Here is a 57,309-nt window from a genome sequence, read left to right as displayed (position 1 = left end):
GTTTCCAAATAGTTCTCCAGTTAACCCGAGATCAAGAAAATTATTTCAAACACAATGGGAGGGGATTACAGGTCATGCGGAAGACGTGCAATATTATGGAGAAAGAATTAATGAGGAAGCTAAAAGAATCGTGGGTTCAAATTATCCGAAAGTTAAATTATCAAAAGAATTAGGAGGAGGTTGTGCAAACGTTATTTCTTGGATTTGGACGAGGACAGTTAAATGTCCGAATCCAGCTTGTGGATGTGAAGTTCCTTTGGCAAAATCTTTTGATATATCAACGAAAAAAGGAAATCTTCATCATGTTGAGGTAAAGTATATTGATAAAAAACTCTCTTTCATTGTAAAACCGGGAAAATCAGATCAGAAAGGAACCATGTCTAGAAAAGGTGCAATATGCCTGTGTTGCGGTAATCCTATAGATATGACATATATTAGAAATGAGGCATCTAGTGGGCGCATGTATGAAAGAATGATGGCTACAGTTGCTGAGGGTAAGGGGAAAAGAGTCTATTTAACGCCGGATAGGGAACAAATAGATGCTGCAAAAGTCAATAAGCCAATTGAATATCCGGTCGGTGAAATTGCGTATAATCCTCGAGATATAAGGACCCAACTATATGGATTGTATGATTATTCCGATCTTTTTACAAACAGACAGTTAAATACACTTTCTATTATGGCAAAACTTATAGATACTATCCGAAAAGAAGTCGAGAGAGATGCTATTACCGCTGGAATGAATGATGATCACATATCTATCGAAAATGGCGGAGTTGGAGCTTTTGCTTATAGCCAGGTAATAGCTGTACATTTGGCATTTTTGCTTGATAAGATGGCATGCTTGCATTCAAATCTAACAATGTGGAAACCTCTAGCCCAATGTCCGTTATCATTTTTTGGAAGGCAAGCTATACCAATGGCGTGGGATTTTGCTGAAGCAAATCCTTTTAGTGGTAGTTCTGGGTCATATAATGTTATACTTTCTGGGTATGTCAAAGCTCTTGTTGCATCACTTGACGTCTCAATAGAAAAGAAGTCATATGTAAAACAGTTTGATGCACAAATGGATTGTGGTTTGAGAAATATTATGATATCAACGGATCCACCATATTATGACAATATCAGTTATGCGGATTTGTCTGATTTTTTCTATGTTTGGATGAGATATAGCTTAAGAACAGTTTTTCCTGATATATTTAGGACTATTTTAGTACCCAAGAAAGAGGAGTTGGTTGCAACACCGTATCATTTTGATGGAGATAACGATGTAGCAAAAGAATTTTTTGAATCTGGGATGTTTGAAACATGTAGACAACTCAATTTGTATGCAAGGGAAGACATACCTGTAACAATTTACTATGCGTATAAACAGAGTAGTATTGACGAAAATAGCGAAGTTGCTTCAACAGGATGGGAAACTATGCTATCAGCTATTATCAGGGCTGGATTTTCAATTACAGGTACATGGCCTATAAGAACGGAGAGGGCCGCTAGAAATGTAAGTTTAGGAGCAAATGCCTTAGCTTCATCAATTGTTTTAGTTTGTAGAAAAAGAGATAAAAGTGCTCCACAGATTACCAGAAGGAATCTTGTGAATATTTTGAGAAAAGAACTAAGGCCCGCTTTAAAGCAATTGCGAGATAGTAATATTGCCCCTGTGGATTTGGCCCAATCATCGATTGGACCAGGCATGGCAGTGTTCTCTCGATATAGACAGGTACTTGAAGCGGATGGCTCGCCAATGACTGTTAGAAGTGCGTTACAGGTGATTAATGAAGAAATAGATCTTTATTTCAATGAGCAGGTGGGTGAAATGGATTCCTCCAGTCGTTTCTGTGTGGATCTTTATACACAGAATGCTTTTAATGATATTAAATATGGCGATGCTGAAATCTTGGCTACAGCCAAGAGTACATCCATTCCGATGATGTCTTCACGGGGTATGCTTTATGCAAAGGCAGGCATAGTGCATCTGCTTGAGCGTTCAGAATTGCCGGAGAGAGTAGATTGCGATGAAAAATGTGTATGGATGCTTACGCAGCAGCTTACACAAGCAATGACCAAGGGTGGGGTAGAAGCCTGCGCACAGATTGTAGCAAATATGTTCGGCTCCAATGCTGAACAGGCAAAAGACCTGGCATACCGCCTATATACAATTGCGGAACAGAAGAATTGGGCAGACGAAGCCTATGCATACAATTCCTTAGTTGTAGCTTGGCCAGATATTCAATCCAGAGCAGCGGCGTTGAAGGCAGTAGAGCCAAAACAGATGACATTGTTTGACTATGATACCAAAGAATAAATATGGAAGGAGATTGCGGTTTGCCGAAGAAAAAGTTAATAGAGAATTGGATCCCCTTGAAGGAATTGTCAGCTTCAGCCATACGTGACAAGGCACGAAAAGGACATCCGGGTAATCTGCATCTGTGGTGGAACCGTAGTCCCATTGACTCATCAACAGCCGTACTTTTCTCTGCTTTGGTTGATGAGGATGACGCGGAGGCAAGCGAGCTGATTACAGAAATTGCAAATAATCATTCTGGAGCAGTACGGTCAGCGAGGGAATATGTAAAAAGCAAATATTTGGATGAAGGATCTTTGGTGACAGCTGATCCATTTTCAGGATTTGGCGGCTTGGTTATTGCCGGGAAAAACATAGGTGTACCGGTGGATGCCAGTGATTTAAATTCCTTGGCTACGCTTTTGACGAAAGCAGTAGCGGAGATCCCGATTCGTTTTGCAAATATATCTGCGGTTCATCCCGGAAGTCAAAAGGAGTTTTCTTCAGGGAGTAGGGGGCTTGCTGGAGATGTGTCTCATTATGGAAAAAAGATTGGCGAAGAAGCCAGAGAGATATTAAAGTTCCTTTATCCAGAAGAAAATGGAAAAGAAGTTTTCTCCTGGATTTGGGTTAGAACTACAGAATGTGCAAATCCGGCCTGTAAGGCCAGAATGCCTCTTGGAAGCGGGTTTGTTTTATCCCAGAAAAAGGGGAAGGAATACTGGGCAGAACCAATTCTGGCGGAAGGCAAGACCACATTCCGGATTCATCGGGGGATTTGCCCAAAGGAAAAGATGACAAATAAAATCGGAGTCATAGGCGCGAAATTTGTATGCCCTTTCTGTGGGGAAAAGGTAACAGAGGCCTATGTAAAGGAGCAGGGAGTAAAAGGAAATGTTCGAAATCTGCTTATGGCAGTAGCTGTATCTGGGGAAGATGGAAGAGATTTTTATGCTCCGTCAGATCGGCAAATCCGTGCGGCAGACGTGGATGCGCCGGATGAACTTCCTGTGGGAAAGCTGCCGGACAATACCAGATGGTTCAGTACTCCTGCCTTTGGAATGTTGGAATATAAGGATCTCTATACTTCACGGCAGTTAAAGATGCTTTGTGAACTGAGTAATCTGATACAAAAATACCGAGATGTAGTTGTTTCCGATGCCAGAAAAGCAGGTATGGATGATGATCAGATCGGCTTAGAAGACGGAGGAAAGGGTGCATTGGCATATGGACAGGCCGTCAGTGTTTATTTGGCTCTTGTGTTGGGGAGGATGACGAATTACCATTCTACGATCTGCACCTGGGATAATCGTAAAGGCAATATACGGGCTTCATTTACAAGGCAGGCAATTCCTATGACGTGGACCTTTGCAGAAGGAAATCCGTTTTCAGATGCAACAGGAAATTACGAAAGCTGTCTTAAAAATGTTGTGGAATCAATTCGTAATCTGTCTTGCGGTGGGAATGTATTAGTTACGCAGGCTGATGGAATAAGACGGGATTATTCCCCCAACAGTATTCTTTTTACCGAGCTTCCATATCTGGATAATGTGGGATATGCAGATTTGTCTGACTATTTTTATATCTGGCTCCGTAAGTGTCTGCTTGATGTATATCCAAAACTATTTGAGAAGATTGTGACATCGAAGGAAGAACTGTCTTCGATTCCAGAACATTATGGCGGAGATGCCAGGAGGGGGCGTACCGCATATTTTGATGGAGTTCGCAAATTCTTTCTGAATTTTGCCGCATATGCATCAGATGATTATCCGTCCATGGCATTTTATGAATACAGTAAAAGTGATGAGGCGATGATTAAGAATAATGGAAATACGGAAAAATCTGCATGGGAAATATTGCTGCAGAGCATCATAGATGCAGGATTTCAGATTACAAGAGTATGGCCAATTCGAACAGAAAAGGCGAATGACAGATTTGAGTCTGTAAGAGTGCTAGTGGTATTTCGAAAAAGGAAGGCCGAGGCGCAGAAAACCACGCGGCGGATGTGGACTAATAATTTGCGCAGGGAGTTGCCGGAACTATTAGATAGAGATTATGCTCATGGTGTGGCAGATGAGGATAAATGGATTTTGGCCATGGGGCTGGGTCTGTCTGTTTTCACAAGATATGAATATGTCCTGAATGCTGATGGAGGAAAGATGCATGTTCATGATGCATTGCAGTTAATTGAGCAGGAAACAGCAGACTACAAAAGAGCGCATTTACCAGAGTTAACAAATGAGGAAATCAGGGAGGGTTAGACATGCAGGAGAATTACGAACTTGTTCAAAAGGGATTTCGTATCTTACATCCGATTCTTGCCGGATATATCGGGCAGGAACTAAACCGAGAATACCATAATGAATGGTGGCAGGAAGTATTGACTACACTGGGGGAAAAAGGCCGTGACCTTCCTGACAGCGGGGATTATGCGGATTTGGTGGATTCGATGGACATTGCGACCTGTCTAAGGTTAATTGACTGGAAGTGGAATGTTTTCCGGGCAAAGCTGTCAATCGATTATCGTACATGGTCCAAGGAGTTGATGGGTATTCGGAATAACACGGCTCACATCGGACAGCAGGATCTGGACAGCAGGTATGCGGAAAGAGCCCTGGATACGATGGCACTTCTGAGTGAGGGCTTTGGCGATACGGAGTGTACTGAAAAAATCAGGGCTCTTTACCGCACAGTGCGCTATGGATCGGCGGATGGATCTACAACTGTGAAGGATATGGAAGCTGCCGTTCCCGATAAGAAAATAAAAACTAGCATCGGTGTATTAAAACGAAATGTCGGCCATAATCTTCCAAGTTGGCGGGAGGTCATGCAGCCTCATCCGGATGTGGCAGAAGGAAGATACAGGGCTGCGGAATTTGCTGCAGACCTTGCCCAGGTATCCCGGGGAGAAGGAGCGTATGAGTACAGGGATCCGGTCGAGTTTTTTGCCCGTACATATGTTACAGAAGGGATGGCAGGACTTTTGACGGAATCTTTACAGAGAATCTCTGGAAAAGGCGGCGAACCTGTCATTCAGCTGAAAACTGCGTTTGGTGGTGGAAAGACGCATAGTATGCTGGCTCTTTATCATATTGCTAGAGGCGGAATCAGCATTGCAAGAGTACCAAATCTGAAGCATGTACTGGAAAGGGTTGGTCTGGATGAATTTCCGAGAGCAAATGTAGCGGTTCTGGTAGGAACTGCTCTTGATCCGACGAAAAAGAGGAATCCGGCTAATCTTCCCAAGTATACAGTAAGCACTATATGGGGCGAAATGGCTTACCAGCTTGTTACATCCGCAGGAAGACCGGATCTTTATGCGATTGTAGCAGATGCAGACAGAAAGGGTGTCTCTCCGGGATCAGAAAATCTGAAGATTCTGTTGAATGAATGCGGTCCCTGTCTGATTCTTATGGATGAGTTGGTTGCTTATGCTAAGAAAATTTATGGCGTGGAAGGTCTTCCGGCCGGTTCCTATGATAATTTTATCACATTTATTCAGGAAATCACAGAGGCGGCACGTGCGAGTGAAAACAGTATTGTAGTAGCATCTATTCCGGAATCAGAGATTGAGATCGGCGGTGAAGCAGGGAAGACTGCGTTGGAAACGATTGAGCATACGTTTGGTCGAATGGAATCCATCTGGAAGCCGGTGGCGGCCAATGAGGGATTTGAGGTTGTGCGAAGAAGATTGTTCCTGGACTGCAAGAATGAAGAGGCCAGAGATGAAGTCTGCAATGCATTCAGCAGCATGTATCAGGAGAATAGTACGGATTTTCCGATTGAGGTGAAGGAAGTGAGTTACCGGGACAGAATGGTTGCTTGCTATCCAATCCATCCGGAAGTCTTTGACCGGCTCTATGAAGACTGGGCAACTTTGGAGCGTTTCCAGAGAACAAGAGGTGTTCTGCGTCTGATGGCAGCAGTGATTCATGAATTGTGGATGGCAAATGATGCGGGTGCAATGATCATGCCGGGGTCCATTCCACTGGATATGCCAAATGTGAGAGACGAATTGGTGAGACATTTGCCGGATACATGGAACAGTATCATCGATCGTGAAGTGGATGGTAAGGATTCGATTCCTTATCAGAAGGATAGGGCGAATGTCCGCTATGGTCAGAAATTGGCCGCAAGGCGTGTTGCCCGGACAATCATGTTGGGAAGTGCTCCTACAGTTCGAGATCAGGCAGTAAGAGGTTTGGAAGCTGCGAGAATCCGCCTGGGTGTGGTACAGCCCGGAGAAAATATATCCGATTTTAATGATGCATTGAATACTCTTCACGGTTCTCTTTCATACCTTTATAATAATGTAAATGGAAGTCGGTACTGGTATGATACAAGACCTACTTTGAGAAAGACGGCAGAAGATCGTGCTTCTCAGGTGAGTCAAGAGTCCGTAAGTATGGAAATTGAATCCCGGCTGAAAAAGCTTCGTAAGGAACAACCTTTTGCGGGAATTCATCCGTGCCCGGCCTCTTCACTGGATGTGCCGGATGATCAGGCAGTGAGACTTATCCTCTTAAGAACAGTCGATACTTATAAAAGAACTGCGAAGTCCTGCAAAGCGATGGAGACGGTGAATGAGATTTTGAATCATCGCGGTTCATCTCCGCGGATTTATCGAAATATGATTGCGTTTGTAGCACCGGACTATGATAATCTAAATTCTTTGGAGACAGAAGTAAGACGTTTTATTGCATGGAAGTCTATCATGTCCGAAAAAGACGAGCTAAATCTGGACGGAAATCAGATCAGAGAGACAGACAATAATCTGAACCGCAGTAATCAGACCGTAGCGCTTCGTATAAAAGAAACCTACTGTTGGCTGTTGGTTCCGTTTATTGATCCAAACGAAGATTTGAAGACTATTCAGTGGGAGATCAGTAATATTGGCGGTGGAGATGAAAATATTGTAGCCAAAGCTGCTAAGAAGATGATACAGAACGAGCAGGTGATCACAAACTGGGCGCCGGCTCTTTTGCAGATGTCCCTGGATGATCTGCTGTGGAAAGACAGTGATGATATCCAGATAAAAAAACTGTGGGAATATTTGAGTACATATTGTTATCTGCCTCGATTGGCCAATTATTCTGTTCTGGAAGATACAATTCTTCGCGGGGTTGCATCAGATGAATATTTTGCTTTAGCCGGTGCTTATAATAAAAACCGGTATGTGGATTTGAAATATAATAAGACTGTATTTTCAGTAAATCCGTCGGATCTGTTGGTGAAAATTAATGTTGCATTGAAACAGATTGCAGCGGAAAAACAAGAAGAGTCGCATACTGGCGGAACTGCACAAACAAGTGATCAAGAAGGAATTGGTCATGGGGAAAATGGCAGTGTGTCTGGCGGAGGTGGACAGACAGGATCAGGAAACTATACTGGCGGAGGGAATACCTCAGATTTTCCAAAGAATACCAGATTTTATATGAGTGCAAAACTGGATACAACGCGGGTGAACCGGGATATGAATAATTATGTCCAGGAAATAATCCAGCATCTTATGGCGGTAGATGGTAGCAATGTTGAACTGACTTTAGAGGTAAATGTCCATGCTCCAAAAGGGATTCCTGCTTCCACTGTCAGGACAGTATCAGAGAATTGCCGGACATTAAAAATCACAGATTTTGGGTTTGATGATTGATACACTTTTGCTATTTGTAAACAAGAATGGATCCATCTGCGGATGATTTCGCAGATGGGTCCCATAAACTTAGTTGTGACTCACAGTGTCCATATATTCGTCAAAGATCGGGCGAAGAGTAAGGATCCAGCCGTAAAGTGTCCGGTACGGTTTGCCGAGAATGACGGAAGCTTCCTTGAGGGTGTGCTCATGCCCAAGAAGTTCCACCAATTCCGTGTATTTACTGTATTTCGGATGTTGTGCCTTGATAAAGCGGATCAGGCCATACAAAAGTTCCATGTACTTGTCCGCCTGATTGAGTGGATACGGTGATGCGGGATCAAAGGGGGCCTCATTTCCATGGTCATCGGTGACGATGAGGGTAGAGAAGAAAACCTTGCCCTTTGCTGATTTGAAGGATCTGTAATACGGACACTTAGCGCAGTCGTTCATAATGGTTTTGGGAGCGGTGCCGCCTGCCTTGTATTCAGGATTTGGGATCCTGCCGGGGCAGAATCTGGACTTACCGCCTGTTCCTCCGATGATGCAGCGGTTTTCCTGTTTGTAGCGGTATTCTTCCATCCACTGATCCCTCTTGAAGGTGTCATAGGTGGCTTTATCGACTTCCAGTTTGATAGCCGGAACCATTTCGCCTTCGACACGCATCTTGGAGAGAGAAGTGCCGATGCGCTCCTGTTCGGAGGCGGCTTTGTACTGGCGAATGCCTTCCTCATCGGTTTCAAAGAGTACATAATATTTTTTGTCGCTGGTTTTCTCAGAAGTGTACTTATTCATAATAAAATCTCCTTTTTCACGGCGATTGCCTGAAATCGGAGGATGCACACTGCTGAGACTGTCCTTGCCGTTGGCCTGAAAAAAGGCACACAAACAAAGAGGCAAGGCACAACGTTTCAGACGGATCCTGCGGATCTGGCCGAAACGGTATGTGCATCCTCCTGCTTATGCGCGCTTAGATCAAAGCAATCAGATTCAATTTTTAAAGTGCTGTATTGTTATGGTTGGATCATTGATCCAGTGTGTTGGGTGGGCGGATTTTGTACATAGTCAATGCCTCCTGTGATTAAGAGAAGATATTGTCCTTCAGGTCAAGGGATACTTTGAGACCCAAATTGAAACGGATTTCGTCCTCTGGTCGTAAGGTGTCTACAACTTCAATGATGTCATCGCGGTCGATTGTCATGATCTGTCCGCACTTGATCATTGCAGGCTTGTAGTCAAGACCGGCATACCACTGGATTGGCACATTGGTTCTGATGTCCAGGCGTTTCACCTTGGATGTGATGTAGCAGATGATCACGCTGTCGGAATAACGGTTTCCCATATTGTTCTGACAAACGACAGCATAATGGTCGCCCTGCATGATGTGACTTCCGGCTGAGCCGGGAAAAGGGTTCTTTACGAACACGATAGAATTACGTTTAATATCTTTTTTCATATTTGAAATCTCCTTGTCGCTGATGGACTCTCATTTACTCTGTGACTGTCCCCCCGTCGAGGACCTTCCTTCGAAGGTGGCGCAGGATAAAAAGGTTCTTTATCCTTTGCTGATAGGAGTTTCGGGTTTATAAAGTTTGGGGTCAATATACCTAAACAGGGCAAAATGGCTTTATAAGGTTTATTAGGTTTATTCTTTTTGAAAGGGGATAAAGAATGGGTGAAATGAACATTCCCTTCCTCTGTGGAGGCACCTTTTACATCCTGCTTTTGCAGGCATTAAAGAAAGACAGGCGTATCCGTCTCAATGAACTGGATGGGTACAAAGCAAAAGAAAAAGCGATTAACGATGTTACCTGCCTGAAGGGATTAGTAAGAACATTTTATGGTTTTAATGAGCATTTTTCGGACAGTACCTTCACTGCTCATAAGAATCAATATAAGTTGTGTGAAAAAAACAGCACGGACTGGCTGCGGTTTGAGACTCAGTATTTAGTCGATGCGTATGATAAAAAGGTCAGAGGCAATTACGCTCTTGCGCTGGAGGAAATGGATAGCTTTATCGATGCTTTTATTGATGATGGTGATCTTGGAAAGAAGCTGGTCAGAGCACTGCTTGAGGTTATTGATCTGGACAGAACGATAGAAGATGATGCCGAATTTGTGGTACAGGCCGGTGGCAGAGTAATAGATAAAAAGGGGCTTTTAAAGCTTTCTAACATTGGTGCAAGGCCGTTTCTGCTGTCTGTATGGCACTTTATCATAACGAAACGTGGATCGGAAAACACTTTGGGTGCCGAAACTGTTGGCCAATGGCTGCACCATAAAACAAGCCAAGCTCCTTACAAATATGTAGGTACTGTTGGAGAGCGCTACGCTTTGGATAAGGAAATATCGTTTAAGAAGGTTGTGACCAACTCTGTAGATGAATCTGGAACACCGGAAAGCACAGAATATACGGATTCAGATAATAAGGCGGAAGAGGATCGGGACGATGAATATTGTAAACAAAGAGAAGCTGGAGGACAGGGAACAAATCAGATTTTGAATGCCCAAACAGTATTCAATCAAAGAGCAGAGAAGATCGTGAATATTGAGCATGTAGAACACTTACAGATATAGGAGTAATCAATCATGGCAAATGAGATACAGAAGACCGGCCCTGCAGGTCTTTCAAATAATGTAGCAGGAGTAAATCAGCAGGCAGAGAAGATTGTTAATGTGAATCGCGCGGATTCTATCACAACCGGAAATATCACCAACAATATGTATTTTGCAGCCACGGATCAGAGGCAGGCAGTAATCTCCGGAAATTATGGAACCAGTCATGAATACTATAATCTCTTTGTGCAATTTGAAGAGACATTTTATGATCAGGGACATTTTTATGTGACTAAAGATCGTGCATTGAATTCCAAACTCACATCGGACTATATACGGGATAAGGTCAACGGGTTGGAACCGGAGGCAATCGAACAGATAAAGACATTCCCTGCCATTTTCTGCTCCGAGAATCATGAAATGGGGAAAACCGATGATGATCAGATGGCATACTACGGGCTGGTTACGGACGTTAAAGTCCAGGATAACGGGATCAAGATATATTACAGAGTATTGAATGCGCTTCAGCAGAAGATTCTTAACGAGAACTTATTTGATCTTGGGATAGATGGTAATGATAGATTCAATGAGTTGAATCATACTCACTGGGCAATCAAGAGAATCGATCTGGTTACGACATTAAAAGAGATAGGCGTTTCTGTATTCACTCTGTCTTAAAGGAGGCATTGCTAATGGCGGAGAAACTGGTTACAGGTATACAAGAACTGACAATATCGTCAGCGACATACCACGGGGTAAAAATCAATCCTACATACGTAAATTATTTTTTTGGAAACAATGGTGTAGGAAAAACAACTATTGCAAGAGAGATAGCGAAGCTGAAGAGGCCCGCAAATGAATTGTCCGGTGGCGAAGAGCCAAAGGGTGTTCTTTTCGAACCGGGAAAAACGCACAGAGACTTTAACTTTCTTGTATATAATGATGATTTTATCCGGGAGAATTTCCGTCAGTTAGAACATCTGCCAGGTGTCTTCATGATTGATAAAGAAGGTATTAAGCAGGAGGATGACCTAAATGCCACAAAGAAAGAAAAAGACGATGTGGATCGGGAGTATGGAGAGCTTCTTAAACAGAAAAAGCTGAAAGAATCCGTGCTGACAACCATGGGAACTACGTTAGAAAATGATTGTTGGAATCTGACAAAAGCGATCAGAGAAAAGTTCCCTGAGACTCAGATGTCTGGCACTAAGACAAAGAAAGGGTTTCTGTCAAAGATCCGGACAGTGCAGGCGCCTACCGGTCACGATGAAGATGAATTGAAAAAACTGTATGATACGGTATTCGATCGGAATGCAAGAACATATAACCTCTTTAAGCGGATTTCTGATACAGAAGTGATGGACACAGTTCCTGGATTGGAATTGCTTTCAAAACGTATTGTTAGCAGTAGCGATACGGATTTTGCAAGATTTATAAAAGCACTCAATGCAACGGACTGGGTTCGTCAAGGGCATGAGAAATATCATAATACGCCCGACGGTAAATGTCCTTATTGTCAGCAGAAGATGCCGGCGACTTTTGAGAAGGATCTGGCGGATTGTTTTGATGAATCATATCAGCAGGAAGTCAGTGCTTTGGGGCAATTACTTCAAGCGTACAAAACAGCCGGTAATAATCTTTGGAGGGTTCTTCAAGATAACCTTCAGGATGTATATCCCAAAATAGATCCGACGGAATATCGCGATAAGATGACAATTCTGAAGAATGCCATTGGTGCAAATATCCAGATTATCGAACAGAAAATCAAGGAACCAAGTAGCGAAATGCTTCTTGATCCCATTGCACCTTACTTAGAGGAACTGAATGAGCTTATTGATGAATTCAATACACAGATAAAAGAGAACAACAACATTGTTAATGCAGCAAGAACCAAAAAGAAAGAATGTACTGAACAAGTATGGGAATTAATGGCATTCCGGGTAGGGGATACCATTGCCAAGTACAATTCTGATCTTGAAAAAGTCTTGGATGATCAGAAAAAAATAGACGATGCGTCAAAGAAAAAACAAGCTTATGCTATGTCGCTTGCTGAAAAAATCAACGAGCTGAATAAGCATACCGTGAATACAGAAGAAGCAATCGCAAACATGAATAAGATGCTTAGAGATTCAGGATTCCAAGGCTTTAATATTCAGGAACATCCTGCCAGCAAGAACCAATATCAGATTGTTCGAGAAGATGGTACGGTAGCGGACAGGCTGAGTGAAGGTGAAAGAAACTTTATCGCATTCCTGTACTTCTGTAATTTGGTTCATGGCAGCGGTTGTACTCGAGATGCCCAAGTTATAATTACGAATCATGGAGAAGAGATGATCACGGATGGCCGTGATATGCGTGATAAGATAGTAGTAATCGATGATCCGGTTTCCAGTATGGACAGCAGCACCTTATTTATCGTTAGTTCTCTGGTGCGGCAGATGATTTCAATCTGCCTTAACAATGTCACATTAGGAGAAAAGCCAGAGAAGGGCGATTATATAAAGCAGATATTTATTCTGACTCATAACGCATATTTCCATAGGGAAGTAACAGTGAACCAGGAAAAGAACTATCTGCGAGTATCCTTTTATTTGATCACGAAGTATGACAATAAGTCTGTGATTAAGCACTGCATTACGAAAAACGAAGCTGCTCCTTCAGAAAAGAAAAATTATAATCCAGTGCAGAATTCTTATGCCGCATTGTGGACGGAATATAATGAAGTTAAGAGTTCTATTACATTGAAGAATGTGATCCGGAGGATTCTGGAGTACTATTTTATCCAGATCTGCGGCTATGATGGGCATACACTTCAGGATATCATTCTGGTAAAGAATCGTCATCGGTTTGTGAAAGTAATTGATGAATCTACAGGGGAGGAAGATACAATTGAACTTCGCATGGTGTCGTCTATGATCAATTACCTTGCGGCTGATTCGTTTGGAGTAAATGAAGGTCTGCATTTTGTTGAGGATAGTATCGCACCGGAGATTTATAAGGATCTGACAAAGAAGATATTTGAAGCAATGGGGCAGCCACAGCATTATCAGATGATGTCGTCCATATTTGTGTATGAATAAAAATAGCACCGCCAGGGCAGCAGCTCCGGCGGTGTTTTACGTCAACTATCCTTTTGATAAAAATCGCACTGATATCCATCTCCGCGGATCAGGATGCCCGGCATCCAGTCCGGAGATCTGCTCATGATGCCGCAGAGGCTCTGCACAGAGACCTCCGGGCTGCATTCGATGATCACCTCATCATGAACATGGCCGACGATCTGGCAGAAGGACAGGTTCCTCATGGCAAAGCACAGGAGATCCCGGGAGATTGCCTGAACGATGTTCTCCACGAATTTCGGACCGTAAGATTCGATCCTTTCCCATTTCTTTGTGGCGCCGATTCCTTCATAGGTGACGGATTCTCCGCCGAAACGGTTTTCCCCAATACGGGGTTTCACATAGGCAAGCTGCCGACCGGAGGGAAGGGTGATGAAGAGCATGCCGCTTTTGTAGGAGAAGCGTATGCCGCGGACTTCGGTTTTGATTCGCTGCCGGACGGTTGTCTTTACGGCATTATCTACATCCCACCAAAAATGTACGATGTTTGGATTAGCCTGACGCCAAGCGTTGACTAATGGCTGAAGTTCTTCTTCCTGCAGACCATTATCCAGGGCACCCATAGATTTTAGGGCGCCTACAGATCCGCCGTATCCGAGGGCAAGTTCAGCGATTTTGCCTTTTTGGCGGAGATGACTGTTGATACCGTGTTTCTCCACGGGAACGCCGAACATCTGAGAGGCAGAAGCACAGTAAATATCTTTTCCTTCAGCAAATACTTTAGAACGCCATTTTTCACCGGCGATATGAGCGAGGACTCTGGCTTCTATGGCAGAATAATCGCTGACAATGAACTTGCATCCCGGTTTTGGGATAAAAGCCGTGCGGATCAGCTGCGAGAGCGTGTCCGGGATGTCGTTGTAAAGAAGGTTCATGGTATCGTAATCTCCGGAACGGACAAGGGCGCGGGCTTCTGCGAGATCCGGGATGTGGTTCTGCGGAAGGTTCTGCAGCTGTATCAGACGGCCGGCCCATCTGCCGGAACGATTAGCACCGTAGAACTGAAACATGCCGTGGGCACGTCCGTCAGAGCACATGACGATCTGCATGGCCTGATATTTTCGGACGGAGGATTTTGCAAGCAGGAGGCGGAGTTTCAGGGCTTCTGTAATATTACCATCCATATTGCCAATGGAATCTTTGACAAACTTCGCAACTTCCTTCTTGCCGAGTGATTCCATTTCAACGCCCCGATCGGAGAGCCATTTCTTTATTTGTTGAACGCTGTTCGGATTATCAATCCCTGTGATATCCCGCATTTTTGACATGAGGGAAGCTTTGGATCTTTCATCAAAGGCGATGGCATTCGATACGAATTCTGGGTCAATCATGATGCCGTGGTCATTGATTTCCTGATCCAGGTGATATTCATCCCAGATAAAATCAGGGACAGGAAAACGTGCGAGTTTCTGTTTGATTGCTATTTCCACTTCCACATCACGGCGGTTGTATTCCTTAAAGAGGATCCATTTTTCACTGTCATGCTGGGGAAGGTTCCGGGTGCGTCCGCCGTTTGCCTTGGTAGGTTTGCATGGCTTGCAGAAATAGCGGATCAGGTCTTTGCCTTCCTTTAGCTTCTGATCCTGTAATTTCAGGACAGCACCAACGCCTTCCAGTGAGAGGGGAAGTCCCATGTATGCGGACCATATCATGGTACATTTCCATGAGGAAGGATCCAGATATTTTGAAGCCGGATCCTCAGGGATGCTGTATCCGCGGAAGTGTTCCGGGCAATGCCGCTTCAGCCAGTTGGAGAGGCAGATACGCTCGAAGGAAGCGTTGAAGGCCCATTTGGTTATATTTTCATCAGATAGTGCTGCAAGGATTTCTTCCGGAATGGTATCGCCGCAGGCCAGGTCATATACCTTAACGGGTCCGCCATTCACGGAGACTCCGAAGAGCAGTATCTCAAAATAGTCAGACTCAGCGTACTTGTATGCACCGCATTTGGTGATATCGATGTCGCTGTAAGTCTCCAGGTCGATTGACATTTCTCTGATTTCCATAGTAAATATTCCTTTATTTGAGAAAGGCAGCAGGCATGAAAACCCGCTGCCGTTTGTGTTTTATTCTGCCGGTATCGGTTCATTTTCTTTTTTGTACTGGAGAAGGCTGTAGTTGATATCGGTAAGAGATTTACGGACTTCATCATGCCATTCCGGCGCTTCATCTTCATAGGCTGTGTTGAAATGGTTGATAACCGGATGGCCGCACCAGTTATTATCCTGAAGATCCTCCATGTGTTCCTGCAGCATCCTGTACTCATTCCAGAGGATAATCGCCGGTGCGTCTAGTGCCAGCAAGCGCGTAAATCTGGCATTCCTCATACGGACGCGGTTCAGAAGATAAAGGATATCGTAAAGGGTATCGAAGTCTTCTGTATTCATGACGATATCATCAACCTCAATATCGGTCAGAGATACATCCGGAAGATCCAGAGACTGGCGGTAATAGCAGACTGCTTCTGATCCATACAGGTAGAATTTTGGAAGTTTGCTGCTGTTCTTCGTGTTTTCGATGAGCCGTAATCCATCGGCGTCCGGGAGCAGGAACTTCCGGTTGGTCAGAAGATCCACTGCGATTTCCCTTTGGGAGACCGTCATATCATTCAGGGCGCTGCGGAGGACGACAGGCTTGATAAGAGTGATGTTTTTCATATTGTGTTCCTTTCTTAAGGAGGCAACGGCAGCCATGTTTTGATGACTGCCGCCGGATTGAGTGTTGCAGGTTGTCCGCTTAGTTCAGGAAATCATCATCGTCTTCGGTATTGAAATCATCCTCAGCCCGGGACTTTCCGCCAAGAGGTTCGCCGTCGCGGATCTTCTGAAGGTTGTTCAGTCCGCAGGCAATGCCTTTGTTCCCGTTGGTGTTGAAGGCATACAGATTGATACTGGCCCTGCCGTACACGCCGGAATATACTTCGGAACGGTCGATGATCTGCTGTCTGTCTGCGTCTACAATACCGGGCGCTGTGGAAGAGTTGGCGTTGATGAAATAGGCGTTGGCGTAGACTGGATCATCGGGTCTTTCCAGGTCGCCGTCACGGAGCGGAGTCTTCAGGGTGGACAGTGCCGGGACGGATTTGCTGTTGCCTTTCAGTTTGCTCTGGCCTTCTTCATAAGCTGCCTGGATGGCGGCCTTGATCTTGTTGATGGTCGCGGTATCCGATTTCGGAATGATGAGGCTGACGCTGTATTTCGGTGTTCCGCCGTTGATGGATTTCGGATCCCAGACGTTCGCGTAGGACCATCTGGTGTTTATGCCTGTGATAACTTTTGTGGGATTAACAAATTTTGCCATAATATTTTTCTCCTTTATTCTTGAAAGTCTTCGATTGCTGTGTTTATTGCCGGTCGTTTATCGGTGTCCGGCACCAGTGTCGGCTTGCCGGGCGGTTTCGTGATAAGGTCGCCGAGAAGCTCTTCAAATCTCTTCTTCCCGAGAAGGGAAGTCATTGCCGTGATCCCGAGAAGTTTCTTCTCATAAGGGTCGAATCCATCGTTTGTGACGGCTTCTGCTACGGCGGCTTCATCTGTGAAACGCCTTGTGGATCTGCCTTCAACTACCTTGAAGCATGGGTACTTTGTTCCGCTTAAGGCTGACTGAAGGGCGAATTCCTTTACGTCTCCGGCCCATGCGATGAGTTCGTCAATCCGGGGGAGGATGGCAGAAATCTCTTCCTGATCCAGATTTACCGGCATCTCAAAATCATATTTTGCAAGTTCCAGATTGTATTCCGCACGCTTGCGGCAGGTAACCTTGACTGCGCAGAACTGGCAGTGATCTCCGGCATGGAAGTCGCCCTCGCCTTTGATGGCAAGTTCCGCTGCAGGTTTCAGCACGTTCTCAGCCCATGCAAGCAGGTCGGCTTTGCTGATGTCCCAGGAACTGATATTTTCGCGGCGGGGCTGGAAGATCGTCATACGGACTTCTTCTATATCATAGATACCGTCGTAGATATCCAGGGCTCCGAGGGCGTAACACATCATCTGGGGATTGTTCTCAGCTTCTACGAGAATTCCGACGCCGTATTTGAAATCAATGATATGAAGGATCTTGTCAGCAACGATCAGACAGTCGCCGGTTCCGAAGCCTTCCGGTACCCATCTGGAAAAGTCCAGCCGCTGTTCGATCAGGATCTGGGGATCGCTGCAGAGGGTTTTGGCTTTCTGCAGCTGTTCACAAACGTAGGAACAAAATTGGTCAGAGCAGTCATCCATCTCTGTATCAAAGTAGTCCAGGTTCTCTGTGGGATCAGGGGAATCGCGGCCAAGGGCTTTCAAGACCTTGTACTCACAGAGTGCATGGGCATCAGTACCCTGCTGGGCGTATGGACTGGATTTGTTGGCTTCCTTTGCGCAGAGTTTCGCGCTTGGTGGACAGGCAAGCCAGCGGTGTGACGATGATGCTGAGAGGATTGCGTGTTTACCTGGCATTTCCGATTCCCTTCACTTCAGCGGCAAGAGCCGCATAGTTTCTGGGGTCTACATCGGTAAGGCTTCCACCGTTGCCGTACTTTCTGACCAGGTTTCTGACATCCACTTTATAGATGCCGTCTGCCTCATTGGCTTTTGCTGCAAGCATAGCTCTGATCTCTTCCTTTGAATACGTTTTCTCTGGTTTAGATTCAGGCTGCTTTGCTTCCGGGGCTGCCGGTTCCTCTGTGGGAGGAAGTGGCTTTGCCGGAGCGGCTGAAGGTTCATTGTCAGATGAATAGAACGCTTTCAGTGCCCTGGCCGTCTCTGTTAGTGTTTCGCCGCATTCGATCAGGTTGTCCAGCAGCATGGACAGTTCATTCATTTTGCTCATCTTGTCTTTCTCCTTCCTTCATGATCAGGCCTGCGAGGCGCTTGGCGATGACGCTGATGATGATCAGGAAATCCGAGATTTCTTCATCCGTCGGCATGCTGCGCCTGCTAGGTCTTGTGGCTGGTTGACTCTGCATTCTCTTTGCCTCCTTGTCTGTATTTTCCTGAGTGGCTGTGTGCCTCTCTGCTGCTGTAAGGAGTTTTGGCAGCGAATTTTTTGTGACTTCCGGAAAGATTTTTTGGAAGCCGCCGCCGGATTTGCTTCTCTGATGTCGTAAGGAGTTTGGATCGGCAGATTTTTGAATTGGATTTTCTGCGAAATGCGTTTCGCGCTTATAAAAGGGAAGAGATTGTAGACAGTTTTTTTTCTAAAATTTTTTTTGATCAGGTCAAAAAACAGGTGACCGAAACTCCTTGGATCAATAGAAGGCGGTCAGAGCGCCTTACTACTGTTGAAGGGAGAACGGTCCAATGGGATAGGAAAAGATACTTTTACATGCGGAGTATGCCGGTGATGAAGATGCCGGCAGGAACAGAATTTAAGACAGGAGGCATAGCGAATGCGATTGATTTTGCATACAGCCAATGTAGTTTCCGACACGAAGAACTGCTTTTATCCGAACAGGGTGGAAGTAACTTCCGCGGAGGAACTGCATGAGGCGGCGAAGTTTGATCATGTGTGCGCAGAATACCGAAAAGATTACCGCAGCAAGAATAATTTTGTGAAGTCGAATGTTCTGGTGATGGATTGTGACAACGACCATTCTGAGGATCCGGAAGAGTGGATGACAGAGGAAAAGCTGGCGGAGCTTCTGCCGGATGTATCCTATGCGATTGCCTACAGCCGGAATCATATGAAGGAAAAGGACGGCAGGGGTGTCAGACCTAAGTTTCATGTGTATTTCGAGATCGAGGAAACGGAGGATCCGGATTATTATGCGGCGCTGAAGGCGGCGGTTCATGAGAAGTATCCTTTTTTTGACGGAAATGCCCTGGATGCGGCAAGGTTCATTTTCGGAGCGGATACCGGAGCGTGCGTCTGGCATGAAGGGTGGCTGGACATTGATGAAGAGGTGTCTGTGGATCCTTCCTATAAGGAAGAAGGGGAGATGCCAGTGAGTTCCGGTCCGATTACAGAGGGAAGCCGAAACAATTCTATGAGCCATTTTGCTGGCAGGGTTCTGAAAAAGTATGGGATTACGGATAAGGCGAAGGATGCTTTTCTGGAACATGCGAAGCGGTGTGATCCGCCGTTGGAGGAATCGGAGCTGAATACGATCTGGGCAAGTGCAGTGCGGTTTTATAAGAAAACAGTCATGATACAGCCAGGCTATGTGCCGCCGGAGGAATATAACGCTGAGTTTGGTTCCTTAAAGCCTGAGGACTATTCGGATATCGGAGAGGCGCGAGTGTTGGTCAGGGAATATGCCGGCGAGCTTCTTTATACGGATGCGACAGAGTTCTTAAGTTATGACGGGGTCTGCTGGAGAGAAAACAGGCAGAAGGCGGTCGGAACCGTGGAAGAGTTTTTGGATATGCAGCTTGTGGATGCCAGATCACAGTATTCGGCAGTGATGCAGGCGCTTATCTCCGGAGGTATTCCGGAGCAGGCTGTAAGAACCGGCGGGAAGGCTTTGGAGAAGCTGATTCCCCCGGAACTGAATGATGCTTATAAGGAATATCTGGCGGCAAAGGCTTATTACGCTTTCGTGATGAAGTACAGGAATTACAAGAATATCGTCAACACGCAGAATGCGGCGAAGCCTATGGTTGCGACAGATATTAATCTGTTTGACGCGCAGGAGAATTACCTGAATACGCCGGAATCAACTTATGACCTGAAGAAGGGGATAGAAGGCGCGAGGGCGCATAATTCAGCGGATCTTCTGACGAAGATTACGAATGTGTCGCCGGGGGATAAGGGAAAAGGCTTGTGGGAAAATGCCCTGCAGGTATTCTTCTGTAAAGATCAGGATCTGATTGATTATGTGCAGGAGACGGTGGGACTTGCGGCGATTGGAAAGGTATATGAGGAGGCTCTCATCATTGCGTATGGGGAAGGGCGGAACGGAAAATCTACTTTCTGGAATACGGTGTCGAGAGTGCTTGGTACCTATTCCGGAGCGATTTCTGCCGATGCCCTGACGGCTGGCTGCAGGAGAAATGTAAAACCGGAGATTGCGGAGCTGAAGGGAAAGCGTCTCATCATCGCGGCGGAGTTGGAAGAAGGGATGAGATTGTCAACTTCCATCCTGAAACAGCTGTGCTCCACGGATCAGATCCGGGGTGAGAAGAAGTTCAAAGATCCTTTTGATTTTGTCCCTTCACACACAGTAGTGCTTTATACGAACCATCTGCCGAAGGTCAGCGCATCCGATGACGGGACCTGGCGAAGGCTGATCGTGATTCCGTTCCATGCAAAGATCGAAGGTAATTCAGATATCAAGAATTACTCCGATTATCTGTATGAGCATGCTGCACCAGCCATTATGAGCTGGATCATTGAGGGTGCAAGGAAGGTGATCAGGCATGACCACAAGACAACAAAACCGAAGGTGGTTGTGGATGCCATTGCTGCTTACCGCGGGATGAATGACTGGATGGGCATTTTCCTGGAGGAATGCTGCGAGGTCGGTGACGGACTGGAGTATAAGTCTGGGGAACTGTATGAAGAGTTTCGTGCTTACTGCCTGCGTACCGGAGAGTATCAGCGTACAAATGCGGACTTTGTTTTGGAATTGGAGAAGAGAGGATTTACCCGCAAAAAGAAGAAATCCGGCATGTGGGTGCAGGGGCTGCAGGTCAAAGACACAGACTTTGCTGAATGATTATACCGGAAAGGTGCAGGGGTTGCAGGACTATTACCTATATCGCGTATAGAGATTTTTTTCAAGAAAAATCCCTATAAGGGGAATATAGAAATGTCCTGCACCCCCTGCACCATAAATTCGATTGATGGAGGAGCTATGAGAGAGAAACAGGTGGAGCAGAAACTGGTTCAGGCCGTAAAGGCCAGAGGCGGGATCTGTCCCAAGTTCGTTTCACCGGGATTTGATGGAATGCCGGATCGGATCGTGCTTCTGCCGGGAAGACATTTTGGATTTGTGGAGGTTAAGGCTCCTGGGAAGATGCCAAGGCCGCTGCAGGTATCCAGGCATAGGCTTATGGAGAAACTTGGATTTTCGGTGTATGTACTTGATGGTCCGGAGAAAATCGGAGGGATTTTAGATGAGATACAAGCCACATGATTATCAGAAATATGCGATCAATTTTATAAAGGAACATCCGATAGCAGCGATTCTGCTGGATATGGGGATGGGCAAGACCAGTATAGTGCTGGCGGCTCTGAATGACCTGATATTTGATAGCTTTGAGGTGTCGAAGGTGCTGATTATAGCGCCTTTAAGGGTCGCAAAACACACTTGGTCAACAGAAATTCAGAAATGGGATCAGCTGAAGGGACTCAGATACTCCATAGTAGTCGGTACAGCGGCAGAGAGAAGGAGAGCCCTTATGGTGGATGCAGATATTTATATTATCAACCGGGAAAACATCCCTTGGCTGATTGAGAAGAGCGGCCTGCCTTTTGATTATGACATGGTGGTGATCGATGAGCTGTCATCCTTTAAAAATTGGCAGGCAAAGAGATTTCGGGCATTGATGAAGGTGCGGCCGAAGGTAAAACGGATCGTGGGGCTGACCGGGACGCCTTCTTCCAATGGTTTGATGGATTTATTCGCCGAGTACAAGATCCTGGATATGGGGGAACGCCTGGGAAGATTTATCAGTCAGTACCGGCTGGATTATTTTGTGCCGGATCAGATGAACGGACCCATTGTGTACAGCTACCGTTTAAGGCCGGGAGCGGACAGGAGAATCTACAACCGGATTTCGGATATTACGATTTCCATGAAGGGAACGGACCATCTGAAGATGCCGGAGTTGGTAAATTCAGAATATATGGTCTACATGGATGAGGATGAGCGCAGGAAATATGAGCAGATGAAGCATGATCTGGTTGTAAGCCTTCCGGGTGGAGAGGTTACAGCTGCGAACGCTGCTTCTTTATCCGGGAAGCTGACGCAGATGGCAAATGGCGCTGTGTATTCAGATGCCGGCGGGATAGAGAATATCCATGACCGGAAGCTGGATGCCTTGGAGGATATGATTGAAGCAGCGAATGGAAAGAGTCTTCTGGTGGCCTATTGGTATAAGCATGACCTGATACGGATTTCCAGAAGACTGGATGTCCTGGGAGTGCGTTATGAAAAGCTGGATACGGACAAAAGTATCTGTGATTGGAATGCGGGAAGGCTGGAGGTTGGGCTGATACATCCGGCTTCTGCGGGACATGGGCTGAATCTGCAAAGCGGCGGGAGTACTCTGGTGTGGTTTGGGATGATATGGAGCCTGGAACTGTATCAGCAGACGATAGCCAGGCTTTGGAGGCAGGGACAGGAATCCGGAACTGTGGTGGTACAGCACATCCTGACAGCAGGTACTGTGGATGAGCGGATCATGAAGGCGTTATCCGAAAAAGATGCTACACAGGCCAGGCTGATTGATGCAGTGAAGGCGGAGGTGACGGCGGATGGTGGGAACTAAGAACCTGGCAGAAGATCCTTATGAACGGCTGGCGAACGCCATTATTCTGCAGGCTGTCACGGATTACCGAGCGGCGCTAAAGCGGATCAAACGGAAGCCGGAGGATTGGGAGACAATAGATGAAGCCATGAGAGTTGAGAGTTTTTTCCGTTCTGGCTGGTACAGTCAGCTGACAGCCGTTGACGGAGAATATCTGATTCGAAGACTTCAGGACGAAGTGAGGGAATGAGAGTCAATCAAGGGAGGCAATCCGAGGGGAACTATTTACGGATTTCAATCGGAGGTGGCTTATGGATAAACAGCAGACGGCGGTTAAGAACTTTTTGATGAAAGCGTATTATATGGATGAGCGGATCAACAGCAAGCTAGAGCAGGTAGCTTCCTTGAATGAATTGGCGATAAAGGCAACCTCGACCATGAGTGACATGCCTGGCAGCCCGAACCGGAACATTCATAAAACAGAGGACATCATTGTGAAGATTCTGGATCTGCAGAGGGAGATCCAGGAGGATGCCAATGAACTTCTGAACCTGAAGCAGGTGATCCGCCGGTGTATCAAGCAGGTGGAAGATCCGGAATGCCAGATCATTTTGGAAGAGAGGTATCTGCGGATGGTGAAATGGGAGCAGATCGCCACAACGCTGAACATGAGTATGAGGAAAGTGTTCCGGCTCCATGATGAGACGCTGAAAAAAATCGTGATTCCTGAAAGTTGGCAGTAAATGCTATAGATATGCAGTATGGAAGTATGATACTGTTAAGATGCGGAAAATAAAAAGAGAGAGCCTTGAGGAAGCGATTCCCCAAGGCTTTCTTTATGCCCGAAGGAGGTGGGAGTATTGCCGAGGAAACCGAAGCGGCCATGTTCCTGGCCGGGATGCCCGAACCTGACGGAAGGGAGGTTCTGTGAGAAACACCAGAAAGAAGAGAACCGTCAATACGAGAAGTACGGCAGGGATCCTGCTGTACGCCGCAGATACGGACGGGCATGGAAACGGATCCGCGATAAATACGCATCGGAGCATCCGCTGTGTGAGCAGTGCCTGAAGAAAGGACGGTATGTGAGGACCGAGGAGATCCACCATAAGCTGCCGGTGTCTCAAGGCGGCACCCATGAGCGGAGCAACCTGATCGCCCTGTGCCGGTCCTGCCACGCGAAGATCCATGCGGAGAACGGAGACCGCTGGCATAACCGGTGAAATTTCAGCCGGGGAGGGGCGGTCAAAATCTCTGTACCTTCTCTTCTGGGGAACGGTGCGGGGGTGTCACGCACAAAAACGAGAAATCAAACGGGGAATTATCCCCTGCAAGTCTGGGGTTCCCGCGAAGCTTGCTTCGTGGGGAGAGGACGAGGAGGTGAGAGGAACATGGCGAAAGATGGAACGATGCGCGGCGGTGCCAGGGTTGGCTCTGGCAGGAAATCCAAAGCGCTGACGGAAAAGATCGGCAGCGGGCTGGCGGCATCGGTCATTGACCTTCCGGAGCCGGAAGAGATCAGCGGCGAGGACGTGCCTCCGGTGAAGGAGTTTTTAAAGGCGGCTCAGAAAAGCGGTATCGATCTCTGCGCGGAGGATGTGTTCCGGTCTACATTCCTCTGGCTGAAGGAGCGGGGATGTGACCGGCTGGTGAATACCCAGCTGATTGAGCAGTACGCTATGTCGGTGTCCCGGTGGGTGCAGTGCGAAACCTGTATTTCTGAATACGGTTTTCTGGCGAAGCATCCGACCACAGGGGCGGCGATCACTTCTCCGTATGTGACCATGAGCCAGAATTATTTGAAGCAGGTAAACCAGTGCTGGTATCAGATTTATCAGATTGTGAAGGAAAACTGTTCCGTGGAGTACGGCGGCGCCAATCCCCACGATGACCTGATGGAGCATCTGCTGTCGGCACGGAAACGGGGATAGGAGGACTTGGATGGAGTATGTAAGAAAAAGGCTTTCAGAATTAAAGCCGTATGAGAATAATCCGAGGGTCAATGATGAGGCGGTGGACGATGTTGCGGAGAGCATCCGGCAGTGTTCTTACATCGCACCAATCATCATTGATGAGGATGGCATGATCCTGGCCGGACACACGAGATATAAAGCTTTGAAGAAGCTGGGGTATCAGGAATGTGAAGTGGTTATCGTTTCCGATCTGACGGAAGCGCAGAAGAAAAAGTATCGTCTGTATGACAACAAAACGGCTGAGATGGCTTCCTGGGATCAAAGGAAGCTGAGTGCGGAATTGTGTGATGTGGATTTTCAGGGATATGATTTCGGACAGCCTGAGATTGCGATTCCTGATGATGAAACGGAAGAGGCAGGCCCTAAGACGATGACCTGTCCCTGCTGCGAGGAGGTGTTCGAGGTATGAAGCTTCAGAAATTAAAGCTGGCTGACATAGAACCATATAAGAATAATCCGAGAAAAAATGATGCCGCGGTGAATGCTGTTGCGGAAAGCATTCGCCAGTGCAGTTATATTGCGCCGATCATTGTAGATGAGAATTATGTGATCATCGCAGGCCATACCAGATACAAGGCGCTTGTGGCTCTTGGTATGGATGGTGCGGAATGCCTGATCTGCGATGGGCTGACCGAGGAACAGAAGAAGAAATACCGGTTCCTGGACAACAAGACCGGTGAAAAGGCGGCCTGGGATCTTATGAAGTTGGAAGTTGAACTGGAAGGACTGGATCTGGAAGGGTTCGACTTTTTTGGCATGGCGGCTGATCTGCCTGTAGACAGCGATGGCAGCGGCGGTTCTGAAAAGGAACTGACCGGTACCACGGAAATAGATGCGGAGGTGTTTGGAGATGAAAAGTTCAAATACGAATGCCCGAACTGCGGTTTCCGGTTCAACTGAGTTTCCGTGGAAGTGGAGCCTGTCGGAGCTGGAGAAAAGACCGAATCATGGGCATACTGTGTTTTCCTGTTTTTCCTGCGGCGGCGGTTCCTCGATGGGATACAAGCTGGCAGGATATGATGTCGTGGGCAGCTGCGAGATCGATCCGGATATGATGAAGGTTTATAAGCAGAACAATCATCCGAAGCATTCATTTCTTATGGATGTCAGAGACTTCCTGAAATTGCCGGATGAAAAGATTCCGGAAGAGTTATTCCATCTGGATGTGCTGGACGGTTCGCCGCCATGCTCCGTGTTTTCCACAGCCGGAGCCAGGGAAGAAGGCTGGAATACGGAAAAGGTATTCCGTGAAGGGCAGGCAAAGCAGCGGCTGGATGATCTGTTCCTTTATTTTATAGCGATAGCGAAGAGACTGCAGCCAAAGGCGGTAATCGCGGAGAACGTAAAGGGGATCATCATCGGAAATGCCAAGGGCTGGGTCAACCAGATCGTGAAGGGGTTTGATGACGCAGGATATACAGTACAGATCTTTTTGTTCAACGCGGCGAGGATGGGAGTGCCTCAGAAAAGGGAGCGCGTCTTTTTTATTGCCCATCGGAAAGACCTGAAATATCCGAAGCTGTCTATGGAGTTCCATTCTAAGCCGATCCCGTTTGGGGATGTCCGGGAGCCGTATGGCAAGCCGATGGATCCGGACAGTATGCAGGCGAAGCTCCTGAAATACCGGATTCCGACGGATCGGTGTATTGCGGATATCAATGAGCGGGTGCGGAAAGTGAAGAACAACGGTTTTTCCACTCCGATCAACAGGGATGAGGAACCGGTGCAGACAATCGTTTCCGGCAGCAGCCTTTACAGGATGTGCGACGGCCTGCTGATGACGGATAAGGATATCATCAGCTGCCAGACCTTCCCGCAGGATTATGATTTTATGGGTCAGAGTGTCCAGTATATCTGCGGCATGAGCGTGCCGCCGGTGATGATGGCGAAGATCTCTGAGCAGGTGTACCGGCAGTGGCTGAAAGGCGGTGACGGGGATGAAGATGCGGAAGCTGAAGAAATATAAGCCGACAAAGTTCAAGGCGAAGGATTCTGTTTACGATGAGGAAGCGGCAGATTTTGCCGTGAACTTTATCGAGTGCCTGTGCCACACCAAAGGCACCTGGGCCGGGAAGCCCTTTGAACTAATCGACTGGCAGGAGCAGATCATCCGGGATGTGTTTGGCACCATCAAGCCGAACGGCTACCGGCAGTTTAATACCGCATACATTGAGATCCCTAAGAAGCAAGGAAAATCGGAACTGGCTGCGGCAGTGGCCCTTCTGCTCTGTTGCGGAGATGGTGAGGAACGGGCGGAAGTGTATGGCTGTGCCGCAGACCGGCAGCAGGCGTCCATTGTTTTTGAAGTGGCGGCGGATATGGTGCGGATGTGTCCGGCCTTAAATAAGCGGGTGAAGATCCTGGCTTCCCAGAAGCGGATCATCTATCAGCCGACCAACAGTTTTTATCAGGTGCTGTCTGCGGAGGCCTACAGCAAGCATGGGTTTAATATTCATGGAGTTGTCTTTGATGAGCTGCATACCCAGCCGAACCGGAAGCTGTTCGATGTTATGACAAAGGGTTCCGGCGATGCCAGGATGCAGCCTCTGTATTTCCTGATCACTACAGCAGGGACGGATACCAACTCCATCTGCTATGAGACGCACCAGAAGGCAAAGGATATCCTGGAAGGCCGGAAGATTGACCCGACTTTTTACCCGGTGATCTATGGGGCGGATGAGAGTGATGACTGGACTGACCCGAAGGTTTGGAAGAAGGCCAATCCATCCCTGGACATCACGGTGGGGATGGACAAGGTGAAAGCGGCCTGCGAGTCGGCAAAACAGAATCCAGGCGAGGAAAACTCCTTCCGGCAGCTGCGGCTGAACCAGTGGGTGAAGCAGGCGGTGCGCTGGATGCCGATGGAGAAATGGGATCAATGCGCTTTTGCTGTGAGCGAAGAGGAACTGGAAGGGCGCGTCTGTTACGGCGGCCTGGATCTTTCCTCCACCACGGACATCACGGCGTTTGTCCTGGTGTTTCCGCCCCTGGATGAGGAAGATAAGTTCCAGCTGCTCCCGTATTTCTGGATCCCGGAAGAGACGCTGGACCTGCGGGTGCGCAGGGATCATGTCCCCTATGATGTGTGGGAGCGGCAGGGCTTCCTGCAGACCACGGAGGGGAATGTGGTGCATTACGGATATATTGAGAAGTTTATTGAGCGTCTGGGGGAGCGGTTCAACATCCGGGAGATCGCTTTTGACCGGTGGGGCGCCGTGCAGATGGTCCAGAACCTGGAAGGCATGGGATTCACGGTGGTTCCCTTCGGCCAGGGATTTAAAGACATGTCGCCGCCTACCAAGGAGCTGATGAAGCTGACATTGGAGCAGAAGATCGCCCACGGCGGGCATCCGGTGCTGCGGTGGATGATGGACAACATCTTTATCCGCACGGATCCGGCGGGGAACATCAAGGCGGATAAGGAGAGATCCACGGAGAAGATCGATGGAGCGATCGCGGCGATCATGGGGCTTGACCGGGCGATCCGGTGCGGGAATGATACAGGGGAATCTGTTTACGATACCAGGGGCCTTCTGTTTATATAAAAGAGTCCTGCCGGGGCAAGACTCTTTGCAGATATACCGTGTTATTTTTTCAGCTTCAAACCATCCTTGAAGGCTTCCCCTATTCTGTCAGTGACTTTATAGTAGCCATGTGTATAGGGATCAAATGCGATTGCGTTGACCAATGACATATTCAGCTTATCACCTTCCATGACGCTTTCATCAGCAGTTACCCTGACAACTTTTCCAATTACACCGCATCCGAAGTCGTTGTTTTGATATTCGATAAAACGGCATTCCAGACACAGAGGGAATTCATTGATGACAGGAGCGTCTACGGCTTCGGATCTGGAAGCTGTCAGTCCGCTGTTTTTAAATTTGTCAGCGGTATGGTTTCCGGATTCCACGCCGAAATAATCCGCTTCCACGACATGGGCAGCATCCGCGATACTGACCGTAAATGCGCCTCTGGCTTTGATGTTTTTTACCGTTTTATGGGATTCGGTAAGGTTCAATGCTACCGTGTCCCGTTCCTGCATGGTTCCCCAGGCGGCATTCATGACATTTACACTGCCGTCTTCATTATAAGTTGCAACCATCAGGACTGGCATTGGGAAAATACCTTCTGTGATATTAAGCTGTCTCCTCATAAAAATAAACCTCGCTTTTCTGTTGGGATTGACATTTTTCATGTCCTTGCTTACAATTATAGCAATCACTGAATAAAAAACAAGTACTGGCTTATATGAAAGGTACTATCATAAAGGAAAGCGTAAAATGATAAAAAAATATATTGAAACAGCTAATTTTGAAGATACGGGGTTTAGTTACACAATGTCCTTGATTTCCGGTAAACACAAAATGGTAATCATGTATTGCCTTATGGAATACCAGACAGTCCGTTTTAATGAACTGAAGCGTTATCTGAAGAAGATATCGGATAAGACATTGAGCAGCAATCTGAAGGAACTGGAAGCGGATCAGCTTATTATTCGGAAAGAATATCCGCAGATCCCTCCAAAGGTAGAATATATGCTTAGTGAGCGGGGCAGGTCCTTGATGAACATTCTTGACCAGCTCTGCATTTGGGGTGAAGAAAACCGGATTTGACTTTATTTACAGAGCATCTGTCATGGCGACAGGTGCTTTTCTTTTGCCATTTTTCAGAAAGGATGATGACGGTTATGGGATTTTTCAGCAGTTTATTCCGTTCTCGTGACAAGCCGTCTGACCGGACGTCCGGCAGCGGCTATACCTTCTTTATGGGAGGGAGCACATCCGGGAAGCGGGTGAATGAACGGACGGCCATGCAGATGACGGCGGTGTACTCCTGCGTGAGGATCCTGTCGGAGGCGGTGGCCAGCCTGCCATTACAATTCTATAGATATACCGATGATGGCGGGAAAGAGAAAGCGGTGGAACATCCGCTTTATTTTTTGCTCCATGACGAGCCGAACCCGGAGATGACGTCTTTCGTGTTCCGGGAGACGCTGATGACGCACCTGCTTTTGTGGGGCAATGCCTACGCCCAGATCATCCGGAACGGAAGGGGCGAGGTGGTGGCCTTATATCCCCTGATGGCGGACCGGATGTATGTGGATCGGGATGACAAGGGGCAGCTGTACTACGAGTACACCCTGCATTCCGATGATGCGCCTACCATGAAGGGATCCATTGTCCGGCTGTCCCCTTGTGAAGTGCTGCATATCCCTGGTCTGGGATTTGACGGACTGGTGGGCTATTCGCCTATCGCTATGGCGAAGAACGCCATCGGCATGGCCATGGCCTGCGAGGAATACGGGGCGAAGTTTTTCGCCAACGGCGCGGCGCCTTCCGGGGTGCTGGAACATCCGGGGACGATTAAAGATCCCAGCCGGGTGCGGGAAAGCTGGCAGAGGACATTTGGCGGATCCGGGAACGCCAATAAGGTGGCGGTGCTGGAGGAAGGGATGAAGTACACGCCCATTTCCATCTCGCCGGAGCAGGCGCAGTTCCTGGAAACCAGGAAGTTCCAGCTGGATGAGATTGCCCGGATCTTCCGGGTGCCGCCCCATATGATTGGGGATCTGGAAAAATCGTCCTTCAACAACATCGAGCAGCAATCCCTGGAATTTGTGAAATATACCCTGGATCCCTGGGTGTCCCGGTGGGAGCAGTCCATGGTGCGCTCGCTGCTGTCCAGGGAAGAGAAATCAAAGTATTTCATCAAGTTCAATGTGGACGGACTGCTCAGAGGGGACTACCAGAGCCGGATGAACGGATATGCCACGGCAAGGCAGAACGGCTGGATGAGCGCCAACGATATCCGGGAACTGGAAAACCTGGACCGGATCCCGGCGGAGCAGGGCGGGGATCTGTACCTGATCAACGGGAACATGACGAAGCTTGCGGATGCCGGGCTGTTTGGAACAGGCCAGCAGGGGATGCCTGCAGGGGCAGATGATTTTGCGGGGAAAGGAGTAGAGATCTGATGAAGAAGTTTTGGAACTGGAAAAGCAGGAAGATCCGGGATCAGGATTCCGGTGAGGAGAGGATTGAGAGGGTGCTGTTCCTGAACGGAACCATCGCGGAAGAGAGCTGGTATGACGATGAAGTCACGCCGGCTCTTTTTAAGGAGGAGCTGATGGCGGGGAGCGGCGATATCACGGTATGGATCAACAGCCCCGGAGGGGACTGCGTGGCCGCGGCCCAGATTTACAACATGCTGATGGATTATAAGGGGAATGTCACGGTAAAGATCGATGGGATCGCGGCATCTGCCGCAAGCGTGATCGCCATGGCGGGCACAAAGGTATGGATTTCGCCGGTAGGGATGCTGATGATCCATAACCCGGCGACCATCGCCTGGGGAGATTCCGGGGAGATGCAGAAGGCCATTGAGATGCTGGAAAGCGTGAAGGATTCCATCATCAACGCCTATGAGATCAAGACCGGCCTGTCCCGGACGAAGCTGTCCCACATGATGGACGCGGAGACCTGGATGGACGCCGGGAAAGCAGTGGAACTGGGCTTTGCCGATGGGATCCTGAAACGTTCTGAAGTTCCGGATGACATGGAACCGCCCGCGGTATCCATGCTTTATTCCGAAGCAGCCGCGGTCAATTCCTTAATGGATAAGATCGCGGCAAAGTGCAGGACAAAACCGAAAACCGAACCGATGGGCCGCAGCGTAGACAGTCTCTACGAGCGGCTGAATTTATTGAAGAATTAGAGGAGGATATGACGATGACGATTTTAGAACTGAGAGAAAAGAGGGCGAAGGCGTGGGAGGCAGCGAAGGCTTTCCTGGATTCCCACAGGAATGAAAAAGGTGTGCTGTCTGCGGAGGATGACGCCGCCTATACCTGCATGGAGCAGGAGATCACGGATCTGGGGAAGGAGATCGCCCGGATGGAGCGGCAGGAAGCCTTTGAGAGGGAACTGTCCCAGCCGGTGAATACGCCCCTGACCGGGCGTCCGGCATCCGGCGGCGCGGGGAAGGAAAAGACCGGCCGCGCTTCGGAGGAATACAGGACAAACTTCTGGAACGCCATGCGCTCCAAGGTGCCGCTTTCCGGCGTGGTCAACGCTTTGGAGGAAGGGACGGATTCCGAGGGCGGGTACCTGGTGCCGGATGAGTATGAGCGTACCCTGGTGGAAGCCCTGGAAGAGGAAAACGTGTTCCGCCAGCTGGCAAATGTGATCCGTACTTCCAGCGGCGACCGGAAGATCCCGGTGGTGGCGACAAAAGGGACGGCCTCCTGGATCGATGAGGAAGGGGCGTACACGGAGAGCGATGATTCCTTCGGGCAGGTATCCATCGGGGCTTATAAGGTAGGTACCATGATCAAGGTATCCGAGGAACTTCTCAATGACAGCGTCTTTGACTTGGAATCCTATATCGCGAAGGAATTTGCCCGCCGGATCGGGGCGAAGGAGGAAGAGGCCTTCTTTACCGGGGACGGCTCCGGGAAGCCTCTGGGCGTTCTTGCTGCCACAGGCGGAGCGGAGACCGGGGTGACGTCGGCGTCCTCTACGGCTATTACGGCAGATGAGCTGATGGACCTGTTTTATTCCCTGAAATCCCCTTATCGGAAGAAGGCGGTATGGGTGCTGAACGATTCCACCATCAAGGCGGTGCGCAAGCTGAAGGATTCCACGGGGCAGTACCTGTGGCAGCCGTCCCTGATGGCCGGTACGCCGGATACCCTGCTTGGCAGGCCGGTGAAGACCTCCGCATATATGCCGGTGATCGCGGCGGGGGCGAAGACCATTGCCTTCGGCGATTTCAGCTATTACTGGATTGCGGACCGGCAGGGACGTTCCTTCAAGCGGCTGAACGAACTGTATGCCGCCAACGGCCAGGTGGGCTTCCTTGGCTCCCAGAGGGTGGACGGGAAGCTGGTACTGTCCGAGGCGGTGAAGGTGCTGGCGCAGAAGGCCAGTGCCTGATGTGTTGGATGTAAAAAATCGGGCGGTGTCCCCGGACATGGGGCGCCGCTGGTAAGGAAGGAGGGCAGGCGGGATGCTGGTGACGCTGGAAGAAATGAAGAATTATCTTCGGGTAGATGACGATGAGGACGATGGGCTGATCACCACACTTTTGGCATCTGCGGAGCGGATGTGCATGGATATCCTGCGGACAGATGAGGAAAGCGGCCTGCAGGAAGCGGAGAATGGAAAAACGGCGGTGATGTATACTGTGGCCTATCTGTATGAACACCGGGAGGAAGCTGACCACCATGCCCTGAACCTGACGCTTCGAGCCCTGCTCTTCGGCAGCCGGAAGGAGGCGTTCTAATGGAGATCGATCTTCTGAATGTAAAAGTGACCTTCCAGAAGAATTCCGTGGTGTCGGATTCTATTGGGAACCGGAAGAATGTCTGGGAGGATTATTATACCTGTCATGCCACGGTCAGCGGTGAGGGCGGGCAGGAAAAGGCAGCGGCCGGATTGACGGTGGCGGAATCCGACCTTGCTTTCACCGTCCGTTTCTGCAAACGGGCGGCGGAGGTGACGGCGGACGGCTTCCGCATCCTTTTTCAAGGGGAAATCTACAACATCGTGGCTGTGGATCACATGAACTATAAGAAGAAAGCGCTGAAGTTCCGGTGTGAGAAAGCGAGGCGGTGACTATGGGACAGACCGTGCAGATCGGGGATCTGGCGGACGCTGTTATGGAGACTTTGGAGGAATACGCGGATCTGGCTGCCGAGGATGTAAAGCAGGCGGTCAGGGATGCCGGGGAGACGGTAAAAAAGGAGATCCGTGCCAATGCCCCGAAGGATACCGGGGAGTACGCCAAAAGCTGGGCGGTGAAGAAGACAAAAGAGACATCCAGCAGCCTGACGCTGACGGTTCATTCAAAAAACCGCTATCAGCTGGCCCATCTGCTGGAGTACGGCCACGCGAAGCGGAACGGCGGCCGAGTGGAGGGCAAAGCCCATATCGCTCCGGCGGAGGAAAAGGGGATCCGGCAGCTGGAGGAAGAGATCGAAAGGAGCCTGAGGGATGGATAAACTTTTGGATATTTTGAAAAGCGCCGGATTCCCCTATGCTTATGACCATTTCGCGGAAGGGGAAGCACCGGATCCGCCCTTTGTCTGTTACCTATTGCCGGGGAGCGATAACTTTTCAGCGGACGGGAAGGTCTATTACCGGATCAGCGAGGTGCGGGTGGAACTGTACACGGATTTTAAAGCCCTTGCTTCGGAGCAGAAAATAGAGGATGCGCTTGATGCGGCGGGGATTTTCTATAATAAGACGGAAACTTGGATTGACAGTGAAAAGCTGTACGAGGTTCTGTACTCTTTTGAGATGGAGGGAGTAGGAAATGTCTACAAAGAAGAATAAAGTAAAATTTAATATCTGCAACGTACATTATGCGTTGATTACGGTGGATGAGGACGGGGACGTGACTTTCGGAACGCCGGTGGCTATGCCGGGCGCGGTATCCCTGTCCTTGGAACCTAACGGCGAGCCGTCCAATTTTTACGCGGATGGGTACGCCTACTATACGATCTCCAACAACATGGGCTATGAGGGGGATCTGGAACTGGCCATGGTGCCGGAGAGTTTCCGGACGGATGTGCTGAAGGAGTCACTGGACGACAACAGCGTGCTGGTGGAAAGCGCCAACGTGGAGACGGCGAACTTTGCCCTGCTTTTTGAGTTTGACGGGGATGTGAAGAAGATCCGCCATGTGCTGTACAACTGTTCGGCGGCAAGGCCGAATATTGAGTCCGCGACCAATGAGGAAGAGATTGAGGTACAGACGGAAACGCTGGCCATCACGGCGGCGCCCCTGGCCAACGGCTATGTGAAGGCACGTACCGGGGACAGCACCACGGATACGGTCTACACCGGCTGGTATACCTCTGTGTATATGCCGACGGTGACAGATCCGGAGAACTCCGGCGTACAGCAGTCCAGCCTGCGGGAAATGGAAGAGGATGAAATCGGAGGGGAGACATTATGAGCATGAAGAAAAATATCACGATTGATGGGCAGGAGGTCGCGTTTAAGGCCTCCGCCGCCATTCCCCGGATTTACCGGATGCGGTTCCACCGGGATATTTATAAGGATCTGCGGGATCTGGAAAAGGGGATCGACAAGAATGACCCGGAGAATTCCAATCTGGATCTGTTCTCTTTGGAAATGTTTGAGAATATCGCCTATGTGATGGCGAAGCATGCCGACCCTTCCATCCCGGATACGCCGGAGGAATGGCTGGACGGCTTTAATACTTTTTCCATCTATCAGGTACTGCCCCAGATCATTGAGTTGTGGGGGCTGAATACCCAGACGGATGTGCAGGCTAAAAAAAACTTCGCCCGACTGACCGGGAAATGACGACTCCCCTGTTCCTCCTGCGGTGTGTGCAGCTGGGGCTTTCCATCCGGGATCTGGATCTTTTGACCATCGGGATGGTGAACGATATGTATGTGGAGAGCAGCAATGATGAGCATAAGTATGCGGTGGTGGCAACGCAGGAAGATATGGATCGGTTCTGATGGCAGCTGAGAATCAGTTGCCATCCGCCTGTAACTCTGAAAGAAGAAAGTTCTTTACATCAGTAATATGCTGCCGGAAGTGGTTTTTTCTGGAATTTTCCAGGGAAAGAATACGGAAAAGTTTCCGTTCCAATTCCGCAATGAGTTTCTTATTTTTTATGATGTAATGTTTTTGGTCCCCGCCAACATGCACCCCGTCTATGTATTTGTCTGTAATCGGGATCGCATCACTGATGAAGAAAATAGACTGTGATGAAGTTCGTCCGATATGGTAGTAGCAGGAGCGGATGTCTCTTTCTGGGAGATTAAGATAAAAATCCAGCCGCTGCTGTTGGGCTTGGTTTCTGTGATTTAGTTTTCCCATAGGAATCGCCCAGTATAAATCGGGATGTTCACTGGATTTAATGAGGCATACCATGGGACGATGTTTGGTATCATTCCATGTGCCGCCAACAGATTGGATCATTTTAGAAAATTCAGGGGTAGCGTAATACAATCCTCGTTCTATCATTTGGATACCTCTTTCTTGTAAAAGAAAGCCTCCGGCTCTCACCGGAGGCTGATAAACAATGTTTCTTTGCCGCACATTGTGAAGCGTATTTGTGTAAGCAATGTTTCTTTGCCGTACATTGCGAAACGTGTTTGCATAAACAGTGTTTCCATGCCGTACACCGTAAAACGTTCTTACACCTATATTATATGTATCAGCAGAGAAAAAATCAATGAAAAATTTATGAAACTTTAAAGAGAAATTTTAAGGAGACTCGGAGCAATTCGGGCTTTTTCTATGTCCATTTTCAGGAGGTGGTGACACATGGCAAGCCGGATCAAGGGGATTACGGTGGAGATCGGCGGCGATACCAGCGGGCTGGAAAAGTCGCTGAGCGCGGTGAACAATTCCATAAAGAAGACCCAGAGCCAGCTTCGGGATGTGAATAACCTTTTGAAACTGGATCCGTCCAATACCATTCTTCTGACGCAAAAGCAGGAGCTTCTGCAGTCGGCCATCGGGGATACGGAAAAGAAGCTGGAAGCCCTGGAGCAGGCTCAGGAAGATGTGGCGAAAGCCTTTGAGCGGGGCGACCTGGGGAAGGACCAGTACATGGCTTTCCAGCGGGAGGTTGAGGAGACCAGAGGTACGCTGAACCGGTATAAGGTGGATCTGTCTGGTCTGCAGTCAGAGCAGGAGCGGCTGGCTTCTAATACGGAACGTCTGAATAAGCTGTTTGCGGCGACTGGATCCAGTGTGGATGATTACGCGGACGTGCTGGGGAGCCGTTTGGTGACGGCGATCCGGAACGGGACGGCTTCTTCTGACCAGCTGAAAACCGCTGTGGAGAAGATCGGGAAAGCGGTCACCGGCGGGAAGGCGGATATCAAGCAGCTGACCGCCGCCCTGGACACGGTGGATGACGGGCAGGCCGTGCGGAACCTGATTGAAGACCTGAACGGCGTGGGAGATGCCGCCCGGGATGCCGCGGATGACATTGGGGAGATTGCCCAGGCGACCAAAGGCACCGCCCTGATGGAAGTTGCCGACCAGTTATCTGTGGTCGGGGATAAGATCCAGGATGTGGGCGATAAAGCGGTATCCGCTTATGCGGAGACAGAGACTGCTGTCTCTAAAGTGAACGCTTACTTCGGGGAGACCGGAGCAGCAGCCGAAGCCAGTGCGGAGATTGTGAAGAATGTGTATGGATCCGGTGTGGGCCAGAGCATGGATGCGGTGGCGGAAGCGGTCATCATAGTCAAGAAGAATCTGGGGGATCTGGGAGATACTGACCTGACCAACCTGACGAAACAGGCGCTGACGCTGGAAGAACTGTACGGGATTGACATGAATGAGACCCTCCGGGGTGTCAACTCTCTGATGAAGCAGTACGGCATGACGGCCCAGGAGGCCATGGATTATATTGTCCGGGGTACCCAGAACGGCCTGGATAAGACCAATGAACTGGGGGATAACCTGTCCGAGTATGCCGGGAAATTTGAGCAGGCGGGGTATTCCGCTTCGGAGTATTTCCAGCTTCTGCAGAACGGTCTGCAGGGCGGGGCGTATAACCTGGATAAGGTTAATGATGCCATCAACGAGGTGACCACCCGTCTGGCGGACGGAACTATCGGGGATGCTATTGACCTGTATTCCCAGAAAACCCAGTCCCTGTTCCTGGCATGGCAGAATGGGGAGGCTACCCAGAAGCAGGTGATCGATTCCATTGTGGCGGATATCGCAAACTGCACCAACGAGCAGCAGGCCCTGAATATGGCGGCGGAAGCCTTTGGCACCATGGCCGAGGACGGGAACCTGAAATTCATTACTTCCCTGACTTCCGTGGGAGAGACTTATGACAGCGTAGCCGGATCTGCGGAAAATCTGTTCAGCCAGACCCAGACACCGATGCAGGAGATGGAGGCGAATACCCGGAAGCTTCAGCAGGCGCTGGTTCCCCTTGGGGAAAAGATCGTGGAGTTGGCCAATGTGGTTCTGCCGCCTCTGGTGGCCATTATTACGGCAGTGAGCGAGGTATTCGGGATGCTGCCGGAACCGGTACAGAATTTTGTCATCATCCTGGGCGCATTGCTTGTGGCATTTACCGCATTGACGCCGGTGATCGCGGCCCTGGCGGTGTCCTTCGGGGCGCTGAACATTTCCCTGCTCCCGGTGATCGGGATCATCGCCGGGGTGGCGGCGGCCATTGCCGGAATCATCGCCATTGTGAAAAACTGGGGAGCGATCACGGAGTGGTTCGGGAATCTATGGCAGGTAGTATCCCAGAAACTGATGGAATTATGGAACGGGGTGGTGGTCTTTTTTACGGAGACCATCCCGGCAGCGTTCCAGATTTTCATCGGCTTTTTTTCTGCGATCCCGGACTGGTGGAGCGGCCTGTGGTCACAGGTATCCGCGTTTTTTACGGATATCTGGAATGCGATCCTGCAGAATCCCATTGTCCAGCTGGTGGTGACAACGCTTACTTCTTTGTGGGAGAACGCGAAAAATACCCTGCAGGGCATCTGGTCGGGGATCTGTCAGATTGCCTCCGGCGCCTTTGAACTGCTGAAAAATGTGATCCTGGCTCCGGTGCTCCTGCTGATCGACCTGGTGACGGGAAATTTCTCCCAGCTTGCATCCGACGCGGCCAATATCTGGAACAATATCAAAAATGCCGCCGCTCAGATCTGGTCGGGAATCCGTCAGGTGGTGACTTCTGCGGCTTCGGGACTGAAGCAGGGCGTGGAGACTGTACTTTCGTCTCTGTCCCAGTTTGCCTCGCGGATCTGGTCCGCTATGAAGCAGACGGCGTCTTCTGTCTGGAACGGAATCAAGACCACGGTGGTGAATATCGCTTCTTCCCTGCGTGAAGCAGCGGTGTCCGCCTTCCAGCGGATGGTCTCCGGGATCGGCTCTGCCCTTTCTGGGCTGTATTCCGTGGTTTCCAATGGATTTTCTTCTGCCATCCGGTTTATTACCGAGTTGCCGGGGCAGGCGTTTCAGTGGGGAAAAGATTTCATCCAGGGACTGGTCAACGGAATTTCCAGCATGATCCAGAGTATGATCAACACAGTTTCCGGTCTGGCTGACCGGATCCGCTCTTTCCTGCACTTCTCGGTTCCGGATGAGGGGCCGCTGGCAGATTATGAAACCTGGATGCCGGACTTCATGAAGGGACTGGCGAGTGGGATTGAAAAGAACCGGAACCTGGTGGAAAAAGCTGTGAAGGATGTGGCTTCGGACATGGTGATTTCACCGAAAGTAAATGGGATGGAGTATGGCTATACCGATGGCGCTTTCTCCGGCGGGAATATGTCCGACCTGATCTCCGGGATCTCATCCGCGGTATCGGAAGCCCTGGCGGGATTCTCCGGTCCGCAGGGGAATATTGTGATCCCGGTATATGTAGGCGGTACGCTTTTAGATGAACTTGTGGTGACGGCGCAGGCGAGGCAGAACCTGCGGTCAGGAGGGAGGTAACCGATGGCATTTATACAGTATCTGACTTTTGACGGCACAGCCCTTCCTCTGCCGGATTCTTATGAGGTGCGGATGGATGACGTGGAGGCGGATTCCGGCGGGGAGACAGAGGCAGGGACGGTGCAGCGGGATGTGGTGCGCGCAGGCGTGGTGAGCATCCCGGTGACGTTCTCGGTATCGGCAAAGTGGCTGAAGATTCTGACGGAGTTTAAACAGCAGGAAAAGATCACGGTGGGATATTTTGATACGGAAATGCTGGCAGTGAAAATGGCGGAGATGTATGTGGAAGGATATAAGGCGGCTTTGGTGAAGGATACGTCCCGGAAGGGGCTTTGGACGGTGAGTTTTACTCTAAGAGAATTTTAAAATTGTCATTTCTGCCGAGGAAAAAATGTGTTAAAATAAATCATAGTTCCTGACAATAGAAGTTCAGTCTGTTTAGAAAGAGTTGAGAAAATGAGTAATATATATGAACAACTTTTGTATACAACCTTACGAGTAGAGTGTTTGGATAAAAACGGAAATTTATTTTCAATTGGTACTGGATTCTTATTACAACGCCCTGTAGCTGAAAATAAGATAAAAATGTATTTGGTTTCAAACAAGCATGTGTTATGTGGTGCAGATTCTATTGCGATTTCCTTTACGAAAATGAAGAATGGAGAAGCTGAAATAGGAAATGTGGTTCGAGTTCCTATTACAAAAATTCAAGGGAATATTGTCTCACATAAGGATCCAGATGTGGATATAGCGATTTTAGAATGTACAGGACTTTTCCTTTTATTACCGGATCAATTATATTTTAAAGCGGTTTCATATGACATGTTAGCAACTTTTGAAGAGCCTGAGTTGTCAGTGGCAGAAAATGTTTATTTTATAGGATATCCGGATAATAGATTCGATGAAAAAAATAATTTACCATTGATTCGTACAGGAATGATTGCGAGCCATCCAAAGTACGATTATAACGGAAAACCAATTTTTATTATTGATGCCCAAGTGTTCCCGGGATCAAGCGGGAGCCCGGTTTATATAGACCTGACATATGAAAATATGAAGAATGGACAAATTGTCATTGGGAAAAGAAATTTAAAATTGTTAGGTATAGTATCAGCAACGATGATTAGAAATAATCAGTTAAAATCTATTCAGACAGGAACAAAATTTTTAACAGAAGAGGTTTTAGGATTAGGTATAGTGTATAAAGCGACGGCTATAAAAGACCTAATTGATAGTATGCCTACAGATAATTAATTGTTATACACACTTTTATCAAAGTTTGATAAGCATCAGTCTGAAATGATTGGTGCTTTTTTGATGCCTGGAAACGGAAGGAGGGGTGTCATGTACCCGGTGAGCGTGGCGTTCCTGCAGGCGGTGCAGGGGAACACACGGAAGTATTACTGGACAGGAAAGATCACAACTGCTGCCGGAGCGGAGTATCCGTTCACGCAGGAAGATATTGTGAAAGGCAGCGGCTATATTACGGCCCAGTGCTGCGGCAATTCGGAGATTGAACTGGGAGCCGTGTACGCGGCGGAGATGGGGATCAGCCTGTTCCTGGATATCGACCGGTACACTTTGGAGGATGCGGAAGTGGAACTGTCCTACCACCTGCGGTTGGCGGACGGGACTTACGAAGCTGTTCCTATGGGGATCTTTGAAGTGAGCGAGGCCAATCGGACCGTCCATGTGCTGGAATTGAAGGCTTATGACAGGATGCTCCGCTTTGACCGGGCTTTCAATGGTTTTGAGACCATCGGTACTGCTTACGGGATGATGGCGCTGTGCAGTACCGCCTGCGGGGTGGAACTGGCGCAGAGCCAGACGGAGATCGAAGCGCTTCCCAACGGATCGGAACTGCTTTCCATTTACCCGGAGAATGACATTGAGAGCTACCGGGATGTGCTGTATTTTACAGCGCAGGTGCTGGGCGGATTCTTCTGCATCAACCGGGAAGGGAAGCTGGAGTTTCGGCAGTACGGGGAAACTCCGGTGATGGAGATCCTGCAGAAGCACCGGTTTTCCAGCAGCTTTTCTGATTTTGTGACGCGGTACACGGCGGTCAGTTCCACCAACCTGCGGACGCAGACTTCCGAGTATTACGCGTTGGAAGAAGATGGCGGACTGACTATGAACCTGGGTGTCAATCCCCTCCTGCAGTTCGGACTGGAAGAAACAAGGGCGGAGCTGTGCGGGAATATTTTGACAGCTCTGTCCGCAGTCAATTACGTGCCCTTTGATTCGGATACCATCGGGAATCCGGCGCTGGACCTGGGGGATGTGCTGACCTTCTCCGGCGGGCAGGCGGACGCCCAGCAGATTACTTGCGTGACATCCTTTACGGTCAAGATCGGCGGCAAGCAGAGCCTGAAATGCGTGGGGAAGAATCCCCGGCTTTCCCAGGCAAAGTCCAAGAACGATAAAAATATTTCCGGCCTGCTGAACCAAATTGAAGCTGGGAAGATCGGTATCCACACATTTACAAATGCCTCTGAGTATTCCATCGGCGAGACGGATGTTCGGATCATCAGTATTGAGTTCGCTTCCAAAGAGGAAAACCATGCCCAGTTCTTCGGGCAGGTAGTGGTGGACGTGGAAGCGCAGACGGTGGAGAAATCCACCCAGGCCAGCGGTACTATCGTGATCCCGTTCCCCTCCGGAAATGTAGGAGACAGCGGCTGGGCGGCGGATACAGAAAATGGTTCTGAGGATGGCGCTGCCGGGGAAGAGACCACGGATATTTCCGTGGATGTGAGCCTGCCGGTGACCTGGACGGAGGACGGGAAGGCGGTCTGCTATGTGACCTTTGAACTGAACAACGTGGAGATCCTGCTCCATCATCCGGTGGAGACCTGGCACAGCGGGAAACACATCCTGTCTTTGTATTACCCGATTGAAAATATCGTGCCGAATATTACCAATACTTTCAACGTGTACCTGCGGATAGAGGGCGGTTCCGGCAGTGTGGGGATCGGGGACTGCATCGCTTCCATCAGCGGCCAGGCCATGGCAGCTGCGGCGGCCTGGGACGGCAGGATCGACATTGAGGAATCGGCGGCATTATTCTCCATTAACAGCGGTCTTCAGGCAAGGGGCTTTACGGTGGCAGTCGATGTGGGGACGATGGAACTGGTACAGAAAAGCTATGCGGATACTATGACGGGAAGGACTGGGATCGGCGCATTCTGCCGACCGGTCACACTCACTTAAGCAACGGGAGGATTGAGATTATGGTTTTGAAAGGCGTTATGACGATCGAACTGACAGATGAGAATACCGGGGCGGTGGAGACCGTCACGGAGGAGAACATGATCACTGAGGCGGTGAACAACATCCTGGGCTTAAATCCCATGGGGATCTTTTACGCCGCCACCGGGGAGTATGATGATGCCTTGCTTTGGAACGGGAACCTTCTTCCCATCTGTCCCAACATGATCGGGGGCATCCTGCTTTTTTCCGAAGCGCTGGCGGAGGATGAGGAACTGCTGTATGAGAGCTCCGACAATCTGCCGGTGGCCTATGCCTCCAATGATGTGAATTCCACGGCCAACCTGGCCAGAGGAAGTCTGAACCTGACGGAGAGCATGGCGATTTCCAATGGATATAAGTTTGTCTGGGAATTTACCCCGAACCAGGGAAACGGCACCATTGCGGCGGTGGCATTGACCAGTTCCTTCGGCGGGGAGAACGGCTTCGGCAGCCTGACCGGGGATGCCAGCGCCTTCCTGCAGCTGAAGGCGGCGGATATCGGGGCAATACCGGATGCCAACAAGATGGTGCTGTTTGAGGCAGTGGAGCTGGATTTTGAGGACAGCCTTTTGTATTCCATCACTTTTGAGAACGCGGGCGTCCGGATCCGGAAGCTTCGGATCCCGGTGTTTTCCATCGGCTTAAATGAGAAACTGGATGATTCCACCTATACGGTGCTGGAGGATGAGGTGCTGACGCCGGAGACCTTTGAGTTCCTGGGAAGCTATACCAAGTACGGGGATTTCCTGGACGGGCAGGACGGATACTGGTACGGGTTTTCCAATGAGGGGAATTCCTCCGGGGACGCTGCGATGCTCTGGATCAAGATCTCTAAAGCAGATTATTCCTTCACGGAAGGGCAGTGGACGCTGTCCAACGCAAAACTGATGGATGTGGGTACCCGGGCTTTTGATACATTCGCGGAGCGTAGTGTGAAATGCTGCGTCCGGGGCGGGTATCTGTATGTGCCTGCCTATGACAAGAAGGGGATCTATAAGATCAGCCTTTCCAACTCCACGGATGTGACGCTGATCGAGTTCGGTTTTACGTCCAAGTGGAAGCCTTTGTGCGAGACTGGCTCCTGCGAGCTGTACCTGACGCTGATCGGGGATCTCATTATCGGCGGGGATTTCCAGATCACGGCGGAGGATACGGTGATCCAGACCCAGGGAAGTGTCCGGCTCAATAACGCCGCGACGCCCCTGTTCCAGTACAAGAATTTCCTGTTTGGATGGGGCGGCAGCTATGGCAATGAATACCGGACAGCTTATCTGCTGACGCCGTACCTGGCATCCATCAATAACCTTTCCTCAGCGGTGGTGAAGACGGTTGATAAGACTATGAAGATCACCTACACGCTGACGGAGCAACCTGATTCCGTGCCGTAGGGAAAATATCTGTCCCGGAAAGGGCAGGCGGCACTTTATATAGAAACTGATTGGCAGGCGCTCTTTTACGGGCGTCTTTTCTTATGCGGGAAAGTGAGGAATTGCAATGAAAGAATTTTGGAACATGGTTCAGATGGTATTTGCCGCTGTGGGCGGATGGCTGGGATACTTTTTGGGCGGCAATGACGGGCTGCTGATTGCCCTGGTGCTTTTTGTAGCGGTGGATTACCTGACCGGTGTGATGTGTGCCATTTCGGATAAGACCTTGTCCAGCAACGTGGGCTTTAAGGGCATCTGCCGGAAGGTGCTGATCTTCCTTCTGGTGGGGATCGCCAATATCCTGGATATCCATGTCATTGGCACCGGGTCGGTGCTGCGGACGGCGGTGATCTTTTTCTATATTTCCAATGAGGGCGTGAGCCTTTTGGAGAATGCGGCGCACCTGGGGCTGCCGGTGCCGGGGAAAATCAAGGCTGTCCTGGAACAGCTCCATGACCGGGCGGAAAAAACAGAAACGGAGGAGAAATGAGATGAAGTTAGTACAGAGCATTTTAACGAAAAATCCCTGCTATACGGCAGGGAGGAAGATCACGGTAAAGGGGCTGATGCTCCATTCGGTGGGCTGTCCCCAGCCCAAGGCGTCCGTGTTTATCAATAACTGGAACAGCCCATCCTATGACAGTGCCTGCGTCCATGGGTTTATTGACGGCAATGACGGGACGGTATACCAGACCCTTCCCTGGAACCACCGGGGCTGGCACTGCGGCTCCGGCAACAAGGGGAGCGGCAACAACACCCATGTCGGCGTGGAGATGTGTGAGCCTGCCTGTATCAAGTACACAGGCGGGGCGAATTTTACCTGTTCCGATACCGCTGCGGCAAAGGCAGTGGCGAAGCGTACTTATGAGGCGGCAGTGGAACTGTTTGCTTATCTGTGCAAGCAGTACAATCTGAACCCAACTGCGGATGGCGTGATCATCAGCCACCGGGAAGGACACAGCCGGGGGATCGCTTCCAACCACGGGGATCCGGAGCATCTGTGGAAGGGGCTTGGCCTGGGCTATACCATGGACGGGTTTCGGAAGGATGTGAAGGCGGCTATGGGAGGGGCTGGGACAACGGAGCCGGAGAACGGCGGATGGTTCCGGGTCAGGAAGTCCTGGACAGATGCGAAGTCCCAGAAAGGGGCGTTCAAAGTGCTTGCCAATGCTAAGAAGTGTGCGGATGAGAATCCGGGGTATTCGGTATACGACGAATCTGGGAAGGCTGTCTATGGAGGATCGGGATCCGGAAGCGGTTTTTCTCCGTATCTGGTGCAGGTATCCATCACGGATCTGAATATCCGGAAAGGACCGGGGACGAATTACGGGAAGACCGGGAAATATACCGGGAAAGGCGTCTTTACCATTGTGGAGGAAGCGGACGGACAGGGGGCTTCCCGTTGGGGCAAGCTGAAATCCGGCGCAGGGTGGATCTCGCTGGATTACGCCCGCAGGATTTAATATCTTCTCTGACAGCTTGCTGACAAGTGAATAGGAAAGGTTAGAATATGGCCTGTCGTTATCTGTTGAAGTATACGCAGATAGCGGCGGGCCTTTTCTTTTTTTTTCAGAAATCAAAAAATCGGGCAGGAAAACTCCTTTGAGCAGAAGAAGGAGGTGTCTGCCTTTGAAAAAAGTAGAAGTGGTGGATACGGGCCGCCTGACGGAGAAAGAGGCGAGGATGAATATGGAAAAATGCGCGGAATTTCTGGCACGGATGATCCAGAAATATGGGGATGCGATCCTGGCGGAACTGGGAGCCGAAAAGGGGCAGGAAAACAGGGGATATGACGGGGATGCCGGCGCCTATTAGGGATGCCGGCTCTTTTTTTGGGAGTCCCGCACAAAAAAGAGGGTGGATCCATATGAATTTTGTGCGCTGACAGAAATGAAGGAACACGATACATTATAGGTACAGGCAGCCGTGTGACAACGGGAATACGAAAAGGGGGAGAGAACTTGAAGCGAAAAAAATGTTATATTTACACCCGTGTTTCCACTGCCGCCCAGACAGAAGGGTACAGCCTGGACGCCCAGCAGAAGCGGCTGAAAGATTTTGCTGAATATAAAGGGCTGGAAATTGCCGGAGAGTATTGTGACGCTGGGAAATCTGGACATAGCATCAAGGGCAGGCCTGCATTTATGGAGATGATGGATGATATTACCAGTGGGAAGGATGATATTTCCTTTGTCCTGGTATTTAAACTTTCCAGGTTTGGGCGTAATGCGGCGGATGTGCTGAAATCAATGCAGACGCTGATGGATTATGATATCGACCTGATCTGTGTGGAGGACAGCATTGACAGTTCCACCCAGGGTGGTAGGCTGACCTTGGCGATCCTTTCAGCTGTGTCGGAGATTGAGCGGGAGAATATCCGGATCCAGTTCATGTCCGGGAAGATGCAGAAGGTGCTGAAGGGTGGATGGGCAGGCGGGCCGATTCCGTATGGATACCGGAGCAGGGAGGGAGAATTGGTGATAGAACCTTCAGAAGCAGAGGTCATCCGTCTGATCTATGAAAAGTATCTGGAACCGCCGATGAAGCTGAACAGTGTTGTCCGCTGGCTGAATAGCCATGGATACCAGCGTATTTCCCAGGGAACCATCCGTCCCTTTAATAGTGATTTTGTATCCCGTATCTTGAACAATCCTTTTTATTGCGGGAAGATCGTTTATTACCGCAGGGCGAATAAGGGAAGCCCGGATCCAAAGCAGGAGATTGTGGTCCAGGGAAAACATGAGGCTATTGTGACAGAGAAGATTTGGGAACAGGCTCAGGAAAAACGGGAACAGTTGGCCAGGGTAAAAGGGAAACGGGATGAAGAGGATCGGATCAGTTTGCTGTCAGGATTGGTAAAATGTCCAGTCTGCGGGGGCGGGCTTATAAGTAAGAAGAATAAAAGTTTGAACCATAACTATGGGGGATATTATAAAACCGTTTATTCCTATGGGTGCAGAAATTACAGGACATCGGAAGGGCGTGTGTGCAGCTTTTGCCATACCTATAACCAGGAAAGGCTGGATGCGGCCGTGATGGAAGTTATCCAGAAGGTTACCGGGACGGAAGAATTCCGGACGGCTTTTGCCAGGACAGTCGGGAATCAGATGTCTGAGGAAGCGGTGGAAACACAGCTGAAGATGCTCCGGAAAGAGATGCATCACCAGGAGCATGTGAAATATAAATTGGGGATGGAGCTGGATCATCTGGACGTGCTGGCGGAAAGTTATGATCAGCAATATGAAAAATTACAGGCAGAGGTGGACGCGGCATATGACAGGATCGGTCGGATCGAGGATAAGATAGAGAAGCTAAAGCGTAAACTGCTGAGGATGAAGCAGGGCATCCATTCCTCTGATAATATCTGCCTGATCCTGGATCATTTTGACAGACTGTATGAAAAAATGAACTATGAAGAGCGCCGGACGCTGTGCCGACAGTTTATCCAGAGGATTGAAGTATTTCCGGAAAAAGGAGATGACAAGAGAATCCTGAAAAGTATTACTTTCCGTTTCCCCGTTTATTTTGATCTGGGCGGGAATCAGGAAGGGGATGATGAGGATACCCCGGATGAGATGGTAGTCTTTACGCTGGACTGTTCCCGTCTTCCGATAACGGCGGCAGAGTCCAAAGCCACTTATGCAGAGATAAAAGCCCACGTTCTGAGGATACATGGATTAAAGGTTTCCAGTTTGTATATTGCCCAGGTAAAGCGGAAATATGGCATCGAGATGGGGACAGCTTACAATAAGCCGGAGAAGAATAAGAATCATATCCCGAGATGTCCGAAGGAAAAAGAACTGGCAATCCTGGACGCGTTGAAAACTTACCGGATGATACCGGAATCAACAGAATATTTTGAGGAGGCGGCAGAGTGAGAAAACAGAAATGTTATATTTATATGAGAGTATCCACAGCCATGCAGGTAGAGGGCTACAGCCTGGAGGCACAAAAAGACCGGTTGACGAAATTTGCCCAGTTCCAGGATATGGAGATTGTCCGGGAATACTGTGACGCCGGAAAGTCTGGAAAGAATATCACCGGCAGGCCGGAATTTTCCCGGATGCTCCAGGATGTGGCGGAGGAGAAGGACGGTGTTTCCTATATTCTGGTCTTTAAACTCTCACGGTTTGGGCGCAATGCGGCGGATGTGCTCAACTCACTCCAATATATCCAGGATTACGGAGTGAATCTGATCTGCGTGGAGGATGGCATTGACTCTTCCAAAGATTCCGGCAAGCTGACCATCACAGTTCTGTCAGCGGTGGCGGAGATTGAAAGAGAGAATATCCTGGTTCAGACTATGGAAGGCCGGAAACAGAAGGCCAGGGAGGGAAAGTGGAATGGCGGGCAGGCGCCTTTCGGATATGAACTGGATTCAAAAAACAGTACGTTGATCGTGAACCCAGAGGAAGCGGAGATTGTCCGGATCATCTTTGACCAGTTTACCCGGATGGAGGCAGGGGCTGATTCCATCTGTAAATATTTGAACCAGCATGGATATACAAAGAAGCGGCTCCGGGATCAGGAGGTCAGTTACTTTTCCAGAAGCACGATTCTGAAGATACTGGATAATCCGGTTTATGTAGGGAAGATTGCTTACGGGAAAAATAAGACGGAAAAGGTGAAGGGAACGAGGGATCAATACTGCCGGGTGAAGCAGGATGAGTATCTTCTGGCGGATGGACTGCACGATGCGATCATCGATGAGGAAACTTGGGAAGCCGCCAAAGAGAAACGGAAGCGGACGGGTGTCAGATGGGTTAAGACTCACAGCCTGGATCATGAGCATATCTTATCGGGGTTGATTAAATGCCCGCTCTGCGGGGGCGGCATGAGCGGTACCGTGCAGAGAAGGAAAAATAAAAAGACCGGGGAATATAAAGATACATTTTACTACCGCTGCCATCACCGGAAACGAGTTGACGGGCATATCTGTGATTATAAGCCTATGCTCAACCAGAAAGTCTTCAATGCAGAGATTGAGGAATTTATCCGGTATATGGCGGGAGGGGAGAAGTTCAAGGAATTCCTGATGGAAAAACTGGAAGAAAAGGTGGATGTTTCTTCTTTGGAGGAAGAAAAAAAGCAGCTTGCCGGTCAGTTCCAACAGGCTCAGGGATCCAGAAAGAAACTGGTACAGATGTTGGAACGTCTGGATCCGGGCGATAAGCATTATGACAGGAAGTACCAGGATATGCAGGAGCGGATGGATAATCTTTATGACCGAATTGCAGAACTGGAAGAAGCAATTACTGATGTGGAGACAAAGATCGGGGCTTCATATGGAAAACAAGTCACAGGGAAAAAGATATACCAATTTCTTCTGGATTTTGATATATTATATGGTAAAATGACGGATCTGGAAAAGAAGGAGTTCATGAGGACATTTATTGAATCCATTGAACTGGATCCGGATGAAAAAGATATGGGACGCATTATCAAGCATATTGATCTGACGTTTCCAGTATACTACGACGGACAGGAAGGCGACCGAATTCGTATGCCCAAAGAAAACACAGTCGAAACAATCTGTAAACTTGTGCGGAAATAGGCGGTTTTCCGGCATTTGTGTGGTGCGGTTCAGTCGATTTGCCACCCATTTGCCACCGCAATTTTAAAAATCAATACTGAACATAGAAACAGCACTGAACACGCTGAACAGATAGCGTTATCAGTGCTGTTTTTAATAGTTATGATGTTTTTACAGCGGTGATCTTCTCAAACAGATCAACGGACTGTTCACCCATCTTTTCGGTGTCGTGAACATAGGTCTGTAAAGTGGTCTTGATGTTGGTATGCCCTAACCGTGTCTGCACATTCTTCACATTTGCCCCCGCTTCAATCAGCATGGTGGCATGCGTATGCCGCAAACTGTGATAGTCAAAGGCAAGGTGTAATTCCTTGTGAATGACCCGTGAACAGAATTTGAATGAGTCAGTAGAAGTATACTGCCCGTTCTCTGCTATGCAGATCAGGCGAACACGCTGCAACTGGCTTTCAACGCATTTCTGGACGGGAACGACCCGCCACATATCATTACCCTTTTCATCAATCTCTTTTTTCAGAACGTGGATTGTATAATATTCCCCGTACTTCATTTCATTGCGCATTTGTGCGGTTTTTTCCTGTTTCAAGGCATTATAGAGGGTTTCGCCAAAAGGAACGGTTCTGACAGATGCCGGAGTCTTTGGAGTTGTAAAGTACCATGAGGAACGCTGTTCCCGTTTTCCCTGTTTCTCTACCACCCGGCGAACATCAGCCCCGAAGTTGCGCTTTACAATCTGCTTATTGACGGACAGGGTTCTTTTTTCAAAGTCAATATCATCCCATGTGAGGGCGAACGCTTCACTGATCCGCAGCCCGGTATAAAATCCGATCATGAGCGGGATATAATACCGGGTGTCACGGAAACGGTCAATAATCTGGTTCCACTCTTCCAAAGTAAGAATGATCCTTTCTCTTGGCTTGCGCTCTACTTTGGGAAACTTGACCGATTTCATAGGGTTCTGGCTGATATAGTGCAGCGGTTCAATGGCATAATCCAAAGCAGACTGAAACACGGTCAGTATTCCCACAATATGACTCTTGGAATAGCCGTTCATTTTCAGATTGTTGGCGTATTCCTGTAATACTGCGGCATTGATCGCTTTCAGCTTATATGCCCCGAATTTGGGCTTTATATGCCCTTCTATGATGCGGAGATATGCCACCTGTGTATTATATTTCAGATTCAGCTTGCAGGATAATTCATACCACTGATCCAGATAGTCGGAAACTGTGATTTCAGACGGTTCAAAGACTGTTCCGGCGTTGTTGTATTCGTTCATTGCCGCCGCAAGTGCGGCTTCTGCTTCTTTCTTGGTGCGGAAACCACCCTTTTCTTTTTTCTTCCTCTTGCCGTCAACCTTTCCCAGATCAAAATAATATGACCATGTTGAACCTCTTTTTCTTACTCCACCTTGCATAAAATAAACACATCCTTTCTAATCCGCCGGGCGGCTTAGATTGAAAGGAAAATGTGGCTATTTATTTTTTTGAACGACTTTTTTATAGAATATACCTTCTATGGTCTCCCTTGCCCTGTCTTGTAGTTCCTCAAATTCTTCTGGTGTAAAGACTGCTGACTCCCCGCCTTTAGTAAGAATATATACCGCTTCATCTGGAATTTGCACCCTTTCAGCAGGATCGGGTTCATCAGGGTTCTCAAAATGCCATTTTGTCACATTATATTCCATAGAAAACCCTAGCGATTTAAAATAGTTTTCTATAATTTCAAGATGTTTTACTTCATCAGCAACGAACATTTCACCTTGTCCGGACATTAACCACAATTCATTAACATTATATTCCCGACAAATGGATTTTCGCATCTGTTCAGTAACATTTCTATGCCCTTTTTCTATATTTGAAATCGCTACTTTGGTAACACCTAGCCTTTGACCGAATTTTTCCAAAGTCATACCTAATCTTTTGCGAACTTCTTGAACACGTTCATTTTCTGATTTGATTGTTACCACCTTCTTTCATAATTAAAGATAACACAAAAGAGAGTGATTGACAATGAAAAGTTTTCAAAGATTACCAAAAGGTGTTGACAAAGTTATCATAGATTACTATAATGTAAACGAAGATAACAAAAATCAAAAGTCGGGCGGCTTAGATTAAAAGGAAAATTGAAAAGAGAGGTAAAGCAATATGACAAATAAGGAATATAGGGAAATGCTTATCAGCGGTATTCTGGATTACCAGACAAAAGGACAGTTCACAGAGGAAGAACTTAGAAAGAAACCAATCCGAACACTTGAAATCATCTATGACAACGTAGAATAGCCGAAACGGTCAGTAATGACCGTCAGCCGGGAAGTGACTGCCCCGGCTCTGATGATGGCAGGTCATGAACCTTGACAACTTCATCTGTCCGGCAACGGCTTAATCAACCGTAAGGGGTAACGCTGTAAATCCCCTGCATAAGTGCCGTACAAATCTAAAGAAAGAAGGTGAAAATGTGAAAATTAACAAGCAGAAATTATATATTGCTATGGCGAACAGTTGTCTTAATATGGATGATTTAGCAGTAAAGGCAGGGGTTTCAAGAGTATCTTTAACACAGTATAGTGCGGGTGTTACTGAACCGAGAACGAAAACGCTTGGAAAGATTGCCAAAGCCCTGAATGTACCTGTTGAACAGTTGATTGATCTGGAGAGTGATTAAAGTGAAGTACAGAATTGAGCTTGCTGATCGGCGGTGTTGCAGCATTGCCAACAGCAGAAAGGAACTGATTGAGCGGTTGCAGACGCTTGACAGGGGAGCGGTTGAGGATATCCGTAAAGTATATAAAAGCGGTGTGTCTGACTCCGTAATTGAAAAGTATGAACAGTATACAAAATAAGACCAAAGGAATGATTTTATAAAAATTTATTGCAGGAAGGTGGTGAGAATGGACAATGGACACGAAAGACTTTGATGAATTAGGAATCTATAAAGGGTTCGTGAAAAATCAAAAAGGGAAAAAATATCCGGGCAGAAATCCAAAGCTTTTATCTTTACTGGAAGTAGACGAATTTGACAGTTTTAGCGGTGTAATGAACGCTAACACAGTGCTTTTTGATGCAGATGAAGAACTCCATAGTGAAATCTTACGAAAGATCATTGAGGGCGAAGGATTAGCCTGCTGTATGACTGATCGGAATGGCGACAGGGGCTATCATGCCACTATGATTAATAGTAATACATCATTGAAGAAGGCTGATAAAGTCATGCTTGCCTGTGGTATTGTTGTAGACTTTCATCCGGGCAACTCATTACCTTATGAGTGTTTAAAGTTCAATGGGGCTGAACGAAACATAATTTATAACAAAATGCCATATCAGGAGATACCGAAATATTTTACCCCGTTACCAAAATCCTATATTGATTTTACGAATATGGGCGAAGGTGACGGGAGAAATAGCACGTTATTTTCATATATCCTGACACTGCAAAGCAATGGATTTTCTGTTGATGAAATCAGGGAATGTTTTACAATCCTCAATAGATATGTGCTTGCTGAACCTCTGCCGGACAGTGAGCTTGATACAATTTTAAGGGATGAAGCATTTAAAAAACAAGTATTTTTTCAGAAAAGTAAATTTTCACATGATAAATTTGCAGAGCATATCAGATCAAAATACCATGTGAAGAAAATTAATGGTCAGCTTCATGTGTATGAGGACGGTATCTATAAACCCGGATATGAAGCAATAGAAAGGGCAATGGTGCAAGAAATTTCTTCCCTGACTTCAAACCAAAGAAAAGAAGTGCTGAAATATCTTGAAGTGGTGTGTGTTGGAGAAGAACAGGCGGCTGCCCTAAACCTATTTGCGTTTAACAATGGAATTTATGATATTAATACGGACAGTTTAGAGCCGTTCAGCCCTCAATATATTATTACAAATAAAATACCTTGGAATTATAACCCTGACGCAAAATCGGACTTGGTGGACAGTGTGCTTGATCGGCTTTCTTGTGGAGATGCAGACATAAAAGAATTATTGAAAGAGGTTGCCGGGGCATGTTTATACCGATCTGCTGCTATTGGTGGCGGTAAAGCTGCTATTTTGGTAGGAGATAAAAGCAACGGAAAAAGTACATTCCTTCATATGGTTCAGACTATGTTAGGAAAAGACAACTATTCTGCTATTGATCTTGGTGAACTGAAAGACAGGTTTTCAACAATCATGCTGTATGGAAAACTGGCAAATATTGGGGATGATATTTCTAATGAATATATTGCAGATACTTCCATACTTAAAAAGATGATTACAGGTGAAGTGATAAAGGCTGAACAAAAAGGGGTTCCGGCAATTAATTTCGTACCGTATGCAATGCATATATATTCGGCGAATGATATTCCCCGCATGAAGGACAAGACAGGGGCGGTATTGCGTAGGCTGTTGCTGATCCCGTTGAACGGAACATTTACAAAAGATTCCCCGGACTTTGACCCATTTATCAAATACAAGTTAAGTCAGCCGGAATGTATGGAATATTTTATTCAGTGCGCTTTAGACGGTCTTGCCGCTGTTTTGGACAACAAAGCTTTTACCGTTCCGGCAAAGGTACAGCAGGAAAAAGACCATTACAGTAAAGAAAATAATTCTGTTTTGGCGTTTATTGAGGATAGCGAAAAAGAAAATATCATCAATCAGGCTACTGCTGATGTATATAAACAGTATCAAATTTTTTGTAATGATAATGGATTCCGACAAGAAACAAAAATCAATTTTTCTAAAGAGGTCAACAAGGTATTAGGTACAAAAACAGTTGATAGTCATATTGGAAAAGGTAAAGAACGAAAGACAATAAGAATTTTTGCTGAATAATGGCGGCGTTGGCGTAGTTGTGGCGTAGATTATTGGCGCACAAGAAATATAGTAAACGTATGTTGTGGCGGCGTTGGCGTAGTTATATGTAACTTCTTAATTTATATAATTCTTGATGTGTTACAAAAGTAGAAAATATAAATATAATAATATTTTTTATTATACTTCGCCAATTACGCCAACATTGAAAGGCAGGTGAAAAATATGTTTTGTCCTATGACGAAAAAAGAATGTAGACAGGATTGTGCTTGGTTTGTAGAAGGTGGATGTTCAGTTATAAGATTGAATGATATTGCAGATCAGCTTGATTTTGTTCAAGATGCTGTAAACACATTGGAAGAGACGATTTCAAAGAAAAATTTTGCGGAGTGAAGGAGTGAATGATTATGAAATTAGTTATCAAAAATTTATCGGCAGAGGATGAAAGGCTTGTGAAAAAACTGTACAAGTGGATGCAGAAACAGGGATTGTCTTATGGCGAAGCCCATCACTTGCTTAATGTGATGAAGGACTCTCTTAGCAACTACAAATTTGAGAAGATACAGAACACAAAACTGTAAGCAGGAAAAAGGACGGTGAAACAGGTATGACGAAAAAAATCACAGATCAGATGTTTGACGAGATGGACGAAAACAATATGTCTGCTAAAGATTTGCTTGGTGTGGTGATGCACCTTGTAGACACGGATGATAATGCAGACAGTATTATGATCGGAGATATCCGGGTTGAAGGTCTGATCCGGGCAGCGTATAGCTACATACTGAAAAATGACAGGATGTTTTCGCAGAAATAGGGGGATATGATGGAAAAATTACTGTATCAGCAGAATAAGACAATGGAAATTCTTGCAAGGCAGCCGATATTTACACAGAACGGCGGGGAATATGGAAAAATCCGGGATATCATTTCAGCATACAAAAACGCTGATAACAGACCGTTCGTATTTCTTGTGATGGACGCAATAGAACAAGGCCTCTTATCGGGTTTTCTCCGGGATGTGTACGCATTGGGGAAAATACACGGAATAAAGGAAGAACGTACAAAGAGAAAGGGCAGGTAATGGATATGAACAAAGAATTAGAAAATAAAATTGATCTCGTATGTGAAGCAATCAACATGGTATTTGCACATAATGAGCCGGAACGCATTGAACAGACTTTGAAATTTGCGGGGATCGTGGCACAGGCACCGAGCGAAGAACTTCTTGAAAAGGCTGTTGATATGGTGATTACTTCTTTGGACAGTGCCTTTGATGCAGCGAAAGCCGAATTAAAATCAGGGGGGATAATGACAGAATGAAGGAACAGATTATAGAAATGTTGGACAAGGCAGATGAAAGAAAAATGAAACTGGTGTATTTTTTCATCAGGGGTTTACTGGGATATTAAAACCCTTACATAATCGAAATTACATAAGGACTTGCCACATGGTAAACATATGACCTGAACAACCATAGTTTACCATGTGGGCGGTTATTTTATCAAGCGGAATATTATGACGATTATATAGGCATTATATGAGGTCACAGACACAAATATTTTTGGATAGATTTGGATTGATCTGGGGGGCGTGTACATGAAATCAAAATAGAAAAGACTTTAATAAATGTTAATAAAACCGGGGGACGTATACGGAAAATTAACATATAAAAAGTGCTTAGATTTTCGGGTTTCTCGCACGCACGTGCGAAAGGGGGATTAAAGCGGTGGAATATATTGACGTGAGACAGTTCAAGGACAAAGTAAAACCGGATGCAAAGGGGGTCACATTTAAAGACAGTCACGGATTACAGAGGACAGTATCATTTTTGTATCAGAAAACAGGGTACGGAAAGAAACGGTTCTTCTGCTGCCCGTTCTGTCTGAAACGTGTACAGAAATTATATTTTGTTGGAAATGAGTATATGTGTTCAGAGTGCGGCAAAGTGAACCCGTATGAAGGTATAAAAAATAACACGAAAGGCGGCTATGATGATATTGCTTACAGAATGAAGAAATACGCCGCAAGATATAACATTCAGTTTGATTTTCCATTTGATTATTTGAACTTTATTTTTGATTCACGCATAGGGAAACAGTCATTCAGAAAACATTTGACAGTATTGCAGGGGCTTGAAAATATGCGTTTCCAGTCGATTATGAGTAAAACCACATATTCTACAAAAGTATTATCGGCCGTTCTCCGTGGAAAACACCCTCTTCTACAAACACAGACGCTTTGGGAACTGAAAAATTGGTTTTATGACTGGAACAGCGGGGAACGGATTATTATAGAGCATCCTCGGCAAATCATAAAAATGTGAAGGACGGTGATTTCTGAATGAGGATAGACACTAAAAAGTTAAATGAAGCTATGGCAGAGAAAGGGATTTTTCCTAAAGACTTATGCGGCAGGCTGAACATAACTGAACGAGAATTGAAAATAATCCTGATTGGTGGAAGGAATGTTGATACAAGGACGGCGGCAAGAATTTCTTCTGTTTTAGGGGTAAAGGTTCGGGATATAGAAAAGACGGGTGATGATTATGATAGCGGTGCGGTATCTGGAAAGCCTGAAACGGCAGAAATATAAGATTGCTGATTTGATAGAGCGGCGGGAAACGCTCCGGCAGAAAGTAGCCAGTGCCGGAAGTATCAATTACAGTCAGGTGAAAGTGCAGACCAGTCACAACAATGACGCTCTGACAAGTGCGGTTGTGAAAGTGTCTGAACTGACTGAACGCATTGAACAGGCACAGGCGCAATATTTTGTTTTGGAAAATGAGATCATATGTTTTTTGTCAAGTACTTTTCCCTGAAAAAAGCGTCGGAATTCCCTTTTTTCAGCAAGGGATTTTCCCTGCCTTCA

59 protein-coding genes and 1 other RNA gene (1 of these 60 only partly in view) are annotated in these 57,309 nt (G+C 47.8%); 48 read left to right on the top strand and 12 right to left on the bottom strand.

Annotated features, from left to right (window positions below):
* The 3 genes in view from B5G27_RS13420 to B5G27_RS13410 are tightly spaced (at most 20 nt apart) and all read left to right on the top strand, a layout consistent with a single transcriptional unit that may run on beyond the window.
* On the top strand, positions 1-2,305 hold the 3' portion of the coding sequence (locus tag B5G27_RS13420) for a DUF1156 domain-containing protein (protein WP_087179375.1). It extends 473 nt beyond the left edge of the window; the window shows 2,305 of its 2,778 coding nt (coding positions 474-2,778); its start codon lies beyond the left edge, outside the window; the stop codon is at positions 2,303-2,305.
* A 20-nt stretch (positions 2,306-2,325) separates the two neighbouring features.
* Positions 2,326-4,545, top strand: coding sequence for a DUF1156 domain-containing protein (locus B5G27_RS13415; RefSeq protein WP_162611254.1), 2,220 nt, complete (start codon positions 2,326-2,328; stop codon positions 4,543-4,545).
* Positions 4,546-4,547: 2 nt separating this feature from the next.
* Complete coding sequence (locus B5G27_RS13410) at positions 4,548-7,934, top strand: DUF499 domain-containing protein (protein WP_087179373.1); 3,387 nt, start codon at positions 4,548-4,550, stop codon at positions 7,932-7,934.
* A gap of 69 nt (positions 7,935-8,003) precedes the next feature.
* On the opposite strand, the gene B5G27_RS13405 is transcribed toward B5G27_RS13410, so the two are convergent.
* Positions 8,004-8,708: a hypothetical protein gene (locus B5G27_RS13405; protein WP_087179372.1), complete on the bottom strand. Its 705-nt coding sequence runs from the start codon at positions 8,706-8,708 to the stop codon at positions 8,004-8,006.
* Positions 8,709-8,994: 286 nt separating this feature from the next.
* Positions 8,995-9,369: a type II toxin-antitoxin system PemK/MazF family toxin gene (locus B5G27_RS13400; protein WP_087179371.1), complete on the bottom strand. Its 375-nt coding sequence runs from the start codon at positions 9,367-9,369 to the stop codon at positions 8,995-8,997.
* Between the two features lie 215 nt (positions 9,370-9,584).
* Between B5G27_RS13400 and B5G27_RS13395 the strand changes: the two genes are divergently transcribed.
* Genes B5G27_RS13395 through B5G27_RS13385 form a run of 3 tightly spaced genes read left to right on the top strand, consistent with a single transcriptional unit; the run spans position 9,585 to position 13,549 of the window.
* On the top strand, positions 9,585-10,490 hold the full coding sequence (locus B5G27_RS13395) for a hypothetical protein (protein WP_087179370.1): 906 nt from the start codon (positions 9,585-9,587) through the stop codon (positions 10,488-10,490).
* A gap of 12 nt (positions 10,491-10,502) precedes the next feature.
* Complete coding sequence (locus B5G27_RS13390) at positions 10,503-11,147, top strand: hypothetical protein (RefSeq protein ID WP_087179369.1); 645 nt, start codon at positions 10,503-10,505, stop codon at positions 11,145-11,147.
* A 14-nt stretch (positions 11,148-11,161) separates the two neighbouring features.
* Positions 11,162-13,549: an AAA family ATPase gene (locus tag B5G27_RS13385; RefSeq protein WP_087179368.1), complete on the top strand. Its 2,388-nt coding sequence runs from the start codon at positions 11,162-11,164 to the stop codon at positions 13,547-13,549.
* Positions 13,550-13,590: 41 nt separating this feature from the next.
* On the opposite strand, the gene B5G27_RS13380 is transcribed toward B5G27_RS13385, so the two are convergent.
* The 6 genes from B5G27_RS13380 to B5G27_RS16080 all read right to left on the bottom strand — a co-directional run bounded on the left by B5G27_RS13380 (position 13,591) and on the right by B5G27_RS16080 (position 18,533).
* Positions 13,591-15,594: a DNA polymerase gene (locus tag B5G27_RS13380; RefSeq protein ID WP_087179367.1), complete on the bottom strand. Its 2,004-nt coding sequence runs from the start codon at positions 15,592-15,594 to the stop codon at positions 13,591-13,593.
* Positions 15,595-15,654: 60 nt separating this feature from the next.
* A complete protein-coding gene (locus B5G27_RS13375; protein ID WP_087179366.1) occupies positions 15,655-16,245 on the bottom strand; it encodes a hypothetical protein in 591 nt (196 codons plus the stop codon).
* 79 nt (positions 16,246-16,324) lie between these two features.
* Positions 16,325-16,888 (bottom strand): DUF2815 family protein, encoded by a 564-nt coding sequence (locus B5G27_RS13370; RefSeq protein WP_087179365.1) that lies wholly within the window; start codon positions 16,886-16,888, stop codon positions 16,325-16,327.
* Between the two features lie 14 nt (positions 16,889-16,902).
* Positions 16,903-18,024: a DUF2800 domain-containing protein gene (locus B5G27_RS13365; RefSeq protein WP_087179364.1), complete on the bottom strand. Its 1,122-nt coding sequence runs from the start codon at positions 18,022-18,024 to the stop codon at positions 16,903-16,905.
* Positions 18,014-18,397, bottom strand: a complete 384-nt coding sequence (locus B5G27_RS13360; protein ID WP_087179363.1) for a hypothetical protein — start codon at positions 18,395-18,397, stop codon at positions 18,014-18,016. Before B5G27_RS13360 ends, B5G27_RS13365 begins: the two co-directional genes overlap by 11 nt.
* Entirely contained in the window at positions 18,381-18,533 is a 153-nt protein-coding gene (locus B5G27_RS16080) for a hypothetical protein (RefSeq protein ID WP_162611253.1), read from the bottom strand. Before B5G27_RS16080 ends, B5G27_RS13360 begins: the two co-directional genes overlap by 17 nt.
* Before the next feature lie 423 nt (positions 18,534-18,956).
* On the opposite strand from B5G27_RS16080, the gene B5G27_RS13355 reads away from it, so the two are divergent.
* The 11 genes from B5G27_RS13355 (at position 18,957) to B5G27_RS13305 (ending at position 28,495) form a co-directional block, all read left to right on the top strand.
* Positions 18,957-21,224: a phage/plasmid primase, P4 family gene (locus B5G27_RS13355; protein WP_087179362.1), complete on the top strand. Its 2,268-nt coding sequence runs from the start codon at positions 18,957-18,959 to the stop codon at positions 21,222-21,224.
* Positions 21,225-21,362: 138 nt separating this feature from the next.
* Positions 21,363-21,644: a VRR-NUC domain-containing protein gene (locus B5G27_RS13350; protein WP_087179361.1), complete on the top strand. Its 282-nt coding sequence runs from the start codon at positions 21,363-21,365 to the stop codon at positions 21,642-21,644.
* Positions 21,625-23,001, top strand: a complete 1,377-nt coding sequence (locus tag B5G27_RS13345) for a DEAD/DEAH box helicase (protein WP_087179360.1) — start codon at positions 21,625-21,627, stop codon at positions 22,999-23,001. The genes B5G27_RS13350 and B5G27_RS13345 overlap by 20 nt, the downstream gene beginning before the upstream one ends.
* The gene (locus B5G27_RS13340; protein ID WP_087179359.1) at positions 22,988-23,230 is read left to right on the top strand and encodes a hypothetical protein; all 243 of its coding nucleotides are present in this window, start codon (positions 22,988-22,990) and stop codon (positions 23,228-23,230) included. The genes B5G27_RS13345 and B5G27_RS13340 overlap by 14 nt, the downstream gene beginning before the upstream one ends.
* Before the next feature lie 61 nt (positions 23,231-23,291).
* Positions 23,292-23,723 carry a DUF1492 domain-containing protein gene (locus B5G27_RS13335; RefSeq protein ID WP_072525033.1) on the top strand — a complete coding sequence of 144 codons (432 nt, stop codon included), beginning with the start codon at positions 23,292-23,294 and terminating at the stop codon, positions 23,721-23,723.
* A gap of 117 nt (positions 23,724-23,840) precedes the next feature.
* Complete coding sequence (locus B5G27_RS13330) at positions 23,841-24,200, top strand: HNH endonuclease (protein WP_087179358.1); 360 nt, start codon at positions 23,841-23,843, stop codon at positions 24,198-24,200.
* A 168-nt stretch (positions 24,201-24,368) separates the two neighbouring features.
* Positions 24,369-24,908 (top strand): P27 family phage terminase small subunit, encoded by a 540-nt coding sequence (locus B5G27_RS13325; RefSeq protein ID WP_072525034.1) that lies wholly within the window; start codon positions 24,369-24,371, stop codon positions 24,906-24,908.
* 10 nt (positions 24,909-24,918) lie between these two features.
* A complete protein-coding gene (locus B5G27_RS13320; RefSeq protein WP_087179357.1) occupies positions 24,919-25,359 on the top strand; it encodes a ParB N-terminal domain-containing protein in 441 nt (146 codons plus the stop codon).
* Positions 25,356-25,850: a ParB N-terminal domain-containing protein gene (locus tag B5G27_RS13315; protein WP_087179356.1), complete on the top strand. Its 495-nt coding sequence runs from the start codon at positions 25,356-25,358 to the stop codon at positions 25,848-25,850. The genes B5G27_RS13320 and B5G27_RS13315 overlap by 4 nt, the downstream gene beginning before the upstream one ends.
* Complete coding sequence (locus B5G27_RS13310) at positions 25,801-26,916, top strand: DNA cytosine methyltransferase (RefSeq protein ID WP_087179355.1); 1,116 nt, start codon at positions 25,801-25,803, stop codon at positions 26,914-26,916. The genes B5G27_RS13315 and B5G27_RS13310 overlap by 50 nt, the downstream gene beginning before the upstream one ends.
* Positions 26,888-28,495: a terminase large subunit gene (locus B5G27_RS13305; protein ID WP_087179354.1), complete on the top strand. Its 1,608-nt coding sequence runs from the start codon at positions 26,888-26,890 to the stop codon at positions 28,493-28,495. The genes B5G27_RS13310 and B5G27_RS13305 overlap by 29 nt, the downstream gene beginning before the upstream one ends.
* 41 nt (positions 28,496-28,536) lie before the next feature.
* On the opposite strand, the gene B5G27_RS13300 is transcribed toward B5G27_RS13305, so the two are convergent.
* The gene (locus tag B5G27_RS13300; protein WP_087179428.1) at positions 28,537-29,103 is read right to left on the bottom strand and encodes a flavin reductase family protein; all 567 of its coding nucleotides are present in this window, start codon (positions 29,101-29,103) and stop codon (positions 28,537-28,539) included.
* Between the two features lie 127 nt (positions 29,104-29,230).
* Between B5G27_RS13300 and B5G27_RS13295 the strand changes: the two genes are divergently transcribed.
* The 11 genes from B5G27_RS13295 to B5G27_RS16165 all read left to right on the top strand — a co-directional run bounded on the left by B5G27_RS13295 (position 29,231) and on the right by B5G27_RS16165 (position 35,445).
* The gene (locus B5G27_RS13295; protein ID WP_087179353.1) at positions 29,231-29,563 is read left to right on the top strand and encodes a winged helix-turn-helix transcriptional regulator; all 333 of its coding nucleotides are present in this window, start codon (positions 29,231-29,233) and stop codon (positions 29,561-29,563) included.
* A 74-nt stretch (positions 29,564-29,637) separates the two neighbouring features.
* A complete protein-coding gene (locus B5G27_RS13290) occupies positions 29,638-30,924 on the top strand; it encodes a phage portal protein (protein ID WP_143449730.1) in 1,287 nt (428 codons plus the stop codon).
* A complete protein-coding gene (locus B5G27_RS13285; protein WP_442911431.1) occupies positions 30,921-31,664 on the top strand; it encodes a head maturation protease, ClpP-related in 744 nt (247 codons plus the stop codon). The genes B5G27_RS13290 and B5G27_RS13285 overlap by 4 nt, the downstream gene beginning before the upstream one ends.
* Positions 31,665-31,678: 14 nt before the next feature.
* A complete protein-coding gene (locus B5G27_RS13280) occupies positions 31,679-32,884 on the top strand; it encodes a phage major capsid protein (protein ID WP_087179351.1) in 1,206 nt (401 codons plus the stop codon).
* A 73-nt stretch (positions 32,885-32,957) separates the two neighbouring features.
* Entirely contained in the window at positions 32,958-33,233 is a 276-nt protein-coding gene (locus B5G27_RS13275; RefSeq protein ID WP_087179350.1) for a head-tail connector protein, read from the top strand.
* Positions 33,233-33,565, top strand: a complete 333-nt coding sequence (locus tag B5G27_RS13270; RefSeq protein ID WP_087179349.1) for a phage head closure protein — start codon at positions 33,233-33,235, stop codon at positions 33,563-33,565. Before B5G27_RS13275 ends, B5G27_RS13270 begins: the two co-directional genes overlap by 1 nt.
* A 2-nt stretch (positions 33,566-33,567) precedes the next feature.
* Positions 33,568-33,951 carry an HK97 gp10 family phage protein gene (locus tag B5G27_RS13265; RefSeq protein WP_087179348.1) on the top strand — a complete coding sequence of 128 codons (384 nt, stop codon included), beginning with the start codon at positions 33,568-33,570 and terminating at the stop codon, positions 33,949-33,951.
* Positions 33,944-34,285, top strand: a complete 342-nt coding sequence (locus tag B5G27_RS13260; protein WP_087179347.1) for a hypothetical protein — start codon at positions 33,944-33,946, stop codon at positions 34,283-34,285. Before B5G27_RS13265 ends, B5G27_RS13260 begins: the two co-directional genes overlap by 8 nt.
* On the top strand, positions 34,266-34,910 hold the full coding sequence (locus B5G27_RS13255; protein ID WP_087179346.1) for a major tail protein: 645 nt from the start codon (positions 34,266-34,268) through the stop codon (positions 34,908-34,910). The genes B5G27_RS13260 and B5G27_RS13255 overlap by 20 nt, the downstream gene beginning before the upstream one ends.
* The gene (locus B5G27_RS13250; RefSeq protein ID WP_087179345.1) at positions 34,907-35,284 is read left to right on the top strand and encodes a hypothetical protein; all 378 of its coding nucleotides are present in this window, start codon (positions 34,907-34,909) and stop codon (positions 35,282-35,284) included. The genes B5G27_RS13255 and B5G27_RS13250 overlap by 4 nt, the downstream gene beginning before the upstream one ends.
* Positions 35,281-35,445 carry a hypothetical protein gene (locus B5G27_RS16165; protein WP_164488454.1) on the top strand — a complete coding sequence of 55 codons (165 nt, stop codon included), beginning with the start codon at positions 35,281-35,283 and terminating at the stop codon, positions 35,443-35,445. The genes B5G27_RS13250 and B5G27_RS16165 overlap by 4 nt, the downstream gene beginning before the upstream one ends.
* Before the next feature lie 13 nt (positions 35,446-35,458).
* Here B5G27_RS16165 and B5G27_RS13245 read toward each other — a convergent pair whose 3' ends face one another.
* The gene (locus B5G27_RS13245; RefSeq protein ID WP_087179344.1) at positions 35,459-35,956 is read right to left on the bottom strand and encodes a hypothetical protein; all 498 of its coding nucleotides are present in this window, start codon (positions 35,954-35,956) and stop codon (positions 35,459-35,461) included.
* Between the two features lie 303 nt (positions 35,957-36,259).
* Here B5G27_RS13245 and B5G27_RS13240 point away from each other — a divergent pair, with 303 nt between their 5' ends.
* The 10 genes from B5G27_RS13240 to B5G27_RS13195 all read left to right on the top strand — a co-directional run bounded on the left by B5G27_RS13240 (position 36,260) and on the right by B5G27_RS13195 (position 49,651).
* Complete coding sequence (locus B5G27_RS13240) at positions 36,260-39,418, top strand: phage tail tape measure protein (RefSeq protein WP_087179343.1); 3,159 nt, start codon at positions 36,260-36,262, stop codon at positions 39,416-39,418.
* Between the two features lie 3 nt (positions 39,419-39,421).
* Entirely contained in the window at positions 39,422-39,784 is a 363-nt protein-coding gene (locus B5G27_RS13235; protein WP_087179342.1) for a hypothetical protein, read from the top strand.
* Between the two features lie 90 nt (positions 39,785-39,874).
* Positions 39,875-40,672 (top strand): S1 family peptidase, encoded by a 798-nt coding sequence (locus tag B5G27_RS13230; RefSeq protein WP_087179341.1) that lies wholly within the window; start codon positions 39,875-39,877, stop codon positions 40,670-40,672.
* Between the two features lie 90 nt (positions 40,673-40,762).
* Positions 40,763-42,631 carry a hypothetical protein gene (locus B5G27_RS13225; RefSeq protein ID WP_087179340.1) on the top strand — a complete coding sequence of 623 codons (1,869 nt, stop codon included), beginning with the start codon at positions 40,763-40,765 and terminating at the stop codon, positions 42,629-42,631.
* Positions 42,632-42,651: 20 nt separating this feature from the next.
* Positions 42,652-44,058 carry a hypothetical protein gene (locus B5G27_RS13220; RefSeq protein ID WP_087179339.1) on the top strand — a complete coding sequence of 469 codons (1,407 nt, stop codon included), beginning with the start codon at positions 42,652-42,654 and terminating at the stop codon, positions 44,056-44,058.
* A 106-nt stretch (positions 44,059-44,164) separates the two neighbouring features.
* Positions 44,165-44,587: a phage holin family protein gene (locus B5G27_RS13215; RefSeq protein ID WP_087179338.1), complete on the top strand. Its 423-nt coding sequence runs from the start codon at positions 44,165-44,167 to the stop codon at positions 44,585-44,587.
* 1 nt (position 44,588) lies between these two features.
* Positions 44,589-45,560, top strand: a complete 972-nt coding sequence (locus tag B5G27_RS13210) for an N-acetylmuramoyl-L-alanine amidase (RefSeq protein WP_087179337.1) — start codon at positions 44,589-44,591, stop codon at positions 45,558-45,560.
* Positions 45,561-45,726: 166 nt separating this feature from the next.
* Entirely contained in the window at positions 45,727-45,912 is a 186-nt protein-coding gene (locus tag B5G27_RS13205) for a hypothetical protein (RefSeq protein ID WP_087179336.1), read from the top strand.
* 146 nt (positions 45,913-46,058) lie between these two features.
* Positions 46,059-47,975: a recombinase family protein gene (locus tag B5G27_RS13200; RefSeq protein ID WP_143449728.1), complete on the top strand. Its 1,917-nt coding sequence runs from the start codon at positions 46,059-46,061 to the stop codon at positions 47,973-47,975.
* Positions 47,976-47,998: 23 nt separating this feature from the next.
* On the top strand, positions 47,999-49,651 hold the full coding sequence (locus B5G27_RS13195; protein ID WP_087179427.1) for a recombinase family protein: 1,653 nt from the start codon (positions 47,999-48,001) through the stop codon (positions 49,649-49,651).
* A 139-nt stretch (positions 49,652-49,790) separates the two neighbouring features.
* On the opposite strand, the gene B5G27_RS13190 is transcribed toward B5G27_RS13195, so the two are convergent.
* Both B5G27_RS13190 and B5G27_RS13185 read right to left on the bottom strand, forming a co-directional pair.
* A complete protein-coding gene (locus B5G27_RS13190; RefSeq protein ID WP_087179334.1) occupies positions 49,791-51,065 on the bottom strand; it encodes a tyrosine-type recombinase/integrase in 1,275 nt (424 codons plus the stop codon).
* Between the two features lie 57 nt (positions 51,066-51,122).
* Positions 51,123-51,617, bottom strand: a complete 495-nt coding sequence (locus B5G27_RS13185; RefSeq protein WP_242958321.1) for a helix-turn-helix domain-containing protein — start codon at positions 51,615-51,617, stop codon at positions 51,123-51,125.
* Between the two features lie 311 nt (positions 51,618-51,928).
* Here B5G27_RS13185 and B5G27_RS13180 point away from each other — a divergent pair.
* The 10 genes from B5G27_RS13180 to B5G27_RS13145 all read left to right on the top strand — a co-directional run bounded on the left by B5G27_RS13180 (position 51,929) and on the right by B5G27_RS13145 (position 57,033).
* Positions 51,929-51,997, top strand: an RNA gene (locus B5G27_RS13180) — hammerhead ribozyme type II.
* 108 nt (positions 51,998-52,105) lie between these two features.
* The gene (locus tag B5G27_RS13175; RefSeq protein WP_087179332.1) at positions 52,106-52,312 is read left to right on the top strand and encodes a helix-turn-helix domain-containing protein; all 207 of its coding nucleotides are present in this window, start codon (positions 52,106-52,108) and stop codon (positions 52,310-52,312) included.
* A gap of 1 nt (position 52,313) precedes the next feature.
* Entirely contained in the window at positions 52,314-52,490 is a 177-nt protein-coding gene (locus B5G27_RS16160) for a hypothetical protein (protein WP_164488453.1), read from the top strand.
* Positions 52,491-52,545: 55 nt separating this feature from the next.
* Positions 52,546-54,462, top strand: coding sequence for a phage/plasmid primase, P4 family (locus tag B5G27_RS13170; RefSeq protein WP_087179331.1), 1,917 nt, complete (start codon positions 52,546-52,548; stop codon positions 54,460-54,462).
* Positions 54,463-54,848: 386 nt separating this feature from the next.
* Complete coding sequence (locus B5G27_RS16075) at positions 54,849-55,022, top strand: hypothetical protein (protein ID WP_162611252.1); 174 nt, start codon at positions 54,849-54,851, stop codon at positions 55,020-55,022.
* Between the two features lie 26 nt (positions 55,023-55,048).
* On the top strand, positions 55,049-55,255 hold the full coding sequence (locus B5G27_RS13165) for a hypothetical protein (RefSeq protein WP_087179330.1): 207 nt from the start codon (positions 55,049-55,051) through the stop codon (positions 55,253-55,255).
* Between the two features lie 42 nt (positions 55,256-55,297).
* Positions 55,298-55,522 (top strand): hypothetical protein, encoded by a 225-nt coding sequence (locus tag B5G27_RS13160; RefSeq protein ID WP_143449727.1) that lies wholly within the window; start codon positions 55,298-55,300, stop codon positions 55,520-55,522.
* 5 nt (positions 55,523-55,527) lie between these two features.
* The gene (locus tag B5G27_RS13155) at positions 55,528-55,761 is read left to right on the top strand and encodes a hypothetical protein (protein WP_143449725.1); all 234 of its coding nucleotides are present in this window, start codon (positions 55,528-55,530) and stop codon (positions 55,759-55,761) included.
* A 406-nt stretch (positions 55,762-56,167) separates the two neighbouring features.
* Positions 56,168-56,764 carry a hypothetical protein gene (locus B5G27_RS13150; RefSeq protein WP_087179327.1) on the top strand — a complete coding sequence of 199 codons (597 nt, stop codon included), beginning with the start codon at positions 56,168-56,170 and terminating at the stop codon, positions 56,762-56,764.
* Between the two features lie 17 nt (positions 56,765-56,781).
* A complete protein-coding gene (locus B5G27_RS13145; RefSeq protein WP_087179326.1) occupies positions 56,782-57,033 on the top strand; it encodes a helix-turn-helix domain-containing protein in 252 nt (83 codons plus the stop codon).
* Positions 57,034-57,309: the final 276 nt, after the last annotated feature.

It is taken from the genome of Lachnoclostridium sp. An76 (assembly GCF_002161355.1).
Taxonomy (GTDB): Bacteria; Bacillota; Clostridia; order Lachnospirales; family Lachnospiraceae; genus Mediterraneibacter; species Mediterraneibacter caccavium.
The sequence above is the reverse complement of the archived record's forward strand: the minus strand, read 5'-3'. Positions and strand labels throughout refer to the sequence as shown.

Excerpts from the sequence above, each read along its gene's own strand:
- B5G27_RS13410 (WP_087179373.1), top strand. The coding sequence starts at position 4,548 with ATGCAGGAGAATTACGAACTTGTTCAAAAGGGATTTCGTATCTTACAT.
- B5G27_RS13405 (WP_087179372.1), bottom strand. The coding sequence starts at position 8,708 with ATGAATAAGTACACTTCTGAGAAAACCAGCGACAAAAAATATTATGTA.
- B5G27_RS13400 (WP_087179371.1), bottom strand. The coding sequence starts at position 9,369 with ATGAAAAAAGATATTAAACGTAATTCTATCGTGTTCGTAAAGAACCCT.
- B5G27_RS13395 (WP_087179370.1), top strand. The coding sequence starts at position 9,585 with ATGGGTGAAATGAACATTCCCTTCCTCTGTGGAGGCACCTTTTACATC.
- B5G27_RS13390 (WP_087179369.1), top strand. The coding sequence starts at position 10,503 with ATGGCAAATGAGATACAGAAGACCGGCCCTGCAGGTCTTTCAAATAAT.
- B5G27_RS13385 (WP_087179368.1), top strand. The coding sequence starts at position 11,162 with ATGGCGGAGAAACTGGTTACAGGTATACAAGAACTGACAATATCGTCA.
- B5G27_RS13380 (WP_087179367.1), bottom strand. The coding sequence starts at position 15,594 with ATGGAAATCAGAGAAATGTCAATCGACCTGGAGACTTACAGCGACATC.
- B5G27_RS13375 (WP_087179366.1), bottom strand. The coding sequence starts at position 16,245 with ATGAAAAACATCACTCTTATCAAGCCTGTCGTCCTCCGCAGCGCCCTG.
- B5G27_RS13370 (WP_087179365.1), bottom strand. The coding sequence starts at position 16,888 with ATGGCAAAATTTGTTAATCCCACAAAAGTTATCACAGGCATAAACACC.
- B5G27_RS13365 (WP_087179364.1), bottom strand. The coding sequence starts at position 18,024 with ATGCCAGGTAAACACGCAATCCTCTCAGCATCATCGTCACACCGCTGG.
- B5G27_RS13360 (WP_087179363.1), bottom strand. The coding sequence starts at position 18,397 with ATGAGCAAAATGAATGAACTGTCCATGCTGCTGGACAACCTGATCGAA.
- B5G27_RS16080 (WP_162611253.1), bottom strand. The coding sequence starts at position 18,533 with ATGCAGAGTCAACCAGCCACAAGACCTAGCAGGCGCAGCATGCCGACG.
- B5G27_RS13355 (WP_087179362.1), top strand. The coding sequence starts at position 18,957 with ATGCGATTGATTTTGCATACAGCCAATGTAGTTTCCGACACGAAGAAC.
- B5G27_RS13350 (WP_087179361.1), top strand. The coding sequence starts at position 21,363 with ATGAGAGAGAAACAGGTGGAGCAGAAACTGGTTCAGGCCGTAAAGGCC.
- B5G27_RS13345 (WP_087179360.1), top strand. The coding sequence starts at position 21,625 with ATGAGATACAAGCCACATGATTATCAGAAATATGCGATCAATTTTATA.
- B5G27_RS13340 (WP_087179359.1), top strand. The coding sequence starts at position 22,988 with ATGGTGGGAACTAAGAACCTGGCAGAAGATCCTTATGAACGGCTGGCG.
- B5G27_RS13335 (WP_072525033.1), top strand. The coding sequence starts at position 23,292 with ATGGATAAACAGCAGACGGCGGTTAAGAACTTTTTGATGAAAGCGTAT.
- B5G27_RS13325 (WP_072525034.1), top strand. The coding sequence starts at position 24,369 with ATGGCGAAAGATGGAACGATGCGCGGCGGTGCCAGGGTTGGCTCTGGC.
- B5G27_RS13320 (WP_087179357.1), top strand. The coding sequence starts at position 24,919 with ATGGAGTATGTAAGAAAAAGGCTTTCAGAATTAAAGCCGTATGAGAAT.
- B5G27_RS13315 (WP_087179356.1), top strand. The coding sequence starts at position 25,356 with ATGAAGCTTCAGAAATTAAAGCTGGCTGACATAGAACCATATAAGAAT.
- B5G27_RS13310 (WP_087179355.1), top strand. The coding sequence starts at position 25,801 with ATGAAAAGTTCAAATACGAATGCCCGAACTGCGGTTTCCGGTTCAACT.
- B5G27_RS13305 (WP_087179354.1), top strand. The coding sequence starts at position 26,888 with ATGAAGATGCGGAAGCTGAAGAAATATAAGCCGACAAAGTTCAAGGCG.
- B5G27_RS13300 (WP_087179428.1), bottom strand. The coding sequence starts at position 29,103 with ATGAGGAGACAGCTTAATATCACAGAAGGTATTTTCCCAATGCCAGTC.
- B5G27_RS13295 (WP_087179353.1), top strand. The coding sequence starts at position 29,231 with ATGATAAAAAAATATATTGAAACAGCTAATTTTGAAGATACGGGGTTT.
- B5G27_RS13290 (WP_143449730.1), top strand. The coding sequence starts at position 29,638 with ATGGGATTTTTCAGCAGTTTATTCCGTTCTCGTGACAAGCCGTCTGAC.
- B5G27_RS13280 (WP_087179351.1), top strand. The coding sequence starts at position 31,679 with ATGACGATTTTAGAACTGAGAGAAAAGAGGGCGAAGGCGTGGGAGGCA.
- B5G27_RS13275 (WP_087179350.1), top strand. The coding sequence starts at position 32,958 with ATGCTGGTGACGCTGGAAGAAATGAAGAATTATCTTCGGGTAGATGAC.
- B5G27_RS13270 (WP_087179349.1), top strand. The coding sequence starts at position 33,233 with ATGGAGATCGATCTTCTGAATGTAAAAGTGACCTTCCAGAAGAATTCC.
- B5G27_RS13265 (WP_087179348.1), top strand. The coding sequence starts at position 33,568 with ATGGGACAGACCGTGCAGATCGGGGATCTGGCGGACGCTGTTATGGAG.
- B5G27_RS13260 (WP_087179347.1), top strand. The coding sequence starts at position 33,944 with ATGGATAAACTTTTGGATATTTTGAAAAGCGCCGGATTCCCCTATGCT.
- B5G27_RS13255 (WP_087179346.1), top strand. The coding sequence starts at position 34,266 with ATGTCTACAAAGAAGAATAAAGTAAAATTTAATATCTGCAACGTACAT.
- B5G27_RS13250 (WP_087179345.1), top strand. The coding sequence starts at position 34,907 with ATGAGCATGAAGAAAAATATCACGATTGATGGGCAGGAGGTCGCGTTT.
- B5G27_RS16165 (WP_164488454.1), top strand. The coding sequence starts at position 35,281 with ATGACGACTCCCCTGTTCCTCCTGCGGTGTGTGCAGCTGGGGCTTTCC.
- B5G27_RS13245 (WP_087179344.1), bottom strand. The coding sequence starts at position 35,956 with ATGATAGAACGAGGATTGTATTACGCTACCCCTGAATTTTCTAAAATG.
- B5G27_RS13240 (WP_087179343.1), top strand. The coding sequence starts at position 36,260 with ATGGCAAGCCGGATCAAGGGGATTACGGTGGAGATCGGCGGCGATACC.
- B5G27_RS13235 (WP_087179342.1), top strand. The coding sequence starts at position 39,422 with ATGGCATTTATACAGTATCTGACTTTTGACGGCACAGCCCTTCCTCTG.
- B5G27_RS13230 (WP_087179341.1), top strand. The coding sequence starts at position 39,875 with ATGAGTAATATATATGAACAACTTTTGTATACAACCTTACGAGTAGAG.
- B5G27_RS13225 (WP_087179340.1), top strand. The coding sequence starts at position 40,763 with ATGTACCCGGTGAGCGTGGCGTTCCTGCAGGCGGTGCAGGGGAACACA.
- B5G27_RS13220 (WP_087179339.1), top strand. The coding sequence starts at position 42,652 with ATGGTTTTGAAAGGCGTTATGACGATCGAACTGACAGATGAGAATACC.
- B5G27_RS13215 (WP_087179338.1), top strand. The coding sequence starts at position 44,165 with ATGAAAGAATTTTGGAACATGGTTCAGATGGTATTTGCCGCTGTGGGC.
- B5G27_RS13210 (WP_087179337.1), top strand. The coding sequence starts at position 44,589 with ATGAAGTTAGTACAGAGCATTTTAACGAAAAATCCCTGCTATACGGCA.
- B5G27_RS13195 (WP_087179427.1), top strand. The coding sequence starts at position 47,999 with ATGAGAGTATCCACAGCCATGCAGGTAGAGGGCTACAGCCTGGAGGCA.
- B5G27_RS13190 (WP_087179334.1), bottom strand. The coding sequence starts at position 51,065 with ATGCAAGGTGGAGTAAGAAAAAGAGGTTCAACATGGTCATATTATTTT.
- B5G27_RS13170 (WP_087179331.1), top strand. The coding sequence starts at position 52,546 with ATGGACACGAAAGACTTTGATGAATTAGGAATCTATAAAGGGTTCGTG.
- B5G27_RS16075 (WP_162611252.1), top strand. The coding sequence starts at position 54,849 with ATGAAATTAGTTATCAAAAATTTATCGGCAGAGGATGAAAGGCTTGTG.
- B5G27_RS13165 (WP_087179330.1), top strand. The coding sequence starts at position 55,049 with ATGACGAAAAAAATCACAGATCAGATGTTTGACGAGATGGACGAAAAC.
- B5G27_RS13160 (WP_143449727.1), top strand. The coding sequence starts at position 55,298 with ATGGAAATTCTTGCAAGGCAGCCGATATTTACACAGAACGGCGGGGAA.
- B5G27_RS13155 (WP_143449725.1), top strand. The coding sequence starts at position 55,528 with ATGAACAAAGAATTAGAAAATAAAATTGATCTCGTATGTGAAGCAATC.
- B5G27_RS13145 (WP_087179326.1), top strand. The coding sequence starts at position 56,782 with ATGAGGATAGACACTAAAAAGTTAAATGAAGCTATGGCAGAGAAAGGG.